The 54547-nt window shown below is 40.9% G+C and carries 47 protein-coding genes and 2 pseudogenes; 28 read left to right on the top strand and 21 right to left on the bottom strand.

Going from position 1 to position 54547, the window contains the following annotated elements; all coding sequences use genetic code 11:
- Nucleotides 1-10: 10 nt before the first annotated feature.
- Together F7734_RS31865 and lipB are read right to left on the bottom strand one after the other, a co-directional pair.
- The gene (locus F7734_RS31865; RefSeq protein ID WP_155748564.1) at nt 11-1405 is read right to left on the bottom strand and encodes an MATE family efflux transporter; all 1395 of its coding nucleotides are present in this window, start codon (nt 1403-1405) and stop codon (nt 11-13) included.
- A 108-nt stretch (nt 1406-1513) separates the two neighbouring features.
- Complete coding sequence (gene lipB / locus F7734_RS31870; protein ID WP_155748565.1) at nt 1514-2176, bottom strand: lipoyl(octanoyl) transferase LipB; 663 nt, start codon at nt 2174-2176, stop codon at nt 1514-1516.
- Nucleotides 2177-2720: 544 nt separating this feature from the next.
- On the opposite strand from lipB, the gene raiA reads away from it, so the two are divergent.
- A complete protein-coding gene (gene raiA, locus F7734_RS31875) occupies nt 2721-3371 on the top strand; it encodes a ribosome-associated translation inhibitor RaiA (protein WP_155748566.1) in 651 nt (216 codons plus the stop codon).
- Between the two features lie 185 nt (nt 3372-3556).
- Here the strand turns inward: raiA and F7734_RS31880 are convergent, their stop codons facing one another.
- Nucleotides 3557-4018: a peroxiredoxin gene (locus F7734_RS31880; RefSeq protein WP_155748567.1), complete on the bottom strand. Its 462-nt coding sequence runs from the start codon at nt 4016-4018 to the stop codon at nt 3557-3559.
- A gap of 201 nt (nt 4019-4219) precedes the next feature.
- Between F7734_RS31880 and F7734_RS31885 the strand changes: the two genes are divergently transcribed.
- On the top strand, nt 4220-5353 hold the full coding sequence (locus F7734_RS31885) for an acyltransferase family protein (RefSeq protein WP_155748568.1): 1134 nt from the start codon (nt 4220-4222) through the stop codon (nt 5351-5353).
- 122 nt (nt 5354-5475) lie between these two features.
- Complete coding sequence (locus F7734_RS31890) at nt 5476-6297, top strand: DUF1838 domain-containing protein (RefSeq protein ID WP_155748569.1); 822 nt, start codon at nt 5476-5478, stop codon at nt 6295-6297.
- Here F7734_RS31890 and F7734_RS31895 read toward each other — a convergent pair.
- A complete protein-coding gene (locus F7734_RS31895) occupies nt 6294-6899 on the bottom strand; it encodes a YdcF family protein (protein WP_155748570.1) in 606 nt (201 codons plus the stop codon). The two genes, F7734_RS31890 and F7734_RS31895, sit on opposite strands and share 4 nt — an antisense overlap.
- A 57-nt stretch (nt 6900-6956) precedes the next feature.
- Nucleotides 6957-7985, bottom strand: coding sequence for a VOC family protein (locus F7734_RS31900; protein ID WP_166482280.1), 1029 nt, complete (start codon nt 7983-7985; stop codon nt 6957-6959).
- A gap of 750 nt (nt 7986-8735) precedes the next feature.
- On the opposite strand from F7734_RS31900, the gene F7734_RS31905 reads away from it, so the two are divergent.
- From F7734_RS31905 to F7734_RS31925, 5 genes are all read left to right on the top strand, one after another.
- Nucleotides 8736-9857: a response regulator transcription factor gene (locus tag F7734_RS31905; protein WP_155748572.1), complete on the top strand. Its 1122-nt coding sequence runs from the start codon at nt 8736-8738 to the stop codon at nt 9855-9857.
- A complete protein-coding gene (locus F7734_RS31910) occupies nt 9858-11066 on the top strand; it encodes a response regulator (protein ID WP_155748573.1) in 1209 nt (402 codons plus the stop codon). It begins immediately after the preceding gene.
- Nucleotides 11067-11080: 14 nt separating this feature from the next.
- Nucleotides 11081-13063 (top strand): PAS domain-containing protein, encoded by a 1983-nt coding sequence (locus F7734_RS31915; RefSeq protein WP_155748574.1) that lies wholly within the window; start codon nt 11081-11083, stop codon nt 13061-13063.
- A gap of 10 nt (nt 13064-13073) precedes the next feature.
- A complete protein-coding gene (locus F7734_RS31920) occupies nt 13074-13451 on the top strand; it encodes a response regulator (protein WP_155748575.1) in 378 nt (125 codons plus the stop codon).
- Nucleotides 13452-14058: 607 nt separating this feature from the next.
- A complete protein-coding gene (locus F7734_RS31925) occupies nt 14059-17355 on the top strand; it encodes a GAF domain-containing protein (RefSeq protein ID WP_243147199.1) in 3297 nt (1098 codons plus the stop codon).
- A gap of 877 nt (nt 17356-18232) precedes the next feature.
- On the opposite strand, the gene F7734_RS31930 is transcribed toward F7734_RS31925, so the two are convergent.
- The 4 genes from F7734_RS31930 to F7734_RS62315 form a co-directional block, all read right to left on the bottom strand.
- A complete protein-coding gene (locus tag F7734_RS31930) occupies nt 18233-18568 on the bottom strand; it encodes a hypothetical protein (RefSeq protein ID WP_155748576.1) in 336 nt (111 codons plus the stop codon).
- Between the two features lie 261 nt (nt 18569-18829).
- Entirely contained in the window at nt 18830-19132 is a 303-nt protein-coding gene (locus tag F7734_RS31935; RefSeq protein ID WP_155748577.1) for an RNA-binding protein, read from the bottom strand.
- 752 nt (nt 19133-19884) lie between these two features.
- The gene (locus F7734_RS31940) at nt 19885-21279 is read right to left on the bottom strand and encodes a hypothetical protein (protein WP_155748578.1); all 1395 of its coding nucleotides are present in this window, start codon (nt 21277-21279) and stop codon (nt 19885-19887) included.
- Nucleotides 21280-21535: 256 nt separating this feature from the next.
- Nucleotides 21536-21934: a helix-turn-helix domain-containing protein gene (locus F7734_RS62315; RefSeq protein ID WP_207714267.1), complete on the bottom strand. Its 399-nt coding sequence runs from the start codon at nt 21932-21934 to the stop codon at nt 21536-21538.
- A gap of 372 nt (nt 21935-22306) precedes the next feature.
- On the opposite strand from F7734_RS62315, the gene F7734_RS31950 reads away from it, so the two are divergent.
- Together F7734_RS31950 and F7734_RS31960 are read left to right on the top strand one after the other, a co-directional pair.
- Entirely contained in the window at nt 22307-22906 is a 600-nt protein-coding gene (locus F7734_RS31950) for an acyl-CoA dehydrogenase family protein (RefSeq protein ID WP_155748579.1), read from the top strand.
- A gap of 593 nt (nt 22907-23499) precedes the next feature.
- The gene (locus F7734_RS31960) at nt 23500-24210 is read left to right on the top strand and encodes an acyl-CoA dehydrogenase (protein WP_243147200.1); all 711 of its coding nucleotides are present in this window, start codon (nt 23500-23502) and stop codon (nt 24208-24210) included.
- A 4-nt stretch (nt 24211-24214) separates the two neighbouring features.
- Here F7734_RS31960 and F7734_RS31965 read toward each other — a convergent pair whose 3' ends face one another.
- On the bottom strand, nt 24215-24418 hold the full coding sequence (locus F7734_RS31965; RefSeq protein ID WP_155748580.1) for a hypothetical protein: 204 nt from the start codon (nt 24416-24418) through the stop codon (nt 24215-24217).
- A gap of 182 nt (nt 24419-24600) precedes the next feature.
- On the opposite strand from F7734_RS31965, the gene F7734_RS31970 reads away from it, so the two are divergent.
- Nucleotides 24601-25485, top strand: a complete 885-nt coding sequence (locus tag F7734_RS31970; protein ID WP_155748581.1) for an alpha/beta hydrolase — start codon at nt 24601-24603, stop codon at nt 25483-25485.
- Nucleotides 25486-25535: 50 nt separating this feature from the next.
- On the opposite strand, the gene F7734_RS31975 is transcribed toward F7734_RS31970, so the two are convergent.
- Nucleotides 25536-25751, bottom strand: coding sequence for a hypothetical protein (locus tag F7734_RS31975; protein ID WP_155748582.1), 216 nt, complete (start codon nt 25749-25751; stop codon nt 25536-25538).
- A 339-nt stretch (nt 25752-26090) separates the two neighbouring features.
- On the opposite strand from F7734_RS31975, the gene F7734_RS31980 reads away from it, so the two are divergent.
- Nucleotides 26091-28604 (top strand): hypothetical protein, encoded by a 2514-nt coding sequence (locus F7734_RS31980; protein ID WP_155748583.1) that lies wholly within the window; start codon nt 26091-26093, stop codon nt 28602-28604.
- A gap of 326 nt (nt 28605-28930) precedes the next feature.
- Nucleotides 28931-29401 carry an ABC transporter substrate-binding protein gene (locus tag F7734_RS31985; protein WP_155748584.1) on the top strand — a complete coding sequence of 157 codons (471 nt, stop codon included), beginning with the start codon at nt 28931-28933 and terminating at the stop codon, nt 29399-29401.
- Between the two features lie 22 nt (nt 29402-29423).
- Here the strand turns inward: F7734_RS31985 and F7734_RS31990 are convergent, their stop codons facing one another.
- A complete protein-coding gene (locus F7734_RS31990) occupies nt 29424-30911 on the bottom strand; it encodes an amidohydrolase family protein (RefSeq protein ID WP_155748585.1) in 1488 nt (495 codons plus the stop codon).
- A 141-nt stretch (nt 30912-31052) separates the two neighbouring features.
- Entirely contained in the window at nt 31053-32537 is a 1485-nt protein-coding gene (locus F7734_RS31995) for an amidohydrolase family protein (RefSeq protein WP_155748586.1), read from the bottom strand.
- Between the two features lie 828 nt (nt 32538-33365).
- Here F7734_RS31995 and F7734_RS32000 point away from each other — a divergent pair.
- Nucleotides 33366-33635: a GlsB/YeaQ/YmgE family stress response membrane protein gene (locus tag F7734_RS32000; protein WP_155748587.1), complete on the top strand. Its 270-nt coding sequence runs from the start codon at nt 33366-33368 to the stop codon at nt 33633-33635.
- A gap of 129 nt (nt 33636-33764) precedes the next feature.
- Here F7734_RS32000 and F7734_RS32005 read toward each other — a convergent pair whose 3' ends face one another.
- Together F7734_RS32005 and F7734_RS32010 are read right to left on the bottom strand one after the other, a co-directional pair.
- The gene (locus F7734_RS32005; protein ID WP_155748588.1) at nt 33765-34823 is read right to left on the bottom strand and encodes a glycoside hydrolase family 43 protein; all 1059 of its coding nucleotides are present in this window, start codon (nt 34821-34823) and stop codon (nt 33765-33767) included.
- Nucleotides 34824-34989: 166 nt separating this feature from the next.
- Nucleotides 34990-35796, bottom strand: coding sequence for a phytanoyl-CoA dioxygenase family protein (locus tag F7734_RS32010; protein WP_155748589.1), 807 nt, complete (start codon nt 35794-35796; stop codon nt 34990-34992).
- A 328-nt stretch (nt 35797-36124) separates the two neighbouring features.
- Between F7734_RS32010 and F7734_RS32015 the strand changes: the two genes are divergently transcribed.
- Entirely contained in the window at nt 36125-37051 is a 927-nt protein-coding gene (locus F7734_RS32015) for a prephenate dehydratase domain-containing protein (RefSeq protein ID WP_155748590.1), read from the top strand.
- A 45-nt stretch (nt 37052-37096) separates the two neighbouring features.
- Here the strand turns inward: F7734_RS32015 and F7734_RS32020 are convergent, their stop codons facing one another.
- A complete protein-coding gene (locus F7734_RS32020) occupies nt 37097-37501 on the bottom strand; it encodes a VOC family protein (protein WP_155748591.1) in 405 nt (134 codons plus the stop codon).
- Nucleotides 37502-37818: 317 nt separating this feature from the next.
- On the opposite strand from F7734_RS32020, the pseudogene F7734_RS32025 reads away from it, so the two are divergent.
- The 10 genes and pseudogenes from F7734_RS32025 to F7734_RS32070 all read left to right on the top strand — a co-directional run.
- Nucleotides 37819-38259, top strand: a pseudogene (locus F7734_RS32025) (alcohol dehydrogenase); the annotation flags it as partial.
- A gap of 92 nt (nt 38260-38351) precedes the next feature.
- Entirely contained in the window at nt 38352-38993 is a 642-nt protein-coding gene (locus F7734_RS32030) for an IS607 family transposase (RefSeq protein WP_155748592.1), read from the top strand.
- Nucleotides 38993-40600: an IS200/IS605 family accessory protein TnpB-related protein gene (locus F7734_RS32035; RefSeq protein ID WP_155748593.1), complete on the top strand. Its 1608-nt coding sequence runs from the start codon at nt 38993-38995 to the stop codon at nt 40598-40600. The genes F7734_RS32030 and F7734_RS32035 overlap by 1 nt, the downstream gene beginning before the upstream one ends.
- A 91-nt stretch (nt 40601-40691) precedes the next feature.
- Nucleotides 40692-41198, top strand: a pseudogene (locus tag F7734_RS32040) (zinc-binding dehydrogenase); the annotation flags it as partial.
- A 128-nt stretch (nt 41199-41326) separates the two neighbouring features.
- Complete coding sequence (locus F7734_RS32045) at nt 41327-42148, top strand: methyltransferase domain-containing protein (protein ID WP_155748595.1); 822 nt, start codon at nt 41327-41329, stop codon at nt 42146-42148.
- 257 nt (nt 42149-42405) lie between these two features.
- Nucleotides 42406-43089, top strand: coding sequence for a glutathione S-transferase family protein (locus F7734_RS32050; RefSeq protein ID WP_155748596.1), 684 nt, complete (start codon nt 42406-42408; stop codon nt 43087-43089).
- 229 nt (nt 43090-43318) lie between these two features.
- Nucleotides 43319-43924: a helix-turn-helix domain-containing protein gene (locus F7734_RS32055; RefSeq protein ID WP_347566322.1), complete on the top strand. Its 606-nt coding sequence runs from the start codon at nt 43319-43321 to the stop codon at nt 43922-43924.
- A 124-nt stretch (nt 43925-44048) separates the two neighbouring features.
- Nucleotides 44049-44579, top strand: a complete 531-nt coding sequence (locus F7734_RS32060; RefSeq protein ID WP_155748597.1) for a DUF2141 domain-containing protein — start codon at nt 44049-44051, stop codon at nt 44577-44579.
- Between the two features lie 188 nt (nt 44580-44767).
- Nucleotides 44768-45811, top strand: coding sequence for a hypothetical protein (locus F7734_RS32065; RefSeq protein ID WP_243147201.1), 1044 nt, complete (start codon nt 44768-44770; stop codon nt 45809-45811).
- A gap of 384 nt (nt 45812-46195) precedes the next feature.
- Nucleotides 46196-46456 carry a hypothetical protein gene (locus F7734_RS32070; RefSeq protein WP_347566323.1) on the top strand — a complete coding sequence of 87 codons (261 nt, stop codon included), beginning with the start codon at nt 46196-46198 and terminating at the stop codon, nt 46454-46456.
- Here F7734_RS32070 and F7734_RS32075 read toward each other — a convergent pair.
- Nucleotides 46428-47489: an RRXRR domain-containing protein gene (locus F7734_RS32075; protein WP_166482278.1), complete on the bottom strand. Its 1062-nt coding sequence runs from the start codon at nt 47487-47489 to the stop codon at nt 46428-46430. The two genes, F7734_RS32070 and F7734_RS32075, sit on opposite strands and share 29 nt — an antisense overlap.
- Before the next feature lie 365 nt (nt 47490-47854).
- A complete protein-coding gene (locus F7734_RS32080) occupies nt 47855-48163 on the bottom strand; it encodes a TIGR03792 family protein (protein WP_166482279.1) in 309 nt (102 codons plus the stop codon).
- Between the two features lie 131 nt (nt 48164-48294).
- On the opposite strand from F7734_RS32080, the gene F7734_RS32085 reads away from it, so the two are divergent.
- Both F7734_RS32085 and F7734_RS32090 read left to right on the top strand, forming a co-directional pair.
- Nucleotides 48295-48618, top strand: coding sequence for a phasin family protein (locus F7734_RS32085; RefSeq protein ID WP_155748599.1), 324 nt, complete (start codon nt 48295-48297; stop codon nt 48616-48618).
- 78 nt (nt 48619-48696) lie between these two features.
- Nucleotides 48697-49248, top strand: a complete 552-nt coding sequence (locus F7734_RS32090; protein ID WP_155748600.1) for an FKBP-type peptidyl-prolyl cis-trans isomerase — start codon at nt 48697-48699, stop codon at nt 49246-49248.
- A gap of 67 nt (nt 49249-49315) precedes the next feature.
- Here the strand turns inward: F7734_RS32090 and dnaB are convergent, their stop codons facing one another.
- The 3 genes from dnaB to gloB form a co-directional block, all read right to left on the bottom strand.
- Nucleotides 49316-51820, bottom strand: a complete 2505-nt coding sequence (gene dnaB / locus F7734_RS32095) for a replicative DNA helicase (protein WP_155748601.1) — start codon at nt 51818-51820, stop codon at nt 49316-49318.
- A gap of 146 nt (nt 51821-51966) precedes the next feature.
- A complete protein-coding gene (rplI, locus tag F7734_RS32100) occupies nt 51967-52425 on the bottom strand; it encodes a 50S ribosomal protein L9 (RefSeq protein ID WP_155748602.1) in 459 nt (152 codons plus the stop codon).
- A 213-nt stretch (nt 52426-52638) separates the two neighbouring features.
- Nucleotides 52639-53412 (bottom strand): hydroxyacylglutathione hydrolase, encoded by a 774-nt coding sequence (gene gloB / locus F7734_RS32105; protein ID WP_155748603.1) that lies wholly within the window; start codon nt 53410-53412, stop codon nt 52639-52641.
- A 143-nt stretch (nt 53413-53555) separates the two neighbouring features.
- Here gloB and F7734_RS32110 point away from each other — a divergent pair.
- A partial coding sequence (locus F7734_RS32110; protein WP_155748604.1) for a glycosyltransferase family 2 protein occupies nt 53556-54547 on the top strand: 992 nt, incomplete at its 3' end.

The raw sequence follows: 54547 nt of genomic DNA on the forward strand, positions 1-54547 counted from the left end.
CCCCCACTCCCTACCCCCTACTCCCTGTTAACTGCCCGATTTTGATGCGCTGCGGTATCTCAATCGTGCTAAACCGCCAGGTTAAAACGGCGGCTGCTAAAGCAAGACCAATGACAAATCCCCACCATAAGCCAATGCCACCAAATCCCAATAACATACCAAGTGTGTAACCACAAGTTAAGCCAATACCCCAATATGCTAAAGCGCCTATGAGAAGGGGAATTCGGGTATCTTTTAGTCCTCGCAGCGCACCAGCCGCAGCCACTTGAATGCCATCTGCTATTTGGAACATTGCTGCTACTCCCAGAAGTTGCTTTGCCAAACCGACAACGGTTGCATTCTTAGGATCGGTAGTGTCAATATAAAGTGATACGATCCTTTCTGGAAATACCCAGAACAAGATGCCCATAACTGCCATGAATGCTGCACCCAACCCAATACCGACAAATCCTGCGAGCCTCGCTCCTGTAGGATTTTCTTGTCCCACGAGTTGCCCAACTCTCACAGTTGTTGCTATTGAAAGTCCAACTGGAATCATAAAAGTTAGAACTGCCGTCTGAAAAGCAATTTGATGGGCTGCTAATGTCACTGTTCCCAATTGTCCCATTAAGAAGGTGACGCAGGTGAAAAATCCGCCTTCTACTCCTGCTAATACGCCAATGGGTAAACCGACTCGCACCAATTCCCAAAAGACTTTGCTTTCAAATTGATAGATTTTAGAAAATGCACGGTAAATTCGCAGTTGAGAGTGGTTGAGGATGTAAATTGCTAAAGCAGCAAACATCGCCCAATAGGACAAAGCACTTGCATAACCAATTCCCGCTAAACCTAATGCAGGAAACCCATATTTACCAAACATTAAAATATAGTTACCTACAATGTTGAGCAATGTACCACCTATGACGATCGCAATCACGGGACGGGGTTTTGATAGCGCTGAGACAAAACTTCTCAGCACGGCAAAGCTCAGCCCAGGAAGATAACCCCATGCGATCGCTTTCAAATACTCTTGCGCTAATACAATAGTTTTAGGTTCTTGCCCGAACAACCGCAGTAGCGTTCCACCATTCCAGATCAGCAGTGTTATCGGAACTGCCAAGATGAGTGATAGCAACAAACCTTGTCTTACCACCCGGCTCACTAGTTCCACTCGTCCGGCTCCGTAGCCTTCCGCAGCAAGTGGGCTAACTGAGGAAACAATTCCAGAACCCATATACATTAGTATGTGAAATATAGATGCTCCCAATGCCCCGGCTGCAATGATTTGGCTTCCTAAACTACCCATCATCACTGTATCGACAAAGGTTGTCGCTCCTTGAGATAGCTGTGCTCCAGCTAAAGGAACTGCTAAAATCAGACATTCTTTAATTTCTGTGATGACCCTGGATTTTGATATAACGTTCATAATCATTATGATTTAGAAGCCTGGAGTTACATTGTAACTTAATACTACACACATAGCATTGGCTTTCCCGATCCAACAGTCACGGTGATATGTTGTATGCGATCGCGCTCACAGCGATTCCATATCTATCATCTCAACATTAAAGACATCAGCGAAATTCTTTGCCACTTGAGAGCGTACCTCAGAACAAGTTATATTGGGAAGCCATTGAGCTAAACTACCCACAGGTCGATCGGCAATACCACAGGGGACAATACGCTGAAATCCTGTTAAATCAGGACAAACATTTAATGAAAAACCGTGCATGGTAATCCAACGGCTGACTTTAATGCCAATTGCTGCTACTTTACGTCCTTCGAGCCACACTCCCGTAAATCCTGGATTGCGTTCCCCTGCTAACCCGTAGAATCTTAATGTGATTATTATCACTTCTTCTAGTTGCCGCAGGTACCAGTGGAGGTCTTTACGATAATAATGCAAGTTTAAAATTGGATACCCAACAAGTTGTCCGGGACAGTGATAGGTCACTTCACCACCTCTTTCAACTTGATGAATTTCATACTGGCTTTTGCTTGGGTCAAACTTGAGAAATTCTGGGTTTGCTCCTTGTCCCAAAGTATAGACGGGTGGGTGTTCTAGCAAGATTAGCACGTCATCTAGATGAGCGTTGTTAACTCGTTCCATTTGAAGTTGACGTTGCCATCTCAGTGCTTCCACGTAATAAATTACTGTTTGGTTATATAACAAACATCGGCGATAGCGGAAAAACATACTACGGATTACCTAAAAAATCAAGTAGTGGCAGAATAAAATGTATTTCATGTTACCAAGTTGGTAACAAAAATTGTCAAGCTATGCAAAGGATTTTAAAGGAAAATCACGGGAATTTGTTTTTAAGAATACAAGGTGCTAGCTTTGATATATTAACCTCAATGGTGTTGGGAGGAATTCTCTGCAGTAACCGTCACGCCAAAACATATAGTTAAGAATGAACACCGATGATGACGCCCAAGCGATCGACAGCATAAAATAGAAGAAAGCTGTAAAAACTCGTTTTTTCTTAAAAGGCAACAAGCCACTGAAGAAGCTCAATCTACGATGTCTGCACCAATTCCAATTGCCTTTCAATCAGTTGGAAATATGGGCAAATGTTGTAGGTAATTTTGAGCTACGAAATTTCTGAAACTTCGCATTCAGTGGGCATCGGGTAAGTGTCAAACCAGTACTATATGTTCTGGCGACAGTGTTAGACCTTACCGCAATTCCTTTTCATCCAAACCAATATTTACATACAGCATTGAGCGGGAGAGTTTACATGAAGCTTGTCATCCACGGCAAAAATATTGAAATTACCGAAGCGATTAGGGATTACGTGCATCAAAAGATTGAAAAGGCGGTAAATCATTTTCAAAACATCACAAACGAAGTGGATGTCCATTTAAGCGTGGCTCGCAACCCCAGAATTAGCACAAAGCAATCGGCTGAAGTCACCATTTACGCAAATGGCAATGTCATCCGTGCAGAGGAAAACAGCGAGAACTTGTACGCTAGCATAGATTTAGTAGCTGATAAAATATCTCGTCAACTCCGGAAATACAAAGAACGGCGTCACGAAAAGAAAACTCATGCTCAAACGACCATTGATGGAGTAGTTCAGGAAACTGTTGTAAAAGATTTAATAGGCGATCGCACTCCCGAATTACCAGAAGAAGTGGTGCGATGTAAATATTTTTCTATGCCACCCATGACTGTTGCAGAAGCTTTAGAACAACTGCAATTAGTGGGTCACGATTTTTATATGTTCCGTAATGCAGAAACTGGAGAAATCAACGTTGTTTACGAACGCAATCATGGTGGATTTGGTGTGATCCAACCGCGCAATAATAACGGTCACACACATAACGGTCACACAAACGGCAAGAACGGCAAAACAGCCCATGTGGCATTTTCTGAAAAAAGGGTATAGGGAGTAGGGAGTAGGGAGTAGGGAGTAGGGGGTAGGGACAACAGAGAATTACTAGTGGCCCCAATCTCGTTCCCAGGTTCTACCTGGGAATGCAGGTCGCGAGGCTCCGCCTCGCACTCCAGCTAGAGTACAGGAGGCTCCGCCTCCTGTAAGGCATTCCCAGCCGGAGCCTGGGAACGAGGTAATTACCCGATCCCCCTATTTTGCAGCGTTTTCAGTGCTTCTTCGACATGCCCTTTAAAATTAAACATGGAGTCGAAGACATACTGTACTACCCCTTCTTTGTCAATGACGTAAGTCACGCGTCCTGGAAATAAACCAAAAGCTGCGGTTGCACCGTAAGACTTGCGGGTTTGGTCACCTTTATCACTTAAGAGGGTAAAGGGTAGCTGATATTTTGTAGCAAATTTTTGATGGGATTCGGGGGAGTCACCGCTCACACCAATAACCTCTGCGCCAGCATTTTGAAAAACTTCATACTGGTCGCGAAAAGCACAGGATTCAGCCGTGCATCCTGGTGTGTCATCTTTGGGATAAAAATACAAGACGACAGCTTTTTTGGCACGAAAATCTTTAAGGCTGATGGGTGTACCGTTTTGAGAAGGTAACGTAAAGTCGGGGGCGGTGTCGCCTACTTTAATTGGCATAGGTAGTTTAGATTTAAAACTGTGGAATTAAGTAAGTTGGCGCAGATAATCTTAACTGGTTCGTAGTTGCGCTAAGCGCGCTAAAGCGCAACTACGAACTCAATACAGTAATTTTACACTTCGTTACATAGTTTTTTGAATTGCTCTTGATTAGCAGTAGGAGGCAGAGTACTTTAGAGTATCTTTTCCCATATTCTGTTTATGCGTCTGACTTCTCTCGATGTTTTTCGGGGCATCACTATTGCTGGCATGATTCTTGTTAACATGGCAAGTATTGCTGACCCCAATGTTTACGCACCGTTACTCCACGCACAGTGGCATGGTTGCACCCCAACAGATCTAGTCTTTCCTTTCTTTTTGTTTATTGTCGGTGTGGCAATGGCTTTCTCTTTGTCAAAGTATACTGAGAAAAATAAACCAGATGCATCTGTTTACTGGCGCATTCTACGTCGTGCTGCTATTTTATTTACTTTGGGGTTGCTACTGAACGGTTTTTGGAATCAAGGGATTTGGACATTTGATTTAAGTACTATCCGTATCATGGGAGTGCTGCAACGTATCAGTTTGTCGTACTTACTTGCCTCTCTTGCTGTCCTCAATTTACCTCGTAGGAAACAGTGGATACTAGCAGGAGTTTTACTCCTTGGCTACTGGTTGACAATGATGTACATACCTGTTCCCGGTTACGGTGCTGGAGTGCTAACACGGGAAGGTCATTTCGGCGCTTACATAGATCGTTTAATCATTCCCGCAACACATTTGTATAAAGGAGATGGTTTTAATAACTTAGGAGATCCGGAAGGACTTTTTAGCACAATACCTGCCGTTGTTAGTGTCCTTATCGGTTATTTTACCGGACAGTGGATACGAAATAAAAAAGACACTCATTCCGAAACCAGTATGGATTTAGTTCTGTTTGGACTGAGTTGCCTGGTTATAGGTGGAATTTGGGATTTAGCATTTCCTCTAAACAAAAAGCTATGGACTAGTTCTTACGTAATTTTTACAAGTGGTTGGGCATTATTATTACTTGCAGCTTGTTACGAATTGATTGAAGTAAGACGGATACGGCGTTGGAGCAAACCTTTTGAAGTGATGGGATTAAACGCTATTTCAATCTTTGTCGCTTCAATACTGTTAATTAAAATATTAGTAAGAACCAAAATTGGTGCTGGAGAGAAGGCGCTAAGTACTTACGAGTGGATTTATCAAAATCTTTTTGCCTCCTGGACGGGTACAGTCAATGGTTCTTTCTTGTTCGCCATCATGACTGTTCTATTATGGTTAGCAGTTGCTTACGCCATGTATCGACAACGCTGGTTTGTTAAAGTATAAAGCTAGCGACTCATCACCTCGTTCCCAGGCTCCGCCTGGGAATGCCTGACTAGAGGCTCCGCCTCCTTTACCAGTCAGACTTGCTCAGCAGAGCTAAATATCACAAAAATAACGGTTAATCAATGGTTGCTGAAATCAAAGAATTTGATGCCCAGCACTGGGTAAAAACTCGTTCGTCTCTAAATCCCAACGAATCTACCTTTCTTGCTTGGAAGGGAAACATTTACGCTTTTGTTCCAGGAGAGAAGAAAAAACTTTTATTTAAAATGGTGGGCATGAGTGTCAGCAGGTGCATACCCACAGAAGAAGGTTGTTGGGATTTTACCTCTCGCGAATTGACTTATTACCTTAACCCAGAAACTGGCGAAATTTTACACAAATGGGATAATCCTTGGACGGGGGAAACTGTTTCGGTAATGCACGTTGCCAATAATCCAGTGCAAGGTCATTTCAAAGGCAAGTTTCCCGCACCTGTTGAGGGAGACAGCACAACTTTTGTATTTGATATTTTTCCTGTCTACCCCAACCCATTGGGGGGAAATCCTAAATTTGCAGCCTATAGTCCTTTTACCACTTATCAAGCTGCAGAGTTGTTTAAATTAACAGTGCCAACTGTAGATTTATTAAACCCTGAAGTTGCATCTGTCACTGAACTAAAACTCAGTTGGGACAGGATTGGTCAGTGGCTTCCTTGGATGAAGATGGGTGCTAGCCCCGGTCATCTTATTTATAGTGCCTATGGCAGCAAAGTTGACGGCTTTAGAGGATTGCCACAATTACTTCAAAATGAGATTGAGGAACGCGTTCCTTTGTATAGGAATGCGCCCAAGGCTTTCATGGATGGGGAAGATATGACTTCTTGGCTTTACTTTCAAAAGCACTTTGATGCTTATTTGGCTGGAGAAAGGTTTCCATTACCAGTGACCAGTGACGTAGAGGGTTAAAACTTTAACACGAGGTAGACGAAATAAAAGTAAGTTTCTCTCATCAAAAACTCAAATTGACTTTTGAAACTGCGGTAGCGGGTGGTAGGTGTTGGGGATGGATATGCTTCCATTCCCATGTCTTGCGCCATTAATACCGCCCGTTTAAGATGCAAGGGGTCACTGACAATTAGAAATTTTCTCAATTTCTTCTTGGAAGCAACTTCTCGGGCATTTTTTAAGTTTTGATAAGTTGTGTAAGATTCTGTCTCAATCAGAATGTCCGCTTCTTTGACTCCCCTGTCCATAGCATAGCGTTTACCAACGATCGCTTCGGCGAGTGCTTTTTCCGCACCTACACCTCCAGTAAAGATGATGTTACGAACTGTTCCTCGTTTATAAAGATTGATGGCGTGATTAATTCTTTCGCGAAACACTGGGGATGGTTGTTCTCCCCAAACTGCTGCTCCCAGTACTATCGCTGCATCAGCCTTGACAATATTATTGAGATTGCCGTAAATGTAAATACTTAAGGCTGTTGTGGCAAACACAAGTAGTGTTGCAGAGGCAATGCCAAGCAACACCAAGGCTAACCAATACTTTCTAGTTTGATAACTGGGCATTGTCAGAATTCCCCGATTTCAAATTAATAAGCTTGTTTAACCTTTGTAACAATTCTTTTAGGGTTCTAACAACGTCCAAAAGTAACCATCTGGCGAAACGAAGGAAAAACTCATTTCCCCAAATTCATTGGCGACTAAAGTTGTATATTTTTGTACTGGGCTTGCTTTGATGCGATCGCAGTAGGCATTCAGCCCCGTGACTTGGTAAGTATACAAACACATTCCCAAACACCCCGGTTGTGCAAATTCAAAACGGGCATCTAATTTGACAGAATTGGGAAAGCGAATGATGTAAAGTCTACCAGAACGAGCCGCAGACAAATCTGTTTTTGAAGAACGGGGATCGTCAAAAGCTGTGACATAAAACTTCTCCTTTGGTTGGAGGTCAAAAATTTCTCGTCCTGCTAGGGAAGATTCATAACTAGTCTCCACATCATCACGTACTCGCAGCAGACCCAAAACCTCATCATAAAATTTTAAAGTTTCTTTAGAGTCATCTTGAATCACCATACCCATATGAGTAAACTGGCTGGTTTTTAAAGCAGAACTTTCGTTAATAACTCCATAATTCGGTACGGTGTAACCAAACCTCTCAAATAAAACTTGTCGTGTCAGAGGCTGTAACAGAAGCATTTCGCGTACACCGACGGCAGGTTCAATAAAAGGACGGCTTTTTCTCTCCTTATTGTAAATGATTTCCCAACGAGGGTAGGTATACCAGATAGCCCAGCCTGCTGCTTTTGCATCTTCTATATGATTTAAAATATTGAGTACATCGGCAGTTAGGGTAGTAGCCCAACGATTTCCCTTGACTTTCATAGACCCCATCTTTAATCCTTCCGAAGTGGGGTTTTGCCAAATCATTAAGCGGATCAACCCATGATCTGCATTTTGGTGGTAGAGACGAATTGAGTTTAAGGATGAATTGACGCCGTACAGTTGGTATGCTCTATCTGCGGATAGTTCCCCTTGCTGACCAATACGATAGCCGAATTGTTCCCAATACTGAATGGCAGAAATTGGTTCTTGAATGCCAATACAGACTTCGTAGATACCTTGAATAGCAGTTTGTCGCTCCTGAGCTATATTAGGGGAAAACATAAAATTTTGATATAGTTGACCAACGTTATTTTTAACCAGACCTTCGCACTCTGGCAAGATTTTTTCTATTGTATTATGACTACTTTGAAGAAAATTGAGAAAAATTCTGTAGAAATCCTCTGAAAATTCGTAGTATCCTAGACATAGTGTTGGATTATAATCTAAGATTCTAACTTGAACGACTTTGCCATCGTGACAAAAGTTTGCTATCTATAAATTATCCAGGGTGACAATACAAAAAAATACGATTAATTTAGTCAAAAACATGGATGAAGTGCCTTTTCCCAGACAGTTAACTCTGGATTTCAGTATACATATTCTTATAAAAAAAATTTTTCTCTTCCTGATTGCAATGGATGTTATGGCCTTTCTCAGTCTCATGAGGTACACCCCCCTTTCATGCTCCCTTGGTCAGGGGGGACAGAGGGGGGTAATTTTTGTACCTCATCAAGTTGAAATTTGCTGTACACCAATTTTTGATGAAGCTACACATACTTTTTACCCCTCCTAACCTCCCCTTAGTAAGGGGAGGTTAGGAGGCGGTGGGGTTGTTTCTATGCATCTTCATATGGAAATGGTATTAAGCTTCACAAACTTCAATTGGAAAAGAATTATTTTCATTTTTGCCACAAACATTGCTGCTTGTTGCTGAGATATCTTAACTGCGCCTGAGATCTCTCCCCAGAAATGTTTCCTTTTTTAGCTAAATAGTTTTTACACTTGCGTGAGGTACTCATGAAGATTCTTTTGGTAGAGGATAATGAGCACAGTGCTTCGTTCTTATCAAAAGCATTAGAAAGCTACAACTACCAAACCGAGACAGTCAAAGATGGTCAAACAGCGCTGGAGTTGGTGAGAGCGTTTAACTACGACCTCATTTTACTAGATGTGATGCTTCCTGGATTAGACGGAATTAGCGTTTGCACCCAACTTCGCCAAGAAGGCTTTCAACTGCCCATTATGATGATAACTGCCAAAGACAGCACGAGCGATCGCGTTAGGGGATTAGAAGCAGGAGCAGACGAGTATGTTGTCAAACCCTGCGAATTACCAGAATTAATTGCTCGAGTTCGAGCGTTACTGCGGCGGGGAAGAGACATTTTCCCAATGGTATTCGCTTGGGAACATTTACAGTTGGATATGAATACAAAAGAAGTGTCCTATAAGAAAAAGCGCTTGCACCTTACACCTAAAGAATATGGTTTATTAGAAATTTTTCTACGCAATCCAGATAAAATCTTCAGCCGTCATGAATTACTCAACAGTATTTGGCAATCCTCAGAATCTCCTGGAGAGGAGGCTGTCACAACCCAAATTAAAGGTTTGCGACAAAAACTAAAAGCAGCAGGAATGACCGCAGATTTGATTGAAACAGTTTACGGAGTAGGATATCGGTTAAGAAAAGAGAATGAGGAAGCCGGGGAGCAAATGAGTAGGGGAGAAACTTCTTCTGCGTTGTCGTCGGTATTTCCCTCATCTTCCTCTACTATTGAAGCAGAAGTCTTGACTATAATGACAAAGGCTTGGGAAGATTTTAGAGAGAATTTTCTCAAAGAACGATTTGATTTATTCGATTTAGCATTAAGCAATTTATCAACCGGAACTCCAGACATTCATTTACTGAGAAAAGCACAAGCAGAAGCTCATTGTTTGGCTGGCTCCTTAGGAAGTTATGGTTTGTCATTGGGTTCTAAAGTAGCTCGAGAAATCGAATTTCTATTGCAAATTTTAATAACTTGGAAGGAAAATGTAGCTTTACTATTAAATAGATTGAAAAAATTAACAACATCGTTGAAAAAAACATTAAAAGAGCAAATCTGTGATGAAGAAGGACAGGAGAACTCTCCAACAAAATAGTTGTTGCAAGTCATAAAAAATTTGCGGGCATCAAACCCCAATCCCTCAACGCTTTATTTATATCAAAATATTAAATTTAAAAAAAATCAAGAAGTGAAAATAGAAGAATTAAGTAGCTTATCGAACATACTAGAAGAGTTACCAGTTTCTTTAGAAGAAAGATTGGAATTATTTGAGAAAGTACTTACACATTTATCTATTGGAATACCAGACAGCCAATTACTTCAAGAGGCACAGATAGAAGCTCATCATCTAGCAAGCTCTTTTGAGAATTATGGTTTACCAATGGGTTCTAAAGTAGCTCGAGAAGCCGAATTTTTGTTACAAACTTTGGCAAACTGGAGACAACATACAGCTTTATTATTAAATAGATTGGAAAAATTAACAATATGCCTAAAAGAAACCTTACAGCAACCGAAATATCTACCTATAACGTCTGTTCTTCCTCAATTACCATCAACAAGATTACTCATTATTGATTGCGAAACCATCCTTACTGAACGTATTAAACAAGAAGCAGCTAACCATAGTTTGCAGGTAGATGTCGCTACAAATCTTACAGTGGCAAAAAGTATAATTGCTTCGCGCCCTCCCAATGTTGTTTTGCTGGATATTGCTATCGGTAAGAGTTATAATAATAGCTTAAAGTTTCTAGCTCAGCTTATAAAAGACAAACCCAAACTTCCCGTTATAATTTTTACTACATTAGATCAACTGTATTATCGTGTAGAAGTTGCGCGTCTCGGAGCATATACTTTTTTACATAAAAATACACCTGTCGATGAAGTGCTTTCCCAAATTACAAAAGTTGTTAATCAATCTCCTGATAGCAAAGCAAAAGTCATGGTTGTAGATGATGACCCCTTAATACTTTATCGTATCAAAACATTGCTATTGCCTTGGAAACTGCAAGTCACTACCCTACAATCTCCTGAAGAATTTTGGCAAATATTAGAAGCGATAAATCCAGACTTACTTATTTTAGATATAGAAATGCCAGGTTTTAACGGTATTGATCTATGTCAGGCGGTACGTAACGACAGCCGTTGGAGTTTGTTACCCATATTATTTCTTTCCGTACATTCAGAGGCAAAAGTAATGCATAAAGTTTATACAGTAGGTGCAGATGATTACGTACAGAAACCAATTATAGAACATGAATTCATTACTCGTATCTTTAATCGTTTGGAACGAAGAAATAACAAATAATAAATGACTAATTTATGTGCAAGTGTACGGAATTAGAGAAAATTAATCAACAACTTACTCTAGCTCTAGAATCAGCTAATATGGGCATTTGGGACTGGAATTTGCTGACTGACGGTGTTATTTGGTCAATCGGTCACGAACGACTGTTTGGGTTGTCACCTGGAACTTTTCTGGGAACTTACGATGCTGTTATGGATTGTATCCATCCGGACGACCGAGAAAAGGTAACTTTAGCTTCGTATCAAGCTTGTACTTTCGGGTATAATTTTCATCAAGAATTTCGTGTTATTTGGCCGGACGGTAGTATCCATTGGATGGAATCAAAGGGAAAATGTATCTATAACAATGAAGCACAAGCAGTGCGAATGCTGGGAACTGTTATGGAGATTACCGAGCGAAAGCAAGCAGAACTAGCACTGAAAGAAAGTGAGGAGAGGTTTCGACTGCTAGCGGAAACTATCCAAGATGTTTTTTGGATTGCAAATGCAACAAATTCCCAAGTCTTATATGTTAGTTCCGCATACGAAAAAATCTGGGGACGCCAGAGCGAAAGCTTATATGCCAATAGTCAAGAATGGATCGATAGCATTCATCCTGAAGAACGCGAGTCTGTGAAAGAGATGTTTTCTAACCAAATTCTTGAAGGAGATTTGGAGCGAGAGTATCGGATCGTCCTTCCTGATGGAACGGTACGGTGGATTCAAGACCGGGCGTATACAATTAAAGATGAGCTTGGAGAAGTTCAGTGTTTGGTGGGAATTGCACAGGATATTAGCGATCGCAAACAAGTAGAAGCCACCCTTCAGCAACTTAATGAAGAATTAGAAATGCGCGTTCAACAACGAACTTACGAACTTGAAACTTCTCAAGCAACTTTACAAAAACTTTATCAACAACTACAAGCAGAACTTTACGGACGTGAACGAGTAGAAATTGCCTTACGGCGTAGTGAAAACTTGTTTCGTTCTCTCTGCGAGTTTGCGCCTGTAGGTATTTTCAAAGCCGATCCCCAAGGAAAAAATATTTACTCCAACCCCTGCTGTCAGTCAATCGGTGGCTTCACATTAGAGGAAGCCTTGGGTGATGGCTGGATGCAGTTTATTCATCCTGAGGACTTAGATAATATCGTACCTCAGTGGAAAATTGCAATAGCACTACCTCAAAAATTTTCCTGTGAGTTTCGTGCTCTTCATGGAGATGGAACGATACGATTTTGCCAAATGAAGTCAGTCCCAATAATTGCCGAGTTAGGTGAACTTTTAGGTCATGTTGGCACAATAGAAGATATCACAGAATGTCGAGCAATTGAGAAAATGAAAAATGAGTTTATCTCAATTGTCAGCCACGAACTTCGCACGCCTCTTGCATCAATTCGCGGTTCTTTAGGGCTTCTTGCGGCTGGGGTTTTTAACGAGCAACCAGAAATTGCCCAACAAATGCTAGTTATTGCCACTAGCGATACAGAACGTTTAGTTAGGTTGGTTGATGACATTCTGGATTTAGAACGCCTGGAATCCAACACAGCCATTTTAGTCAAACAGCAGTGTGATGCTGGCGCACTCATGCAACAGTCCGTAAAAACTTTACAACCTCTAGCCATAGAAAGCCATATTACCGTCTCTATCTTGCCTGCTTCTATACAGATCTGGGCAGATCCAGACCAAATCCTTCAAACTCTGATCAATTTGGTTGCCAATGCGATTAAATTTTCCTTGCCAAACAGTCAAGTTATCCTAAGTGCTGAAGATTTACCAGACTGCGTTTTGTTTAAAGTTCAAGATTGGGGGCGGGGTATTCCTCAAGATAAGCTAGAGGTTATTTTTGAAAGGTTTCAACAGCTTGATGCTAGCGACTCCCGCCAAAAAGGAGGAACTGGTTTAGGGCTAGCTATCTGTCGCGGTATCGTACAGCAGCATGGTGGTAAAATTTGGGCAGAAAGTGTCTTAGGTAAAGGTAGCATTTTTTACTTTACCATTCCTAAACTATCCCAGAACTAAGTTTATCTTTATGACAACGAAGCGCATTTTGATTATTGATGACGAAAAAAACCTGTGTACTGTCATTGGGGCTAGCCTGGAAAAAATAGGACGTTGGCAAGTGCTGACAGCTTCATCTGGTATTGACGGATTGAAAAAAGCAGAAACCGAACAACCTGATGCTATCTTACTGGATGTAATGATGCCAGATATAGATGGTTTAGCACTCTTGGAAAAATTACAAAGTCATGTGGTAACCAAAAAAATACCTGTGATTTTACTGACTGCTAAAGTCCAGAAGGTTGATTTAGAGAGATTTACCAAGCTGGGGGTTGCGGGGGTGATTGCTAAACCATTTGACCCTTTAACGCTTTCATACCTAATCGCTAACATACTTAAGTGGAGTTAAACAGGGTGTTGCTAAAGTTTCAACCTCATAATTTCCTCACTTTCTTTTTATACAATTATCTATGTTCCGCATTTTGCCCTATCTCGAGTGAAGTTCTCCGTCTTAATTATGATAATTATTGTTATTAAGCAAGCCCAGCAAGAACGTGGCAGCTTTTTGAGTGAAATACGAACAATACATAGCACTTGCTTTCCATTTGAGAGATGTAGGGAAAGCTGATGTGTCAATGAACTTACGACTCATACTTAGATAGACTGAAGAACTGTCACCAAAGTATTTGATTACTATTCTATCTACAGAATCCCATATTCCAACTTTAAAAACATCCTCCGTATGACAGATAAGTTGGTCAGCCCGTGACTTCTCCTTTCTTTGCACTTGGGAATGCAGCGTGTAAGGCTATGTCTCGTGTAACTAGCTGAATATACGAGGGCAAACTAAGGAGTCAAGGCAAAGGCATTCTCAGCAAGCAAGTGGGAATGTGACCAACATCTGAAACCTGCAACCGATCGCTTTTATTGTCCATACAGTCATCAACAAATAGCATCTACTAGTCAAAACCCTCATATTTTCTCATTCAATTACATTATTCTCCAAGGATTGCTACATGCTTAAGATGATTGGTTCTCAGAAAAATATCACAGCTAAGAATCTTGAAGAGCAAAAGCCAAAATTGGTTGTATCGTTAGAGGACAACAATTCTGTGCAGACTAACAGGCGAGACATTCACACAAGTCGTTTTACTTCTTGGCTCCCGCGTACAAGTTTAAGAACAAAAGCCATGGCTTTTGCTTTTGCTATCGGTACTTTGCCAGTTTTCATCATTGGAATGTTGACTTACCAAATGGTTCATCAATCAACAACAAAAGAAGTATCTAATAACAAGCAAGATAAAGCTATATTGCTAGCAGATAGTGTCAACACATTTATGATAAGGCGTTATGAAGACCTTCTACTCATCTCTAAGCTAATACCTCTATCAAATAGTAAATTCAATAAAAGTATAAACCCCAAGGATGTAGAAACCAAACTGAATCACTATCTAGACGTTGAAAAAAGCTATGAAAGTATTGCCATACTAGATATCAATGGGAATGCGATCGCCACATCAAAAGGTCAGTTTGTTGCCAATCAAAAAAATGAGGAATATTTTCAAACAGTCCTCAAAACGCGATCGCCTCACATTAGCCTGCCTTCAGAAACACAAAATGCAGAATTGGGCAAAATCTATTTAGCATTGCCTCTCAAAAATAATAATACAGGAGAAATTATTCATGTTATTCGAGCAATTATACCTCTAAAAGCTTTAGAATCTGTTGTCTTTAAACCACAAAGCAGTCAGGATGATTATAATTTAATAGAGCCTTCTGGCAGAATTTTCTTATGTAGAGATGGAGAGCATATAGGGAAAAATGCAAAAGATAAAGTTCCTAATTGGAAACAATTTTCTTTGAACGAAAAAGTGACAACTTCAATTTTCTTTAATAAACAAGAGAATGTTGAGGATATCGTAACTTATATACCCAATCAAAAATTAGAGAATTTGCCAGATTTGAAATGGCAACTTGTTTTAATTACAGATACAGCAACAGCTTTATCCACACAAAGAAATTTACTGCTAGTCTTACAAATTGGAACATTAGTCACGGCATTAATTGTTGGTTTACTTGCAGCACTTTTTGCTAACCGTTTAGTATATCCAATTGTAACGACTACTACAGCTATTAAGAAATTAGGACAGGGAAAACTTGATACCCGAATTGCTGTTGAAGGTGAAGATGAATTTGCCATCTTAGGGTCTAACATTAATCAAATGGCAGACCAATTGCAACAGCTACTGCAAGAACAAACTCTGGAAGCCGAGCGCTTAAAGGTTTTTACAGATGTATTGCTTTCAATTCGTCAGTCATTAGACTCTGAAGAATTGTTCAACACAACAGTTAAAGAAGCAAGAATTGCTCTTAAAGCAGACCGAGTTACAATTTATCAATTTAATGCTGAAGGAAGCGGAAAAGTTATAGCTGAGTCAGTGGATTTAGGATTTCCGATTGCCTTACACGAGCTCGTTGAAGATGGTTGTATCGATCGAGAAATCATAGAAGCTTATAGTGCGGGTCGTGTATTAGCTACTAATAATGTTTTAGAAGCAGGGTTTTCACCCGAACACCTTAAGTTGTTACAACGATTGCAAGTAAAAGCAAATCTAGTCACACCAATTATCAAAGACGATCGCGTTTTTGGATTTTTAATTGCCCACCATTGTCAAAAATATCACTTATGGCAACCTTACGAAATTACTTTTTTAAAGCAGTTGGCAATTCAAGTCGGATTGACTTTAGAAAGAGTCAATTTGTTAGAAGTGACACAAACACTGAAAGACCTTGCTATTCACCTGTCTAAAACTCATAACTCACAAGAAATCTACACGTTTGCGGTTCAAAGTATCCGTAAAGCCTTAAAGGTAGATAGAACTCTTATTTATAAGATAGATGACAATTCTCAAGGAAGTATTATTGCAGAATCAGTTGGTGGTAGTTGGTCTTGCTCTCTGGGGACAGATATTCAAGACCCTTGTTTGAAAGAATATATCGAAAAGTACCGACAAGGGCGTGTTGTTGCGATCGGCAATATTTATCAAGCCAATTTATCGAAATGTTACATTCAGCAACTTGAAGCATTCGAGGTGAAAGCTAATTTAGTAGCCCCCATTCTATTGGGTGGAAAATTGCTTGGTTTGTTAATTGCCCATCAATGTTCCCGCTCTCGCTTGTGGCAGCAATGTGAAGTGGATTTGTTTGACCAATTTGCAAGAATTGTAGGTTTAGCGTTGGAGAGAACTCATCTTTTAGAGCAGGCAGAAAAAGGACGTTTGGCAGCAGAACAAGTTTCTATAGAACAACGCCAACAAAAAGAAAGGCTGCAACTACAATTGCTAAAACTTATAGACGATGTAGAATCTGCATCCAGAGGCGATCTGACTGTACGTGCTGACGTTACCTCTGGGGAAATTGGTACTGTCGCTGACTTTTTTAACTCTATACTGGAGAATTTGCGAGAAATTGTGATTCAAGTGAAAGTGGCTGCAAGTGAAGTTAATACTGCGATCGCAGAGAACTCCGGAGCCATGAATCAATTAGCAACGCAGTCGCTCACACAAACCCAAGGAATTAGCCGTACCCTAGACGCTATCGATCAAATGAAGCTTTCCATCACAACCGTATCAAAAAGCGCCAAACAAGCCGCAGAGGTTGCTCGGACTGCCTATCATGCTGCTGAAACTGGTGGTACAGCAATGGATTTGACAGTAGAAAATATTATGTCCTTGCGAGACACTGTCGGAGAAACTGCCACAAAAGTTAAAAGACTGGGTGAATCTTCACAACAAATCTCCCGTGTAGTGGGATTAATCAACCAAATAGCGATGCAAACTAACTTGCTAGCCATTAACACTGGTATTGAAGCGAACCGTGCCGGTGAAGATGCTCACGGTTTTGCCGTTATTGCGGAAGAAGTCGCCTTATTAGCAGCGCAATGTAGTGCTGCGACTTCCGAAATAGAACAAATTGTGACTAATATCCAGCGTGAAACCAATCAAGTTGTCAGAGCTATGGAGTTAGGGACAACACAAGTCATTGAAGGAACTCGTCTGGTTCAAAATACCAAACAGAGTTTGAACCATATTTTAGATGTCTGTCGCCAAATCGATCGATTGGTATCTTCCATTTCTACAGCGACAGTCTCTCAGGTACAAACTTCCAAAGAAGTCTCAAGTTTGATGCAAGAAATTGCCAAAGTATCACAAATGACGAGCAATTCTTCTCGTCAAGTTTCTTCATCTTTGCAAAAGACAGTAGAAATTTCCCAGCAATTACAAGCCAGCGTTCGTACATTTAAGGTGAGTTAGCCAAAGTAACGGATTCTTGAACAAGTCTCATAGCAAGGCGCAGTCGTCGCAAAGCTTTTCTTTCAGACTTTGCGCCAAGCTGCATATCTTATGTTTTTGTAAATAACAAGCGTAGTTCTACGCTTGTTTTATACTGGATATCAATTTTCTACCAGAGCCTCGATCGCCAGAATCAATATTCTTTGTAATTTCATGCCAAAAAGGCTTTCTTGCTTGCAGCATCCTCATTACCAACCTTTTTCTTTACAGTTGATAAGCAGTATAAATTGCAACAATTTTCCGCTCTAAGTTCAAACTTAGGAGATAATTGTGAGGAACTTGTGAGGAAATCATCATTTTTATAGTTATTGATTAAAAAATTAATATTCTTTAATAACCTTTAATTGGTTAACTGCCAGAATCCCCCTTTCATCCCCCCTTGGCAAGCTATGCATTGTCCGTATCTTTCTCAACATTTACGAGAGTAATCACTCACGTTTTTTCTAACCCTGATTCGTTCGTCTTTCATTCTCAATAAAAATGAATTTTTTGCGAGAATAACAAGTGTCATTTTGTCAAGTCCACTAACAATCTCAGCGTTTAGAATGGACTGTAGCCAAAGGTTTTAAGATTGTAAAGAAAGATGCGACTAATGCAAAGCTACTGTACGTTCGCTCCTGCTTAGCAGCAGAAGTCTTGAGTGTCACTTAAAGGAAAAGTTTGCCTGATATGACCAGACCCTGACAACTTTTGGGTCTGGTCATATCAGCACATGACCCATATCTGTAGTAGTCATGTAATACGCCGAAACCCGGTTTTCTGTTCCAAGAATGATACTTGTAGCCCAGATTAGTCGGCAGATTTGCCGCAGGGTTGGTTCGCCCAAGACATTCTATGGCTACCGCATGGCTTCTAGAAAGCGGTAGTCGTGCATCCAACCTTCCTTTTCGTAGTCGCTCAGGACAGCGATCCGACCCGTACTCAAAAACGCCAGCTTGAAAATTTCCCACTGCTCGTCGGTGATGTCACCCACCTGCGAGGTGACGCCTCCCTCCTCCCAGATAATCGACACTTCTCTGCCTCCGGCAATCTCGAAGTTCCCTAAGCGGGTAACCCGACCGAAATGCCACTCGAACTTAGCCCCGGCTTGTTTAGCCTGAGCCGCCTCGAGCCCCTCGGTGCTGGAGTGAAGAGTTTGGTCTCCCTCATTTGCTAATGATTTTTCCTGTGTCATGACTTAGCCTTGCTTTAGTTAATTCTGCCAAAGGGCAATTTTATCTGCGGTTCGAGTTCAACTATTTGATACCACCCACGGCTCATGTCGGGTCTTATTTTTGGTAACGGGGTGAAATGAGCAGTAGAGCAGAAAGTTACGTTAAAAACATGATGAACCAGTCTTATCTGCCTGCACATAACCCCTATATAGAAGTCAGGAGTCGATGTGCTCTTTAGAGAAGCCCTCATCCCTAAGACTCCGAGATTTTTGTTTCAAAGCTTAGTAGCGATTACGGGAGCCGCCGTATCCTCCCCGGTTACCACCAAACGAACCTCTATCTTCCTTAGGCTTTGCTTTACTGACTTTCAGGTCACGACCCATCCACTCAGCACCATCAAGACCATCAATGGCAGCAGCTTCTTCAGCATCTGTACCCATTTCCACAAAACCAAAGCCGCGTACACGACCTGTTTCACGGTCAGTAGGTAGCTGAATCCGCTTTACAGTACCATATTCTCTAAAAACAGTATTTATAGCATCTTCTGTAACTTCATAGGAGAGGTTACCTACATAAACTGACATAAATTGTCTCCAAAATCATAAGCTGTAGAGATTTAGATTTCGGAGAGAAGGTTGCAGATACCAAAAGGGAAAAACCTATCAATATAAGGAACAAACACAATCACCGAATTAATTCTCATCTTTAATGATGACATATCAGCCAATCATTAGAGGAAGAACTTGAAAACTGTCACAAAAAGTTAATGTGTCCTAGAAATCCTACTGATTTGGGGTTATTCGCTTCAAGCGTGTTATGAGGGGAAAGATAGACTGAAAGTATTGCTATATATACTTTTCAGATATTGTTTCCTATGAAATCATCTAGACCTAGCTTGCGCTCATCTGCCTAAAGTTATCACAAGGGTGGAACGAAAGAATAAAGATTTTAGCCATGTTCTGTTATACTACAAACTGAGATTTTGTACTACTTGCCCCTGGTAACACGCTTGCTAGAATAACCCCTAATCTAAAAATGTTTAAGTCCCCATAGGGGTATTAAAAAAATGACTTTTTTATATACAATTTTGACATCTTTTTTTCAAATTACTATTAGCTTTGTTATGTGTAGTAGAAAGTCGGGATTAATTGGACAACCCATATTTCTTTACATTTTTGCATCACCTCTATACAGGTAGCTAGAGCATTGTTTTACTAGAAAACCACTCGTCTATTAAAATTGGCATACCGCAATGGTAGCAGCTACTTAAAGGGTAGGTGATTGTCATCCCTCTACACATGGGACTGACGTAAAAGCGTATAGCTAGTACGCCAACTTAAACATGACTGCTTAAGCTTTTTGAAATAACAAACTTGGCGTCGGGTTTAGATCGCTGATAGAACCTCATTCCTATATTTCTAGCGGCGTTCAATCCCGAATGAATCCAGTATCCGTTCTGGGCAATAGCGTGCAATCCTGGGGTATACTTCTCGTTATTGTATCTTGATAGCCATATTCTCTCATTATTGGCTAGCAAGTCTGCTAATTGATGCTCTGATGTCCTAATTAATGCACTATTATCAACAGCAGAAAACTTTGAAGTATTTTTTGGTGAAACTTTGGAAGTTAAAATATTGAATTTTGTTCTAGCAATATGACTAGTATTATCAACTATTTTAGACTTCAACCAGTATGCACGTTTTTGGTTTGACCTAGCAGAATATTTACCTCTTTGAGGGCGTAGATTGCCTAAGTGTTCAAACACTATCACTCGGCAATGATGCTTGTTGGCAAACTCTGCAATCTGGGATGCAATCCTATAACCCTCACTTTTTTCTCGGTTAGTAATTTTTGACCAAATAGTACAACCAAACCCTTTCCCAACAATACCTGTTTGATTCATCTTTTTTGCAATCTTCCCTATCGCCCTCTTCCTACGTCTGACATGAGAAGCGTGTCCTTTTATGAAGTGTCTCGCTACCTCTTGTACTTCTGAGTTAACGTCGGGTTCTAAAATTGAAAGAATGCAAATTGTGTCGCCATCTAAATCAATATCAACCGAGCAGACTCGCTCGTTTTGTAATGCTTTTAATCCTCCAGTTGCGTCATGATATCTTTCTAAAGTCCAATTTATCCAACAAGAACCATCTTTTTTAACAATAATGGTTGGACAACCTTTTCCCCATGCAGCATCAAACAAATAAGCTGAATAATTAAATCTTACCCATGCCCAATTGTGATTCTTTCTAATTTTCAGAATGACAGAGTTGCCAGTGTCATCCTTAAACATACTGTATTTGTAATAGGTTGGACTATCAAACACTTCTGTGGGTAGTAGTGGTGGTTTGTGAGGACTGTGTTTCTTATTCTTTTTGAGAGAACGAGCTAACCGTTTCGCCTCACTTACCTCCCAGTTTTTGTAGTTAGAACGCCACGACTTATAATGACCGCAAGCCGTACTAATTACATCCCATCGCAAGTCTCGTGGCATATCCTGATACAGAAAGGGATATTTGGCATTTTCACCTAAAGTTAATTCTTCATAAGCCTGTCGCATCTGGGCTTGAGCAAGATCCACATATTCAGGATGTTGGTTAATCACTTGAATGTAAAAAGCCACACCATCTCTGTAAACTTGAACTGTTTCGTTTAAATCAATGCCATCCCGAATTAACTTAGCTCGTAGAGTTTTTGTCTCTATACGTTTCCCTTTCTGTTTTTTTAATGCCATAACTTTGCTCGACCTCCAAAGCTCGTCTGTCCAATATATTACTATTTGTCTAGTTTGGCAAGACTATTTTGATAATCCTGCTCTACTTTTTTTTCATAGCGCCGCAGAAAATATAATTGGCTGCTAAAACAATGCATTATGGACATGAAGTCTTGCATCAATTCATCATGAGGACTTAGTTTTACCTTGCTAAGTACTACAATTTCACAATCATGAAGATTGCACAGCCATTCAAAAAAATCAAAGCCAAATCTAACTAGTCTATGGTTGTTGCTACAACGATTAAGGAGACTTGCTTTAATAAAACTCGTTCTATTAAGCCTAAGAATTTTTTTCGCTGAAAATTTAATCCAGAGCCTATTTCACTGATACACTCATTGCCAGGGTATTTTTCTTGGAGATACAATAATTGTGCTTGTAAATCATCTTTTTGGCTTTGGGTAGAAACTCGTGCATACAATACGGTCTTTTTATTTCCCGGTAACTGAAGATGTTTTTCAATTGAATTCGCGTTATATCTTCGGTGATTGCTACCGGGCATTGTCATGCATTCTATTATCCCTTTGTCCGCCATACGACTCAGGGTTTTAGGATGGATATTATATCTTTCGCTTGCTTCTTTAGGTGATAGGTACATATTAGACTCATTTGTCACTTTTATCCAAAAATAGTCTAATATATCCCAAAAATCAATTATTAGGCATCATGTCTTTTTAAGCTGAAAGCCTTACCAAATCATATTTTTACTTCTTAAGCAAATCAAAAAATGTATTACGCTTAAAATACTAGTTAAATTTTATACTTATTGAACAATAACCAAACAGGCAACGAGATTGTATATTTTTCATTGAAGAAGAATAATTCGTCAGAATTCAGGAATCAGAATCATTTGGATCTTAGTCTTCCCCAACCAAATGTAGACACCGCAAGTGACGGTGGGGTTTTAAACCCCTTTATTCATCCGCCAGTCGTTTAACATAAAGCTGAATTCTGACGACTGACACCTTATATTCTTTGAGGATAAATCATGATTGACTTCACCCTGACACAAGAACAGCAGATCTTGCAGTCAACAGCACGCGACTTTGCTCAAACCGAGGTCAAACCTATTGTCCGGATAATCGACGAGTCTAGCGATCGCTCCATTGAACCTTGGGATTTGTGTAAACGAGTGTTCCAGAAGGGATTCGATCTAGGATTTACATCTTTACTCCTACCCCAAGAATACGGCGGTATGGGTAGAAAATGCGTAGACTTGGCATTAGTGTTAGAAGAAATAGGTGCTGAAGACGTTAGCATTGCCTCTAGCTACTTCAACCTCACTGCGGCTATGTCCCTCTTTGTCACAAGAGCTGCAACCAGCGAACAGCAAAAGCGAATACTATCTTTTGTACAATCTGGAGAACCTCATTTATTCAGCGCTGCAGAAAGTGAACCAAACGTAGCGACTTCAGATTTGTTTTGTCCCATACCAGATCCTTCAATTGGGATGAAAACCTTTGCTCAACGGGATGGTGATACATACATTCTCAATGGGAAGAAATCTTCATTAGTGTCCTCTTTCCATACCCCAGCATCAAAGCTAGGAGAGAAGTTGAAAGAACGAGGCTGTAGTGGCGGTCTATGATGTTTTTGCTGATTGGGACGATTCAACCACTTCTGGTAGTTGCTATTCCAGGACTGCCAAGCACCAATAGCTTTTCTGATAGCAGCACGACGAAATTGCACAGGAAATCCGTTAAAGGGGAATGGATATACAGTCTTCGACCCTATCGTTAACTTTTCATAATATCTCCATCCCCCATCTTCCGCAACAGGTATGTTGACACCTGACGGATGAGTGTTAACTAGTGCGAAGTAAAAATGTACAACCTCGTTAAAAGCTGCCTTGGTTTCATTTAAATCAAACCCATTCCGCTCAAGTTTACATTTAACGCTTTTAGTTGCAATCCTGAAACCTTTCTTTTTCTTCAGCATTAGTTATCACCTCCCTTCTTGCTGTCTGCTATCTTATTAGTATATCTGCACCTAATAAATCATGCAACCAAAAAAAGGAAAAAAGAGAATAAAAAACCAACCCGTTTTTTATGATGAAATGAAGGAGAGACATATGATAGTCGTTACTCCTACAGTATGGAAAAAGCTACAAGCTTTGGCAATTGACTCAGACCTTAGTGTTAGTGAGTGCTTGGAGCGTATTGTCAGAGATATAGACTCTGATTGACTCCATTTGACTCCACGATTCTCTTATCTAGTAGTACGACAAATGCTGGTATCGCTGATGCCTATTTCATTATCACTCGTACAGCTTTGGACAAACCACTACATGAAAGTTTGTCCATATTTTACATTCCTGCAGATACACCCGGTTTAAAATTTGGCACAAGAACGGAAATGATTGGTTGGAAGCCCTCCCATCATGCCGAAATTTTGTTAGATAACGTCCGAGTTCCAGTGGAAAATTTGATTGGCAATGAAGGAGAAGCAGCTAGACTGCTCATGTTACTTCCTGAAGTCGCTATCGGACTAGCGGCTTCCTATGTAGGTTTGGCTCGCGCTATCTACGAGTATGCTTTAGATTATGCCAAGCATCGTGTCAGTTGGGGACGTCCCATTATTCAGCATCAGGCAGTTGCGTTAAAACTTGCTGATATGATGGTGAATACCCAAGCGGCGCGATTGATGGTGTGGGATGCAGCCCATACAGCAGATACCAATCCTCAACTAGCAGCAACAATTAAGGCACCAGCCGCCAAAACCTTTGCCGTAGATGTAGCGATTAAAAATGCCCAAACAGCTATTGAGATTCTTGGGGGCTATGGAGTCACAAAAGATGCTCTCACAGGTAAATTTCTGGCTGACGCTACCATTGGATACTCATGTGACTTCACGCGAGAAGTACTGCGCCTCGGTATAGTGAATTTTTTGTAACCTTTTAAAGGCTGGAGTCTTCTTGAGGTTGTGCTGGTGCTGGTTTGACTGTAACTCGACCATTTTCCACAACAGTAACAGTGCAAGTTTTTGAGGTATATGTGCTGTTGTTGGGTAAAGCATCAGCGCATTGCTTGTGATGGTGAATATTTTGCTCCTGTTGTTGATTCAAGGTAACTGCACAACAGGCAGAGGTGGTTAAGGACATAATCGTTACTTTTAACTCTATCTATTAATTATTCCCTAATTAAGTTATACTAGGGTACGTTTTCCACTACAAGAAACTACCCTCTGAGTCTTTTCTATTCCGAAAACCGTGCTTAATATTTAGAAAGAATTTGTAATTACAAAATTACGAATTACAAATTACGAATTATGCGGTATTAATTTATGCTTCAATTTCAACCCCCTGGTTTTGGGCAAAAAGTCATCAATACATCCTTGGGGTTTATGGTTTACTACACCCAAACGGCTGTACCCTGGATAACGTCCGAGATAGAAGATTTACCAACCCTTGTCTTTCTGCATAATTTTGGTGGTGGAGCTTCTGCCTATGAATGGTCTAAAGTTTACCCGGCATTTGCAACTACACACCAAATACTCGCACCCGACTTAATTGGTTGGGGTGAATCTGCTCATCCCGTGCGGGATTATCAAGTTAAAGATTACCTGACAATTTTAGCTGAGTTTATCAGGCAAACTTGTTTCACACCCGTGACAGTGGTTGCATCTTCATTAACAGCCGCTTTAACGATACGTCTTGCCATTGCCCAACCTTTTTTATTCAAAGCACTGTATTTGGTATGTCCTTCAGGATTTGATGACTTTGGAGAAGGTGCGGGGCGCAGGCTTCCCCTGCAAATCATCAATACACCTCTATTAGATCATCTGATTTACATTTTGGGTGCGGAAAATGAGTTGGCTGTACGCAATTTTTTGCAAAGTTTTCTTTTTGCAAATCCACAACGTGTTTCTCAAGAGATGGTACAGGCTTACTTAGCTTCTGCACAACAGCCCAATGCTAAATTTGCCGCATTAGCATTTTTACGCGGGGATTTATACTTTGACTTAAGTTTGTATATTCAACAACTAACTGTTCCAACAGTTGTCTTCTGGGGAAAAGAAGCGCAATTTATAAGTATCAAGTTGGGAGAGCGTTTGGTTAAGTTAAATTCTACTGCGGTTCGGGGATTTCATGCGATCGCAGATGCAGGAGTCTTGCCCCATCTAGAAGTACCAGAGATAGCGATCGGTTTGCTACAGAAATACCTGTAGCTCATGTAACACGATTGCTGAGACCGGAGATTTAGGCAAAGACGAGCCTGCTATGCCATACGAGCTAAAGCAATGTCCCGAATTAAGGGAACTCTAGAACTTAAGTAAGCATTTATCGTGCTCAGTTCTTCTCCAGTCAAGAGTTTTTGATTTTGGAGTTGCTTAAGTAACTGCTGGATGAGTTCCGTATCGCTAAAGTTTAAAAGAATACTGGTTTGAGTTTCCTCAATCACAGACCATAGCTGACGTAGTGTAGAAGATTTCATAACGAACCCCATTGCAACTGAGTGTGTTTTAACCATCAGCATAATGGTGCTGTTGGATGCATAAGAATAATACTAACTTTGTTATTTTAAGAAAATCTTAAGATTCACAAAGGTTTATGGGTTGTTACTTATTCAATAGAAATCTTAATATATGTTCAAATTAGGGCTGGGGAACCAGTTCAAAGCCCAATGCCCAAAGCCCAAAGCCCAATGCCCAATGCCCATAAATTGGTACCTGTTATGCAACAACTAAAATCTAAAAACTTTTTTAAATCTATATTTCTTTTATAATTTAACTGCGAAAACTAAGATCTCCTCTCTCTTGATTGCAAAAGCTCCATGACATGGATACCTTTAAAGGAACGGATAAACAACCTACCCCTTGTTCTTGCTGGGCCAATCCTAAGAAGAACCGATACACATTCTGTAACTGTATGGGTAGCTTTGAAAGAGAGCCGCACTGTAACTTTAAAAATCTTTGATATTCGTTATCAATTATTATTGACAGGGAGCCGAAAAAGTATTCGTCTTGGGACGCACATACATATAGTTGCCGTTACTGCCAAAACTTCATCACCCAATTTACTTCATTATGGGGAAAATTATCTATATGATTTAGACTTTGGTAATGAAGAAACACTGAATCAACCAGGTGTATTCAGTTTGGATGGTTCTATCAAAGATATTGCCTATCCTCAATATGAATTGCCAAGTTTTGCACTTGTCCCAAAGGATCTAAACGATTTGCGAATTATTCACGGTTCGTGTCGCAAACCTCACGGAGAAAGCCTAGATGCACTGGCAGCTTTAGACAAAATCATTAGAGAGGCATTAGAAGAAAATCCTAAAAAACGACCTCATCAACTTTTCTTGACAGGGGATCAAATTTATGTAGATGATGTTGCAGATACTTTACTTTTCATGCTTTTGGACGCATCCCAAACTCTGTTGGGTTGGACAGAACCACTTCCCGATGTTAGTCATCTTGAAGAGTTAAATCCCGGTCAACGCAACGCTCTAGCAACCCATACGGCTGGGCTAACAGCTAGTCTCAGCAAAATGAATAGAATTTCTAACATTGCTAAAAGTCACTTATTTACATTAGGGGAATTTGTAGCAATGTATTTATTTGCCTGGAGTGATGTATTGTGGACAAGACAGGAAAATTTACCGGAATTGACAGATGTATACCCCAATATATCAAAAAGTGGTAAGAAAAAAACTATCTTTGAAGAAGAACTGCGCTACTTACAAGGATTTAATTCAACGCTAAAAGATATTAGACGTGGTTTGGCAAATGTGCCTACTTACATGATATTTGATGACCATGAAATGACCGATGACTGGTTTCTGAATATGGCGTGGTGCGATCGCGTTCTCAAACAGCCTTTAGGCAAACGCATTTTACAAAACGGATTGCTTGCGTATGCTTTATGTCAAGGGTGGGGAAATACACCAGACCAATTTGAAAGTAACAAACCGGGCGAAACATTACTGAAAGCAACTGAAGCGTGGTCAGATTCTTGTGGAACCGATTCATATTACGAACAGGAAATAGCACGGTGTATTGGTATTCCTACCCTTGCAGAAATTAGAGAAAGCCAACCCAGACAATTACCACATAAAGAAAATTCCCTCAAATGGCATTATACGGTCACTGGTCCGAATTTTGAAATTCTAGTCTTAGACACGCGTACATGGCGCGGATTTCCTGGTAACAAAGACTTTGATTTTCCGGCACTTTTAAGTGCAGAAGGTTGCGATGAACAAATATCAAAAATAGCTCGCCCAAAAGATACAAAAATAACAATAGTAGTATCCCCAAGCCCAGTCATTGGCTTACCTTTTTTAGAAACCGTACAAAAGATAGCCAAAAACATGGCAGAAAAATTAGGAACTTGTGCATGGGGTTTCGATCCAGAAGCCTGGGGATTAGAAGAAACAGCAGTTGAACGGCTACTAGCAAGACTTGCATTAAGAGCGGTACCAGAACAAAAAAACCGTGTCATTATTCTATCAGGTGACGTTCATTACAGTTTTGCTGCCCGATTGCAATATGCCGCAACCCATCCCTTCCAAAGCGCGTCTGCCGATGGCACTCCCCAAAACCCATCATTACAAACAGTCATTGCCCAATTTACCAGCAGTTCCTTAAAGAACGAAGCCCAAGGATTTGGCGGTAGTCATTCATTGCACACTCAAGGTTTTGTCCCTTTTGCCATAACAAACGATCTTCCCTCAGTAGAAGTTTTGGGATGGGAAAATCCAGAACAAAAGAGCCTGCAAGTTGGTAATGTCTATACTTTCATTGACCAAAGTGTGGAACAGACAGTTCAGTGTTTGCCCTTAATACTTCAAGGTAACCCTGCTAAATTAAATTTAGTAAACGAAAGGAGTTTCTTGCGATCGCTACAAATTAACAAACAACCCGAATGGTGGTACCGCATTGATTTTTTATCTGCCGATTTAGAAGGTATCAACGAACCACAAGACTCTCATTTTACCATACCCTATTCTGTCAAAGCTCCTCTGCCCGGTCAAAATCGCAAGCAACCTTTAGAGAAATACTTAGCAATGGCAAAAAATTACCGAGATTACACTTCTAATAAAACAATAGGCAAAGAAATTGTGGGCTTAAATAATATTGGTGAAATTACCTTTGAGTTTGTTGAGGGTAGAGAAATAGCAGTGCAAACTTTGTGGTGGCGATTGGAGAGTTGGGAAAAAGATAAATTGTTAGAACCTTTTCCATTAACTCGATGTGAAGTATCGCTCAATTTTGCCGATCCAGATTATCCGATGGATGAAGTGCTAAAGGAAGTAGAATTCTTCACCAGTACTCCACCACATTAATTTTGATGAGCAGTCGAAACTTCTTACCACCTCGTTCCCAGGCTCTGCCTGGGAATGCCTTACTAGAGGCTCCGCCTCCTGTATCGCGAAAGATCTGTATCCTCCTAGAAGTCAGGGATCTTGCAAAGCATCAAAGAAATTTTTTGCTACTGATGTCTCTCCAGCAAATCCTATCAGAATTAACATCGTGCCAATGAATTTGCGAGGATACATCTAATGACAAAAGAGGTGCTACAGCGCTCGTTATAATCCCCGATGGAGGAACGAGTCGTTACTCTTTCGCAAATGCTATTCGGTTAATCCAAGCCAACCAAAGTCGTTTTTGGATGGTGGGAGCCAATACTCTTGAGAGTCGGGATGTACTACTTTTAGGAAAAGACGCAGTAGAACGTTTAGTCATCACTATCCCATGGATAGCAATAAATAGTCCCAATCAAGAATTTTCCAAGGAAGCACAAAATTTATGGCAAGGCGGAGAAGTTTACTCGCGGGCTGCTTCAGCTTACGATGCTGCTCAGGCATTGATTGAAGCCTTGAGAAAAATCCCTAACCCTAATCGTGAAAACCTACAACAAACCTTATCTAAAGAAGATTTTAGAGCACAGGGAGCTACTGGGACAATAAGTTTTGTGCATGAAGGCGATTTACATGGCGATCGCAGAGAAGATTTAGTTCAATCAGCTAAAGTTGTGCGTTCTCCGTGCTCAAATCAAGGTAATATATTTGTTCCTATAGACTACGAAGAAACTGGAGTATTAGCAGGTCGTTGCCCTCTCAGTACAGGTCTTATACCTTGAGGGCAATGTCTGAAGTGATTAATTAACGACCAACACTATAGAGATATTCCTCTGCTTGTTTTTCGACAGCCGTACCTTTGAAAAAGTGACGATTCAGACTGGTATATAACTCCAATGGGTGAATCGACAAGAAGTAGCGCAAATCTTCTTCGGTAATGATTTCCCGTTCTGCTAAAGAGTAAGCATTAGCAGCCACACTGGTAATATCAGGTACATCCCAGTGACCAGCATCAGAACCTAAGAAAGCTTTTACGCGATCGCCAAAAGGAAGGGCTTTGCGGTTAAAGGCTTGAGCTACACGGGTATCATCTGACTCCGTACCGAAGTAGAAGTGATTCAAAAAGCGATCGCGTACATCTTCCGGCTTCTCAATACCAGCGAGAGCAAATTCATCTAGCTCACCTGGATCTTGGGGTGCAAAATGTTTGCTGTGAAATCCCAGACCATCACCCAATCCATCTAAGCGTCCATGCACCAGTTCTCCACCATAATGAATGTAGAGTTCTTTAAGTGCTTCTTTATCTACAAGAGCAGGGTTATTCTTGGTCAACAAATGTTCTTTGTTGCGAGTTTCCCAATGCCAAATAATATCAGCATACAAACTTGCGCCCCAAGCGGAACCACCTTCCATGAAAGCAAATTTTAAAGTGGGAAAGCGACGGGTAACGCCACCAAAGAATAAAGATTTGCACAGTGCTTCCGCAGCGAAGGCAAAGTGGTTAATGTGGTTGTACTGAGCGTTGGTAACGGAACGTTGAGTTGTCCAACCTTGACTGGAAGCGTGAGTAGTCGGTACAACCTTAAGTTCCACACATTTCTCCCAGAAAGGGTCGTAATCATATTCGCTATCCAAACCAAAGTTATCAATCCAAACCACCTCATTTGCAACTTCCTTGCCATACTTCTCAAAGGCAGGAATCGGACGGCGAACGTAACCGGGGATTTGAATGGCTTTCAGACCAAGCACTTTTACTGCATATTCCAACTCTTCTATTGCCTCTTGGGGAGTGTGCATGGGAATTGCAGCAATTGGTGTGAGACGGTCAGAGTATGGGCGGAAAATATCAGCATGATAGTTATTAATTGCTCGACACACGGCCCTCCGCATTTCTTCATTACCGATATTTGGTGCCATTGTAGCTAAGTTAGGATACACCACAGCAAAATCTGTACCTGCTTCTTGCAAGCGTTCGTGTAGTAACTTCGGCAAGCTGATAGTAGCCAAATTTAGTGTGTTTTTCGTCGGGCGTCCCCACCAGTTAGGACGGTTAGTGCGATAAGCGAAACGTTCTTCCCAAGTTTGCTTGTACCATTTAAAGCGAGAAGCTCCTGGTAAATGTTCTTTAAAGCGTTCAACAATTGCACTTCCAGCAACTTCTTCTAAATAATCCAAGACTGCTGGTTCAAATTCTTGGGTATGAACATCAGTATCAATAATCGGATAACCCAATTTTTCACGAATTTGAGCAGATTTGGTTTTTTGGGTTGGACGGTCTAAAGCAATTGTCATGATGCCTTCTCCTGATTTTACAAAATGTTGATACTGGGCAAAAGGACATTGGGCAAAAGGGCATTGGGCATTGGGTATTAGAAATGCGTCCTTCTCCCCTTGTCCCCCTTGTCCCCCTTGTCCTCCTTGTCCCCCTACTCCCTACTCCCTACTCCCTAAATACTCATCTGCTGCTTGTTCGACAGCTGTACCTTTGAAAAAGTCACGGTTGAGACTGGTGTATAACTCTAATGGATGTATGGATAAGAAATAGCGCAAATCTTCTTCTGTGATAATGCCACGTTCAACAAAGGAGTAAGAGTTGGCAGTTACAGCTGTAATGTCAGGTACGTCCCAATGTCCGGAATCAGAACCCAAAAAGGCTTTGACGCGATCGCCATAGGGATTGGCTTTGCGGTTAAAGGCATGGGCTACACGGGTATCATCTGACTCTGTACCAAAGTAAAAGTGATTTAAGAAGCGTGTACGCACATCTTCTGGAGTTTTAACTCCTGCTAAGGCAAATTCATCTTGTTCGCCTGGATCTGTGGGAGATATCAAGTCAGCGTGGAAGCCCAAACCGCTTCCTAGTTGCTCTAAGCGACCATGTACTAGTTCGCCACCGTACCGAACGTAATACTCTAACAGTTCTTCACGATTAATATTGGCAGGATCGTTATTCTCCAACAAGTGGTCTTTGTTGCGAGTTTCCCAGTGCCAAATTAAATCGGCGTAAAGACTCGCACCCCAAGCTGAACCACCTTCTAAAAAAGCAAATTTTAAGGTAGGGAAGCGGTAGGTCACACCACCAAAAAACAGGGATTTGCATAGAGCTTCACCAGCAGAAGCAAAGTGACCAATATGGTTGTACTGATAGTTAGAAATGGAGCGACGATTTATCCAACCCATACCGCTAGAGTGCGTAGTGGGTACAACTTTGAGTTCTACGCACTTCTCCCAGAAGGGGTCATAGTCGTACTTGCTATCTAAGCCAAAGGTATCAATCCAGATGGCTTCATTTGCGACTTCCTCACCATACTTCTCAAAAGCAGGAATTGGACGGCGAATATGACCGGGAATTTGTATGGCTTTTAATCCCAAAACTTTCACTGCGTATTCTAACTCTTCAATCGCCTCTTGGGGTGTGTGCATGGGAATGGTGGCGATTGGTGTTAGGCGATCGCTATAAGGACGGAAAATATCAGCATGATAGGTGTTAGCCGCACGACATACTGCTCGTCGCATATCCTCATTGCCAATATGGGGAGCCAGAGTTGCTAAGTTGGGATACACAACAGCAAAGTCTGTACCTGCTTCTTGCAAGCGCTCGTGTAGCAGTTTGGGTAAGCTAATGGTAGCTAAATTTAAGGCATCATCGGTGGGACGAGTCCAGAAGGGAGGACGTGTAGTGCGGTATGCGCGACGCTCTTCCCAAGTTTGCTTGAACCATTTAGAGCGGGATGAACCAGGTAAGTGGTCTTGGAAGTGTTCTACAATTGCAGTACCAGCGACTTGCTCTAAATAATCCAGGAAAGCTGGAGGGAATTCTTGGGTGTGTAAGTCAGTATCAATGATGGGATACCCCAGTCGTTCGCGAATTTCTGCCGAGCGCGTTTTCATTTTGGGGCGTTCCAGAGCTACAGTCATAATAATTGCTCCCTTGTGTATGTAATTTTTGATGTGTTAATTCCGTAGAATCTCAGGCAATTCAAGTTTCACGGCACCATTTCCCGTTTAGTCCAACAGGGGCTTGCGGATGTCAGTTATACACGATTATGCTGTCTATTACAGAAGTTTTAACTACTGTTACTTGATTGATTTACTGGAGATTTATCCAGCAGTATTGCACAGGGTACAGCAAAAATACAACCCCTTTGTAACCAAAATATACGTTAATCAAATTTTATTTTTGGCTAATTGTTAGATAAACTAAATATTATGGTTTCCCTTCCCTGTCGTTCACCCTCCTCTCGGATGCTGTAGGCGAATGATAGGTCTGACCCCCCACCTCGTTCCTGGGCTGCAGCCTGGGAACGAGGTGGTACAAAGTCTCGCTCACCCATCAAAATTAATGTGGTGGACCACTAGGCTTTATGCAAGAAGATTAAAGCAGCTAATTTCCGTCACTTACCATTTTTAACAGTAAAAATAAAACTTGTGTTTCCCAAATAAGCCCAAATAAGCTTGCTACGTAGGACGAATCTTCATGCTGGAGTTTTATTCCTTTGGTAGAACAGATTAGTTCTTAAAAATTCCTATACTGCAATTACCAAGCAATGAATTTCTTCCCTCCTAGTTTGAGACCTAACTAGGAGTTTTTTAATCTTTCTCAATAGCAATGTATGTCTTAAGAAATAACCCAAGTAACCTCATCCGTAAGGCTCGTGAATAATTAATTCTGATGACAGATTGGACATTCATATTCGAGTTGTTATTGTGTAATTGTCAAAAGAAAAGTTTACCCCATTTAAAACAATGAACATTATTGCTTGGATTGTATTAGGTCTCATTGCTGGAGCTATAGCTAAAGCTATCTACCCCGGTCACCAAGGTGGTGGAATCTTGGGAACAATCTTGTTAGGAATTATCGGTGCTTTTGTAGGTGGTAGCTTAGGAGTATTCTTTAGCACGGGACAATTTTCACTGGCTGCTACTAGTCTTAGTATCCCCGGTATCGCGTTAGCAGTCGTTGGTGCGCTTGTCGCTATTTTCATATGGAATTTACTCACCCGTCGTGCAGTTTAATAAATTAAAGCACGCTCAATTTATAGTAAACCTCAGGGAGTAAATTTCTATATATTATCCCTGAATTTAATAAGAAAAAAAGCGCTATCCTAGGATTAGGATAGCGCTACTATAATTAGCTTCGCTCTTTCATACTTTTTCAGTGATGGTTTGCGGTGTCCAAGTAGGACCGTTGCAACGCGGTCCATCAAGCGTCCAGATGAGCTTGTCCATACACATCTGCCGCGCCGCCATATTTATTCCCCAAGCATGGTAAATGATGTACTCAGTCTTGTGGTCGGGAGCTAGAACAATCGAGTTGTGTCCGGGTCCGAGAACATGACCGGGAAGCGATCGCAGCACGCGTGGTCCTGTTTCGTTACCTGCATCTGAGTAAGGTCCCATAACATTGTCAGCCACTCCATAATCCACACCATAGTTCTCCGTTTCCCAACGTCCACCGCTATAAAAACAGTAGTATCGACCTTCATGTTTCCTAACACAAGGACCTTCCAAAGTATGCCAATCAAAAATTTCACCGTACATTAAACGATTAGCTAGAAACCTCTGCCAATCCGAACGCGCCCGTAAAACAGTTTTCCCAAAGCCGGATAGCTTTGTCATGCTTTCGAGGCGATCTACATAGAGAGCAGTCCCAGCACGCATACCGCCTTCAGTATCCAGAAAATCGCGAGCGTAAAAGAGATACCATTGTCCATCATTATCACGGAATGGATGCGGATCGATCGCAAAGGGACAAGAATTAGGATCTACTAACGGTTCTCCAACATCCTCATAAGGACCTAAGGGAGTATCGCTAGTAGCAACGCGCAACTGATGATTTTTGTCCTCGTGTCCCACAGAGTAGTAGAGGTAGAACTTGCCCTCACTGTATGCAACTTCGGGTGCCCAAAAGCGATCGCCAAGCGCGGGGTCTGGACGCTTCAGGGCATTACCAACAAAATGCCAGTTGAGGAAATCAAAAGAGCGTAACAGAGGAAAGACGCGCAAGTTGTTGGCGGAGTCAGTACTTGTCGCATCTGCGATTTCATCTATCTGTCCTTGTGCTTCTGCTGCACCAGTTCCGATCGCATAGTATATGTCCTGGTGCTTCCAGACAAAAGGATCGGCGAAATAGCCTTTGTAGACTGGATTGGTGTAAGTACGTGTTTGAGTGAGAGTTTCTGGTATTGGCTCCATATGAGACATTGTGTCTGTAGTAAGTGCAACAGGAAGATAACAAATCTTCCTCCGTTTCCCTTGCTTAAACCTCTATCTATGTGTCAGTGTTCTGCTTTGAGCAACATCATTTGTTATTAATCATTTCTTTTTATAAAGAAGAAATGATGATTTATTGTACGTAAACGCTCTCTTTTTAATACTTGAAATTGATATAAGTTTCTACTTTTTCCTTTGGCAATTGCTCTACCACTTGACATCGCAACAACTGCCTGAGTTTCTCAGGGAGGCTCTCATAGTAGTCTCGCGGGACAGTCAAATCCACTTTTGCTGTATGCAACCAATGCATGACATAGCCCATAACTACCATTGGTCTCGGCTGATAAGTTCTGTTTGGTGAACCTCGATGCAGTGCGAGAGGTGAGCGGATAATTGCGTCACCTGATTGCATATAAAAAGATTCCATCGGGATTTCTCCACTCGCAATCTTTGCCAGTCCCTCGTCACGCGATAGAAAATGCGTCCCACGTGCCATCTGGAATGGTCCATTCTCTTCCGTGACTTCAACTAAAGGAAAGTTAACAGCCAGGGCATAAAGTGGTGTTACTATCTGGTCTGAGAACAGGGGGCGAAAATCTCGGTGAATTTCTTGATAATCTGAGCCTTGCACCGGGATATCGGCTCCTAACTGAACCATCACGTATTCTTGAAAAAATACGCGATCGAGGATGCCCAAAATCGTTGGATTGGCAAAAACCAACTCATTAGCAAATGGAAGAACCCAAGGAAATGTTAGATAGTAACGAGCAACTTCACGAGGAGCTAGCCCACCTAGTTGATTTTGACGCTCTCGAAATAACTTTTCAAAAGCTTGTGCCCACTCTTCAATCAGTTTTTTATCAAAAAGACCGCGAATCACACAGATTCCATCCCTATTTAAATCTTGTGCGAGTCTATCTAGCTCGGTAGTTGTATAGTGAGCTTTATCTATACTTTGAACCATTTTTCTATCCTTTTCAATTTAGAATATGAGAGCCTAACTTGAATTAGACTCTCAGAAGTAGACATTCAACATAATCCGCAAGGAGTCCCACACTCGCCCGGAGGAGGTGTAGGTAGTTGACTATTCGCGGTAGATTTGCTTCACAGCTTTTCACGCTTCTGATAGCTGTGACTAAAAGAGATTTTTTACTATTTGAGCAAAAAGTTACTTGCTATACAAAAATTGTAACTATTCCTTACAGTAGATATTTTTCTAACTCCTAAAAGATGAGCTATCTACTGTAAAATAATTTGTAAATTAATCATTCTTTCTTCAAAAAAGCTTTATTATGCGTTTGCTCCTGAGTCTTGCTGGTGTCACCGCCGTTGTGCTCGGGTTGTCTACAGTCACACAACTCAAATTGGCAGTGGCTGAAAAATTCGGCTACCTCGGACCGAAAGGCACTTACTCAGAGCAAGCAACTAAAGTTTATCAGTCTACAATGCCGGGATTCGAGCAAGCAGTTCCCTACAGTACGATTGCAGCAATCACAACTGCTATTAAGAGCGGTGAAGTGCCTCGCGGACTTATACCAGTAGAAAATTCAGATAGTGGCTTTGTTGCTGAAACTTATCGCCTCATATTTCAGGAATTAGATCCGGGTTGGCGAGTTATTGATGAAGTGACAATCCCAATTACCTCCAGTCTTCTTGTTAAGCCCGGTACGCAAGCAGGTGATATCAAAAAAATTATTTCACACCCTAATGCTTTGCGGGGGGTAGCAACATATTTGCAGCAACATTTTCCAAACATCCCATTAGTGGAAGCAAATTCCACTGCTGCTGCTGCTAAAGAAGTCTCTAACGGAGATGGCACAGCCGCCGCCGTCGCTGCACCCGGTGCTGCTAAAGTTTACGGGCTGGAGACACTTGCGAATAACATCCAAGATAACGACTACAAAACAAATTTCTGGATAATTGTAAAGACAACTCAAGCTACCTTCACGACTAATCCGAACCATTTGATTATTGCGCTTCTTGCACCTTCTGGCTCCCGAATATTTTCCCGCATCGTGGCAGAACTGCGAGACACAGGCTTTCATGTTGTAAACGTAAACTCAACACCACTTGATGGGAACATCCACAGCTATTGTTACCTGATTAGGGTTAAGTCGGACTCTAACATCCCAAATGCTCTCAAACAAGTGAATGCAGTGCTTAAAGCAGCCCAGCGAGAGGGAGGACAGGCACTTCTTATAGGTGCCTATCGGCGCTAACACTTTAGCGTTAGTGCTGCATCTCTGACTATTGGGCTGATTTGCTTAAACAATCCTGCCACCAGTATGTGAGGAAGTTATTGTAATTAAGTAGCCATCCGGTCCAGTGAGAACAAAGGATTCGTGAACTCTACCGATTGTAATTTCAGAAGCCGTCAGTCCCCAGTCTGTGAAGGTTTGCCTTGCAGCTAAAATATCGTCCACCATCAGATCAAAGGGAGCATTTGTTCCCGATGAAATAGATTCTGATGTTTTTCTTATTACTAAGTGTGTTCCTCCCCTTAACTCTAAAACCGCAAATTCATCTGATTGAGTGATGTGTCGTAGCCCAAGCTTCAAGAAAAATTCAGTAGCTTTTGGGACATCAGTCACAACCAATCTTACATGACCTATTGCTACAGGTGGACGGTTATCCTGTTGATGTTTTGCAATTGTATCTTGTACTTGCATAAGAATTATTTAGTAGTAGATCATTAATCAAACTCTTTATTCAAATTTTCGTACCTTAAGTACAGCACTTAACAGCAAATTACATATGACAAATTATTAATTATTAATAAAGTGCTTGCTTACTGCAATTATCTGTGATACCTTACTTTTCTAAGTTTTCTAATTATGTAAAACTTATCGACTTACCGTAGATTATCAGATATTACTAAGATAGTCAAAGAAGTTTAGATTCAGAAAAGATTGGAAGCCTAAGTAAAAACAATCAAAAATTGAGTATAAAAAGTTAATTTTATTTACTTAACGTAAGGATGTTTTCTATGGGTAAAATACGTGCTGTGATTGTCGATCCAAACGTGCAAGGACGTTTGGCGCTCCATGAGGTAGATGCACCAACACCTGCTCCCAATCAAGCCATAGTCAGAGTCGCAGCAATTTCCTTAAATCGAGGAGAAGTCAGGCGATCGACTACTGCAGATGCGGGTTGGCAGCCCGGTTGGGACTTAGCAGGTACAATAGAAACTCCTGCGGGTGATGGATCTGGTCTCCCTCAAGGAGCACGTGTAGTAGGCTTGGTACGTTCCGGTGCTTGGGGGGAACTTGTACCTGTTTCTACAGATGCTCTCGCCGAACTCCCTGCCAACGTATCCTTTGCTCAAGCTGCAACACTACCTGTAGCCGGTTTAACCGCATACCACGCGTTGCTTAAGGGCGGTTCTCTTCTAAGTCGTCCAGTTTTAATTACAGGTGCATCAGGAGGGGCTAGGAACTGTAAGTTAATTGTTAGACAAATATTGACATTCTTTCCAGAATGAGCAAGTATAGTGAGGTAGTCTATATCAGTTGAGTTGATATGGAAAGTACATCAGAAGTGACGATTAGTATTGGAGATGCAGCAAAAGAATTAGGCGTCTCCACGAAAACTTTAAGACGTTGGGCAGATTCAGGAAAGATTAAATCAGAACGTTCACCCACAGGTCAAAGAAGATTTTTTCTGGCTGATATTAAACGTATTACACCACGAGACCTCAAGCAATTAGATGAACGCATAACCATTAACTATGCTCGTGTTTCAAGCCACGACCAAAAAGCAGATTTAGTTCGTCAAGCTCAAGTTTTAGAAGCTTTTAGCAGTGCTAATGGATGGCAGTTTGAAACCATTCAAGACTTAGGATCGGGTCTGAACTACCAGAAAAAAGGTCTTCAAAGACTGCTCAAACGCATAATGCAAGGAGATGTCAGCCGTCTTGTACTGACGCACAAAGATAGGTTATTAAGATTTGGTGCGGAGTTGGTTTTTGCAATCTGTGAGGAATTTGAAACTGAAGTGGTCATTATTAATAAGACCAACGAAGAAATTACCTTTGAGCAAGAGTTAGTACAAGACATGATTGAATTGATTACAGTATTTTCAGCGCGGATGTATGGCGCTAGAAGTAAGAAGAATAAAAAATTAATCGAGGGAATATCTAATGTAATTGAGGGGAACAGGTAATGCCGCAAGTTTACCAAACATATGTGACTCAGATTGATAATAATTTAACGGGTGAAATACAGACTCTTGAGATGTTAGAAAAGTTTTCACCTGTAGCAGCCGAAATGTCTCTTGTGGCATTAGACGGCTTGCAAAGTGACATAAAAAAAGAGAAGTTAAACTCTTTAATTCAAAACTCTTTTAAAGTAAATAAGCGCCATGCCAACAGTGTCATTAATTTTGTTTCAGGTGAGTTAGAATCGGCTTCATTGTGCCAGAAAAGACATCTAGATACGCTAGACGCTAAACTAAAATCAGTTAAGGCAGAAATTGAACGGTTGACCAAACGACTGAAGAATCACCGGGAATATGTCCGTGCCGTAGAGATATATAATAAAGCCATCAAATATCCCCAAAAAACTAAAGCAGGAAAGCTGAAAAAGGTATCTGTACTTAAGAAAACACCTGAGTTTGATGACGCCTGTCCCATTAATGGTCAACCACATGGTAAAACTTACTTACAATTAGCTAAACAGCAATTACATCAGAAAAAGCGCTCCTTTAGGATGTATTTAGACCGGAGGGCTGCATTTGTTCAACGCGGCGTCAAGGTTAATCTGGGTAACCTAGGGAAAGTAACATTTGTTGGTAGTACCAACGAAACTAACAGTAATCAAATATGTCAGCTAATTCCAGATGTTATTCCACTGCTTAAAATTCGTGTTCCTTATTTTCTAGAAGAAACGTTTGGCGAACAAGTACAGTTACCACTCTACAAAATTAATAATCATGGTTATGACAAGATAGTTACCGCTTGGGCATTAAACAACGCGCTCACCTATGTATTTAGCAAAAATAACAAAGGGAAGTGGGTAGTCGCTATTACTTGTTTAGTTAACTTTTCTATCACTAGTGATGATAAATATGCAGGGTGCATAGGTTTAGATATTAATCCCGGATCTATTGGTTGGTGTGCTACAAATCGGCACGGAAATCCTGTAGCATGGGGAAAAGTCAATTTAGATCTGCATTCATGCTCAACTGACCAAACAGAAGCAAGATTGGCTGATGCTATTACAGAACTGACCAACAGAGCGCTAGCTACATTGAAACCAATTGTTATTGAGAAGTTAGACTTTTCGGAAAAGAAGAAACAGTATAAACGCGGTCGGAAATACAATCGAATGTTATCCGGTTTTGCATATGCCAAGTTCAAAGAATTGTTAAAAGCTAGATGCTTAAAACTAGGCATCAAGATTATTGAGGTAAGTCCCAAATATTCTAGCCAGATCGGCGTTGTCAAATATATGAGACGCTATGGTATGGGAAGCGACAGTGCGGCGGGTCTAGTTTTAGCGCGTCGTGGGATGAACATTTACTATGAGAGAATGCCAGCGAGATACGCCTTTCAGACTTCGATTCAACCCGAAGCTCGTCAGCACGTCTTTGCACATTGGCAGAGATTCAATAAGCATTACTTGAAGCCCGGTTCTCGTAATGCTTGGTTCGGTACACCTACTCTAACAGGGTCTGCGGGTGACGGCTTGGCGAACACCGGAAATCTTGGGTTTCTAAAGCTTCGGCACAAGCATGGGAGTCCTAATCCCCATCCGTCTGTGAAGGCGTGAATCCTTCAAGGGAGGAAAGATTGACCGCTATCTTTCCGGTTTTTCCAACATTATCCACTTGTGGGTAACTTTGGGTAAACTTTATCGAGCGGTAGGACATTTTGCGATTCAACTAGCACAGTTATCAGGAGCGCATATAGTTGCACACATTCGTCACCCAGATTACGAAGCTTTGGTGAAAGCGGCAGGAGCACAGTCGGTTGTCATTGGCGAAGATCTCTCACCTGCCAGTGAATTTGGTCCTTATCATTTGATTTTAGACTCTGTAGGCGGCGCAGTACTTGGTACAGGCCTTGGCTTATTAGCACAAGATGGTGTGTTAGTACTGTTTGGTACATCAGCAGGGTCTGAAGTAACATTTAATGCTTCACGCTTTTATGGAACTGGCGGTGCAAGTTTATATGGTCTGATTCTGTTCCATGAATTAAAACGCGAATCCGCAGCAGTAGGTCTGAAACGGCTTGCGAATTTAGTAGCTACAGGTCAATTGCGTCCTCATATTGAAGTGGAAGCGCCTTGGACACAAGTCGCTGAGGTAGCACAGCAATTACTCAATAGGCGCTATGTTGGTAAAGCTGTATTGCATATCGATCGGTGACCAGTGACAAATGAGTAGGGGCGCAACGCGTTGCGCCCTTACAGTGGTGAGTAGTTAGTAGTTAAAATTGACTAACAACCAAATAAAAATTCCTCATTATGCGTCATAGAATAGAGGCCGTAAAAAATATGGTAATTAGCGACACATGGAATCCCACCCAATATGAAAAATTTCAAGCAGAAAGAAGCCGCCCATTCTATGACTTAGTAAATATGGTACGCAGCCAAGAGGGTATGCGAGTTCTAGATCTTGGTTGTGGAACGGGAAAGTTGACAAAATACTTGCACGAAACAACAGCAGCACGAGAGACAATTGGGTTGGATGCTTCAGAGAAGATGTTGCAGGCAGCACGTGAGTTTGAAGGGCACGGGTTGCGGTTTGAGCAAGGACGTATTGAAGAAAACTCCGTACAGGGCAAATTTGATTTAGTGTTTTCTAATGCTGCTTTGCAGTGGGTCACAGGACACGAGGTATTATTTGAAAAGTTACGTGCAAAACTGCAATTAGGCGGACAACTTGCTGTACAAGTTCCTGCAATGGATTCAGAACCAGTACATACTGTAGCCGCAGAGGTAGCACAGGAATTCAGTCAAGAATTAGGGGGATATGTACGGCGCTTAGAGGTGTTATCACCGGAAAAGTATGCGCGGCTACTTTATAAATTGGGGTTTGTAGAACAAGAAGTGAGGTTGCAAATATACGGACACGTATTGCCATCACGAGAAGCAGTTATAGAGTGGTATCGGGGAACATTACTGACTGCCTATGAGCAACAACTAGATACAGAAACATACGAGCGATTTATACAACGGTATCGCGAGAAGTTGATGGAGTATTTAGAAGATGAAAGCCCGTTCTTTTTTCCGTACAAACGCATACTCATATGGGGTCGTCTATCTGTATGCTGTGGGTTTGACGCAAACAGTTTACCTTTGTCCCCTGACGTATGAATACTGTAACTGATGTAAAAAGACTTGTGTTTTTGCAAAGACTGTGAAATACTTCTATCTAAATATACGGTAATTTGGGCGATAAATAGTACTATTTATTTGGCTAGTACAAATACTTGCTAGCTAAATTTATAGTTCATCAAAGGAGCAGGGGGTATAGTACAAGTCTCTCCCCTTGTAACCTCCATTCCGTGGCTCCCGCTCTCTGCTCCCTAACGCCTTTCATTTTTTACAGCACTAAATAAGGAAATAGTCAAATGAGCACCATCCAGCTTTACTTTGCCAAAGGCTCTACTTTTTCTCAAAGAACTCGTGTTGTTGTGCTAGAAAAAGGAATTGACTTTACCCCTATTGAAATTGACTTACAAAACAAACCAGAAGCATTTACTCAAGTTTCTCGCTATGGCAAAGTCCCAGCCATCAAACATAATGATGTCGCGATTTATGAGTCTGCCATCATCAACGAGTATCTTGATGAAGTCTTTCCAGAACCACCTTTATTGCCGAGCCATCCAGCATCTCGTGCGATCGCCCGCATCTGGATCGACTACGCCAACACTCGCCTTGTACCTGCGTTTAACAAATTCTTACGTGGAAAAGATACGCAAGAACGAGAACAGGGACAAAGAGAATTCTTGGAATCTCTGTTGTACATTGAGCAAGAAGGCTTAAGCAAGCTATCTGGTAATGGTCCGTACTGGTTGGGCGAAACGTTCTCCTTAGTTGATATCAGCTTCTATCCTTGGTTTGAACGCTTACCTCTGTTAGAACATTTCCGCAACTTTACTTTACCTACAGAGACACCCCGCTTGCAGAAATGGTGGAGTGTAGTGCGCGATCGCGAATCAATACGGGCAGTTGAAAATCCTGTCAGCTATTACATAGAACGATTCACCAAGATACTTGGTGAACCAGCTGCTGTCGGTGCGTCTCAAAAGTAAAGTAACTATGGGCTCACGAGCAATGGACTGTTGTTGATCGATACTTCACCGATTTGCTTGTGCCGTCCGATCCCGCACTAGCTGCGACGCTTCAAGCTAGCGCCGCAGCTAGTTTGCCGATCGCACTCGTAAATTAACTTAATTTTTTAATTCTAACTCTTGACACATTACCTAAATTTTTGTTAAATTTCTTATCAATTAAGCCTACCGAACGTTCACTAATATAGTAGTGATTCCTGATTCTCAAGACCCAATCTCAGATAAACAAGCAGATGGGCGAAATCGCATTCTTGATGTGGCTGAATCGCTGTTCCAAGCGAGAGGTTACACTGCGGTAACGATGCGTGACATCGCTAAAGCGGTAGGGATGCGTCAAGCATCGCTTTATTATCATTTTTCCAGTAAAGAGGAACTATTCGTTTCTGTCAGGGAGCGTTTGTTTGAACGTCATCGAGTTGGATTACAGAACGTGCTAAACCGAGCAGAGGGAGAGTTGCGATCGCAACTTGAGGGAGTTGCCGATTGGTTTCTTTCTCAACAGCCCATCAACTTTCACAGCATGATGCAGGCAGATATGCCTTCTCTCAGTCAGGAAGCTAGGGTACGTCTTTCAAATGCAATTAACCAAGCCATCTTTGAACCTGTTGGACAAGTCTTTACAACTGCTCAAGCAAATCATCGAATTAGTGCTGTTCGACCGAAATTGCTTGTCGGCTTTCTGCTGTCTTTATTAGAAAGTGTCTCTGTTGTTTATTCTTCAGAACCTGTGTCCCATAAGAGGGAGATAGTTAATGAGATGATCTTGATTTTGCTAGAAGGAATTCAAAGGCGTTAATTTTTTTGGTTGTTGCCTACCGAGCGTTAGGTAAATCTTTTCGCATTCTTGTTTTGACGAGTCATGCTTTGAAGCTACTGAGCGTTCAATAGAAATCTATAAAACCCTATAAAGGAGATGCAAAATGCACAGATATAGTAAATTGTTAACTACCCTGAATGCAAAAGAAATTAAAGTAAGACAACCGATAGGCTTGCTGAAACTTTTAGCTGTTACCTTGGTTCTTCCAATAGTTGGAGGAATAGCGAGTCCATCCTCTGCGGGACTCAAACAAAAGAGTCAGTTAACCGTTGAGATTAAGGGGCTGAAAAATCAACAAGGGCAAGTTTGTTTAAGTTTATTTGCAAGTAGTAGAGGCTTTCCTAGCAACAGTTCTAGCGCCATACAAAGTCAATGCGTAGCAAGCGCAACAATGCCATTATCAATTACCTTTAAGAATTTACAACCAGGAAGTTATGCTGTTGCGGTTCTTCATGATACCAATAGCGACAAAAAAGCGAATCGCAATGGTTTAGGAATTCCACTGGAAGGATTTGGATTTTCAGAAAATCCAGTTATCCTGACTGGTCCACCCAAATTTAATGATGCTGCTGTTCTAGTGGCGGGTTCAACTACAAATATTCAAATTCAGTTGAATTATCTTTTAGGCGGCTAGCTTTGTTATTTTAAGGCAAAGAGTTTTGTACATTGAAAATGCTTATGCTGTGATGCTCATAGGAATGTCTATTGCAGTCAATTCTTCAAATGTTTGTGGCTGCATAAATTCTACATATTGACTTACAAGTGTAGGAGGGAGCAATTCCAGCATACGTTTATTTTCTACCCAAAGTTCTATAACCTTAAATGGATCGCGATCGCATAATCATACTTGAAAGTAAATGTATTTTGCTATCAGCTACTCCCTATAACAAAACCTATCTTGATCTATCAGCACAATTAGGGTTATTTGTTCCGGAAGATGAAGATTTGGGATTCCGACCTGAAGCTTTAATCAATGAGTTAGGAGGTGGTTCAGTAGGAGAATTAGAATTTATCAGAAAGCACCAATGTTCTGTGCGTTCGTTAGCTGCTTTTGAAAAAAGCGAACATCCCGATGACTGGCGAGAATTGATGAAACGTTATATGGTGCGGCGAACTCGTTCATTTATTAAAGAGAATTATGCCTACACCGATCGAATAGGTCGGAAGTATTTAGAATTTTCTGATGGCAGACATTCGTATTTTCCAGATCGTATACCTCGAACTGTAAAATTTTTGCTTGAAGGTTCTGATACTGACTTGTATTCTCGCCTTTACTCTGAGTCAATCATAGAGGTCATTAATCAACTAAATCTTCCTCGGTATGGGCTGGGAAATTATGTTGTTAATAAACACAAACAACCAGTAACAGAAACAGAACAAAATCAACTCAATGCATTATTTCGTGGTGGAAGAAGGTTAATGGGATTTTCCCGTACCAATTTATTTAAACGTTTAGAAAGTAGTGATATTGCCTTTCTTCAATCAATTGAACGTCATATTTTAAGAAATTTCATTTATTTATATGCAATTGAACAAGGACATGATATTCCAATTGGGACTCAAGAAGCTGATTTATTAGACACTCGCAATAATGATGAAGATACTGATTCTGTGGCAACTACTTTGTTTGACGAGGAAACAGAAGATGAAGATATTACCCTTATTTATTCTCCTGTAGAAAAAGAAGAAATTTTGCCTTCCGTAACAGCAATGAGAGCTACAGAAAAGAGATTTCGTCAAAAAGCAGAGTCAATTTACAAAGAATATGCTACTCGGTATAAACGTCGGTTTAAATGGCTGCGTGCTACTCTTTTTGACGTTAAAAAACTAAAACGGGATTTATTACTGTACGTTCGCTTATTTTGAGATCCAAAGGGGAATTAAAGCCTTAATGTAAAAGGAAAAAGAGGATTTTTACGTGAACCATTATTTTTGTGTAAAATTTGTGACCATTCAAAAAGGCTAAGAGAGGCGGTTATTTAAGCCGTAGGCATAGGATAAATCATAAAATGACCAAAAGCTCCTATGGGACTAAAAATGCCTGAATCCATTTCACAGCCTGAATTACAACCCCTGTAAAGCTTAATTAAATCTTGCGGTTAAAAATGAGCGAACGTACAGTTATTAGCAGATGCCAAAGCGCTTATCAACGTCTTACAATATTGTGGCAAGTGGAAGCCCGAAGAAGATGAAAAACTGGCCGCGTTAGTCAAACTGCTAACGCAAACTCACTCTAAAGATAAAGTACTAATTTTTACTCAATTTGCCGATACAGTACGATATCTGACTGACAATTTGCAGGCAAGAAATGTTACTCATGTTGCAGGAGTTACAGGTCAATCTAAAGATCCAACTGAATTGGTAGGAAGATTTAGCCCTGCAAGTCATGGAAAACGCGATCGCATTTCACAAGCAAACGAATTGCGTGTTCTAATTGCTACTGACGTCCTAAGTGAAGGTCATAATCTGCAAGACTGTGCAATTATGGCTCTTCAGTACTTGTTATGCTAAAATAACAAGTACTGAAGAGCCTAATGTTTTTTCCTTTTTGAGTTGTACGGACATAATCGCCAGAACGAAAACCGAAGGGCGTAATTGTTCCTCCAAGTCGCTTGAGTATTCCTCCTTTTTGATACTCTTCTTGGTGCAATTTTCTGCGAAATAACTTTGGACGAGTCATGACAATGAATGGTGTAGGTGTTACTTTGCACATTCCTACCCAGTGATATCCGTGAGTGTTAGCGGTTTGGAACGGAACATATTGAATAAAGTGATTGGCAGCGAGAGCGATTGCGTCATTGCCATGTGTTTCAATAGTCTGTTTTGACTTATCGGACTTATCTTTAATTAAACCGAGTTGATTTCTTAATCCTTCTGTATTACGACTATCTACGAGAACAACTAGGACAATTTTAGAAATTTCTTTTCTAAACCACTCTTGACCCACAGTTAAAGGCGAAATACCACAACCATTTTTCTGTGTGTCGCCACCGCAATCTTCGTCTCTTAAAGTGCAGTAAGGAATAATTTTGATAGCTTCTTGTAAAATTCTTAACTCCATCAACCGATTAGCCCTAACTGACGGAGGCAGCTTAGAACCACGTCGGTTATTAAATTTTTTCTGTCTGTGATTGCGAATCTTAAATGGTTTGGTTCGATCTATTCTTCTTCCCCTCCGACTTCGACGCAACTCTTTTCTTTTCGCCATCTTACCAGTGATTGATTGACGGTCTTTTTTCTTTTTCTTCGATTTGTAAAATCCTGGCAATACAGCATGAATAACTGCTATTGTGGCTAGCTTAGATTGAAAAGCGATTCCCGTAAAACACTTCCCTCTATCCGTTGAAGCTGCAATGTCTTGCAGTTCATGTCCTGATGGCTCGCTATTTAATTGAACATAAAAAATCCCGATAACCGAACGCTTGGGAATTGCTTTTCCTGACTCTATCCACTTCCTTGCTCTCGCGCCAGTTGTGGGCATCAGGGGTTTGTTATCTGGCGAGACAACTGGTACTCTTGTAACTTGTCGATTTTGATTTTTCATTCCTTTATTAGGGATATTAGGGATAACCCAATAAACTGTGTTTGTTATTTTTGGTAACGTCCCTCCGGTCATTTTAGTAGCCGCATCTCTTCTTCTCACAGAAGCCAATTAGTTTGTCCGAACTAGGGAAATATTCGGAAGTAATTTACTACTAAAACTTAGAACTGGGTGCTGGCTTTCTTAACAACGTATAATGCCCTTTGTAACGAGCTTTTGACTCTCCCCAGTGACCTAACCAACTCTTGCGGTGCCTATTGAGAGCTAAAGACTGGCTTTAGTTTTTGGCAAGCCTACACCTACCCGAAGGGAGGTGTAGGTAGTTGACGGCAGGTTTTTAACCCATGTTATTCATTTGGGAACGTAACTCACTTTTGGGGGAACTTCCTCACTTGATACTCTTCTGACTCTACGATGTTTTGTGGAAATCCCAGTGCTTGAGTAAACTTTTGTTCAATTGCCTCTAAATCAGCTTGGGGTACTGCTTTCCACTGTTCTCGTGTAGCCCAACGGACGATCAAGACAACTTCTGTAGCATTATTTGGGTCGATCCACACTTCTTTTTCCAAGAACCCTGGATACTTGGCAAGCGCTGCCGTCCAAATTTCTGCATCCTTCAGGATAAATTTTTCCCGTTGTGCGGGCGGAACTTTCACCTTAAGTAGCTCGATAACCACACTATTGATTCCCCGTATTTGTTTGTCAGAATAGATATGTACTCTATATTAATTAACCTTAGTGGCATAGGTCTATAGCGTAGATTTATGAAAAAGGGTTTTTTGCTTTGAAACAATCAATTATTGGGATTATGGACAACAACAACTGGATGCAGCAGTTATTAATGTTGGGTATTGGCACAACATCGCTAGTGGCTGATAAAGTGAGGGAAGCAAGCGATCGCCTTGTTAAAGATGGCAAGCTCGATCCCGAACAGGCGAAAGCGGTTATGGATGATATGGTACAGCAATTAAAGTCGGAGCAGGGAACTTGGGATGCCCAAATGCAACGGCAACTACGGAATATGTTGCAGGATTTGGGGGTTGCTCGTCAGTCAGAAGTAGATGAATTGCGCGGTAGGATAGATCGCTTGGAGCGTCAAGTCCGCGATTTAGAAAATAAGCTTTGGCGTTAGCGATCGCTTTGTGTTTTAAACTAAATTTTGTTGTGCTGGTCATCTTATTACCAGACTTCCTTAGTAGGGAGGACTATTTTGAAAGGAATTTTACTCAGTGTGGGGTTCATGCTGGTTTGTGTTGTCGTCTTGGTTGTGGCACAAGTAGGTAGTAACAACCAGAACACGGCGACTGCGGCACAGATGACCGATACAACTCCAGCACCCACTCAAGCAACTGAAAACAATACCTTAATTGCAAGCAAAGCTATGTCTGAAGCTAATGCCTCTAATGCACCCTCTGGAGCTAATGCAGTTACTACACCCTCTGGATTAAAGTATGTTGAACTTAAGGAGGGAACTGGAGCAACTCCTAAAACCGGACAGACGGTTGTAGTTCACTACACCGGTACCTTGGAAAATGGGAAGAAGTTCGATAGTTCACGCGATCGCAACCAACCATTTTCATTTAAACTTGGTGTCGGACAAGTCATTAAAGGTTGGGATGAAGGACTCAGCACTATGAAAGTCGGAGGTCGTCGTCAGTTGATTATACCTTCCGAGCTAGGTTACGGTGCTCGCGGTGCAGGTGGCGTTATTCCACCTAATGCTACCCTCATTTTTGATGTGGAATTGTTGGATGTTAAGTAATAGTTAGTGGTTAGTGGTTAGTGGTTAGTAGCTTTCTTCCAACTAACAACTAACCACTTACTAATTGTTAATATCCACCCGGTCTAGCTAAATTTTTAAACTTGGTAAATTGTGGGTCGAATAAGAGTTTGACAGTACCTGTTGGACCGTTACGGTGTTTGGCTATGATGACTTCGGCAATTCCGCGATCGGGAGTATCACTGTTATAGTATTCATCCCTGTACAGCATTATGACTAAATCCGCGTCCTGTTCGATCGAACCCGATTCTCTTAGATCGGATAACATTGGTCGCTTGTTGGTGCGAGATTCTACCCCTCTACTTAACTGAGATAAAGCAATGATGGGAACAGATAATTCACGGGCTAAACCTTTGATGCTGCGGGTAATTCTCGATAATTCTTGTACGCGATTATCTCCTGCTCCTTCCATCAGTTGCAAGTAATCTAGAATAATCAAACCGAGTTCGGAACCAATTTCTGCTTGCAAGCGCCGTGCCTGACTCCGCATTTCTGTAACTGTAATATTGGGAGTATCGTCAATATAAATTGGCATCTCCGTCAGCGTACTAATAGCACGGCTTAAAGGTTCCCATTGTGTCTGGCTAATTCTTCCACTTCGCAAGTAACCACTTTCAATTCCTGCTTCGCTGGCTAGTAACCTTTGTACGAGTTGCTCTTTCGACATTTCTAAACTAAATACAGCAACTGGTAATTTATAAGAAGCTGCAACATTGTGAGCAAGGTTTAAACAGAACGCAGTGTTGTGAACACAAATATCATTGGCTACAAAATTGTGGCTGACGGGAATTGTCAAATCGTACACTTGTTTATAGCCTAGTGGCTCAATAGAAATGATTTGATCCCAATAAATATCTCCTGTTACTAAATTTTGTAATGGCATCTCTTCTAATGCAGTTGCTTTAGCTGCTGCTATTTGCTTCCCTATTTCGACTGGAACAAGATGTCTATTGGTTTTATATCTCTTTGTAATTAAAGCCGCTTCTACTTGTAATAAAGCTGTTTCCTTCCCAAAAATCCCAATCTCTGAAATAAAAGTTTTGATCGAATTAGCATCAGTAATATCTAATTGCCAAGCTAATCGGTTACTATCTTCAGATTCGATAAATCGCTGCTTTAAAGTTGCAATTACGCCAAATCTTAGTAGTAAGTGTTGTATTTGTCTTGCTAGTTTTTCGCTAACAGTGCTATATCCTAATTGTAACTGACTGCTTTCCTGAACAGTTGCACATCCATCTGTTGCAAAGAGACGGTTGAGGAATAAAGCAACTTGCGATCGCTCTAATTGAAAAACAAAAGCGGGAATTGTTTGTGTGTTAGCTTTCTTTCCCCAGAATCCTAAGTCTTCCAACCATTGAATGAGAGGATTTTTTTGTTCTTGGCTTCTTGTCGTATCCAGTGTTAAAGCCGGGTTGAAACAGTTTTCTCTGGCAACTTTTAATTGAGAACCAAAACACTTAGCAGCATGGATAAAGTCTTGTTGAATTATAGAATTTGTATGAGTAAATTCCGGTGTCGTGTCTGTTAAGGAAGCATCTCCTATAAAGTAAGCTAACAATTTAACTTCACACTCACGGACTTTCTTTGTACCAAATATATTTATTTGGCGAGGGACAGCAATTCTAGTTCCTACAGTCAGTTCTGAAAGGGGATGCCATCCATCAATGGTTAAATAGGGATGAGTAATAGTCGTCTCAACAGACCTTCCCAATTGAGTTGTAACACGAAAAATAGGTTTAATGCCGTCATCAATAAATGCCGAAGGTTGAGTTATCTGGAGTTTCCAATCATCTGTTAGGGTCAACAATTCTGCTTGATGTTGCTGATAAATTTCTTCGATAGTAGAAATTGAGCCATCTGCTAATACGATTTCTGTATCATGGACGATACATTTCCCCATTGACGGACGTCCTGCAACAATAATCAGATCGGAACGCTGAAAACCACTCGTTAATGCGTCCAAGTCATAAAAACCACAGGGAATTCCTGGTAAAGCAATACCTTGATTGCGAGTTTCTATATCTTGGAAGGCATTAATTAACGTGTTCTCAATATGAACTAAACCAACTTGAGGGCGATCCTGAGTAACGTTAAAAACTTTTTGTTCTGCTTGGTCGAGAACAATAGGAAGTTCGGTTTCTGTCTGATAACCCAGTTGTACAATGTCATTACCTGCTTTTATGAGCTGACGTCGCAGGAATTTGTCCACCACCAACTCTGCTAAAGCATCAATGTTAACGGCTGACACCGTGCGGTCTACCAGTGTAGCGAGTTTATTTCTTCCACCAACACGGGTTAACAGATCGCGATCATTGAGCCAGTTGATAACTGCCAGTAAGTCTGTGGGTTTCCCTTGATTGTGCAGGGACAACGTGGCTTGATAAATATCTTTATGAGCACTGATATAAAAGGCTTCTGGGACTAGGCGATCGCGCACCCTGTTAATTGCTTCTGGGTCTAGCAGTATACCTCCGAGTATAGCTTCTTCTGCCTCTATATTTTGGGGAGGGAGACGATCTATGGAATTGCCTTGAAAGTTGAGTTCTTCAGACATAAAAGAATTTCTTTAGAGTTTTTCAATACAAATGAACTATTACTCTTATAAACCAAAATTTGTTCATCTAATAAAAAGACGCTGCAATGCAACGTCTCTTTACAATACGTATAGATTTTTACAAGAAATTTATTTTGTGAATCAGCTTAGCTAGCGACCACTTCGATTTTGACTTTCGCTGTTACGTCTGTAAACAGCTTAACATCGGCTTCGTAAGTTCCTAATTTGCTAATGTCTGGTATGGTAATACCACGGCGATCCACTTCTAGCCCTGTAATTTGTTGAATAACGTCTGCCACTTCTTGGGTGGTCACAGTACCGAAAATAGCATCCCCTTCACCAACTTGTTTGGCGATGTTGTAACTACTTACCTTTTCTATGGTTGCTTTTTGTTCTTGAGCTTGTTGCTTCAGTTCTAGTTGTCTTTGACGTTCTAGTTCGCGCCGACGCTCAACTTGCTTCAAAATTCCAGGAGTTGCTTTAGTTGCTAATTTTTTAGGAACTAGATAGTTCCTAGCATAGCCAGGAGCGACTTCTACTAGGTCGCCGGATTTTCCCAGCTTGCTTACGTCTTGAGTTAGTACTAATTGTACGCGTTTCGCCATCTTTGTTCTTGTTTCTCTACTGTCGTTAAAATATTAATCGCTTGAGCTTCGTACTGCCATCGCTTACATCGTAGCTTTATCCTGAGAAGCAAGAGCGTTTATCATCAAACCTAAAGATTATAGCGAAAAATTTGTGCGATCGCAACTATTTTTTAGCTAATGGCTAATGGTTAATGGCTAATTGCTCCAAAACCATTAGCTATTAGCCATCAGCTAGAATTGGTCTTTCATTCCCCGTAATCGTGCAAAGGTTTGTACGGCATCGCGACTGTTGACGGCTGATTGTAACGTTGGCTGTTCCCACCGTAAAAAGGGGTTTGTACGCTTTTCGACTCCTAGTAACGAGGGAACGGTAGCTTCTCCTTGATTGCGTTCGACTTTGACTTGTTCAAAGCGGTTTTGTAAGTCTGTGTTACTCGCATCTACAGTCAGGGCAAATTGCAAATTTTTCAAAGTATACTCATGAGCGCACCAGACACGAGTATTATCTGGTAAAGAGCGAAGTTTGCTCAGGGAATCTACCATTTGTGTTGGTGTTCCTTCAAACAAACGACCGCAACCTCCTGCAAATAAAGTGTCGCCACAGAATAATTCACCTGTTTCACCCGGATTTGTCGGGGGAAAGTAGTAAGCAATATGAGCGCGGGTGTGTCCGGGAACGAAGATAATTTCAGCTTCTCGATCTGCAAATGAAATGCGATCGCCCTCCTCTAAAAACACCTTTTGTCCTGGTATTCTGCCCTTATCTTCAGCACCTCCATAAACAGTTAAGTGTGGAAATTGCTGAATAAGTTTATCATTGCCGCCAACATGGTCATGATGGTGGTGGGTGTTCAAAATTGCTACTAATTCAGCTTGTAGCTCTTGTAGTTTACGTAATACAGAAGTAGCTTCTGCTGGATCGACAACAGCCGCAATATTTCGCTTTGGATCGTGTAGCACAAAGATGTAATTGTCTGAGAGTGCTGCTAAACGGATGACTTGCATTTTTTGTAACTCCTGACGAATTAATCTATTACACTTATGATAGTTATTAGCAGTAATTTCACTGATTTTATACTAATTTTAACTACCATTGTCATTAAACAATAAGACGAACAAGAGACAAAACACACAAGGATAATTGACAGATGGCACCATTAGTATCGATTATTATTAATTGTTTTAACCAAGGTCACTACCTTGAGCGTTCAGTTAAAAGTGTATTATCACAAACTTTTACCGATCTTGAATGCTTGGTTATAGATGATGGTTCTACCGATCGTACTTGTCAAGTAGTTGAGCAATTAATGCAAACAGACACGCGAGTTAAATACTATTCAAAAGAAAATAGCGGCCTTCCTTCATCTCGCAATTTTGGATTTCAAAAAGCTAAGGGTGAATGGATTAAGTTTTTAGATGCAGATGATTGGATTCATGAAGATAAAATTAGATTTCAATTGAGCTATTTAGAACAAGTTAATCCTAAGGAAGATATAGTTTTTTATTCTGATTATCAACGAGTCTTTATAGATACCAATGAAAAGATTATTAGTACTCAAGACAATATCATTAGTTCATTAACGAGAGAAGAATTTATTCAACGTTTACTCATTCCAGACTTTCTAGTAAGTTCACCTCATCCTGCTCTTCAACAAGCTATGCTAATGAAGAAAAGCGTATTGATTAAGACAAAGTTTCCAGAACACTTAAAAGCATTGGGAGATAGATATTTTGCTATAGCTATTTTAAAAGCAGGTGCAAATTTCGTATATACTCCGATGATTGGCGCTTACTACACCAAGCATCAATCAAATCGAACTAACAATTGGAATTACATGAAAAATTATTACCTTTTATTTTATGAATCTATTACTCAACATTACCCCGAACTCAATCAAAATTGTTCGGTAGGATTGGAATATTTATTGGAAGAAGCAATTAGAGAAAAAGAAAAAGAAAATTTTGAAAGATTGCTTAAAATCGTACCAATGCCAGTTCACCTACTTCACAAAAAAATTACGATTGATAACAAATTTTTTCTGAAACTGCTTAGAAACTTTAGAAATATAACTCCTGGTTTTTTATTATACGAGAAATATCGCGGTCCTCGCTCAAAAAAAATAATATCTTTTGTTAGAAC

The organism is Scytonema sp. UIC 10036 (genome assembly GCF_009725235.1).

Coding starts and splice junctions, on each gene's coding strand:
- rplI (WP_155748602.1), bottom strand. CDS start 52,425: ATGGCGAAACGCGTACAATTAGTACTAACTCAAGACGTAAGCAAGCTG.
- F7734_RS32000 (WP_155748587.1), top strand. CDS start 33,366: ATGAACATTATTGCTTGGATTGTATTAGGTCTCATTGCTGGAGCTATA.
- F7734_RS31880 (WP_155748567.1), bottom strand. CDS start 4,018: ATGCCAATTAAAGTAGGCGACACCGCCCCCGACTTTACGTTACCTTCT.
- F7734_RS31925 (WP_243147199.1), top strand. CDS start 14,059: ATGCTTAAGATGATTGGTTCTCAGAAAAATATCACAGCTAAGAATCTT.
- F7734_RS32045 (WP_155748595.1), top strand. CDS start 41,327: ATGGTAATTAGCGACACATGGAATCCCACCCAATATGAAAAATTTCAA.
- F7734_RS31970 (WP_155748581.1), top strand. CDS start 24,601: ATGCTTCAATTTCAACCCCCTGGTTTTGGGCAAAAAGTCATCAATACA.
- F7734_RS31940 (WP_155748578.1), bottom strand. CDS start 21,279: ATGGCATTAAAAAAACAGAAAGGGAAACGTATAGAGACAAAAACTCTA.
- F7734_RS31930 (WP_155748576.1), bottom strand. CDS start 18,568: ATGACACAGGAAAAATCATTAGCAAATGAGGGAGACCAAACTCTTCAC.
- F7734_RS32020 (WP_155748591.1), bottom strand. CDS start 37,501: ATGCAAGTACAAGATACAATTGCAAAACATCAACAGGATAACCGTCCA.
- F7734_RS31890 (WP_155748569.1), top strand. CDS start 5,476: ATGGTTGCTGAAATCAAAGAATTTGATGCCCAGCACTGGGTAAAAACT.
- F7734_RS32015 (WP_155748590.1), top strand. CDS start 36,125: ATGCGTTTGCTCCTGAGTCTTGCTGGTGTCACCGCCGTTGTGCTCGGG.
- F7734_RS31895 (WP_155748570.1), bottom strand. CDS start 6,899: ATGCCCAGTTATCAAACTAGAAAGTATTGGTTAGCCTTGGTGTTGCTT.
- F7734_RS32005 (WP_155748588.1), bottom strand. CDS start 34,823: ATGTCTCATATGGAGCCAATACCAGAAACTCTCACTCAAACACGTACT.
- F7734_RS31965 (WP_155748580.1), bottom strand. CDS start 24,418: ATGTCCTTAACCACCTCTGCCTGTTGTGCAGTTACCTTGAATCAACAA.
- gloB (WP_155748603.1), bottom strand. CDS start 53,412: ATGCAAGTCATCCGTTTAGCAGCACTCTCAGACAATTACATCTTTGTG.
- F7734_RS31905 (WP_155748572.1), top strand. CDS start 8,736: ATGAAGATTCTTTTGGTAGAGGATAATGAGCACAGTGCTTCGTTCTTA.
- F7734_RS31980 (WP_155748583.1), top strand. CDS start 26,091: ATGACATGGATACCTTTAAAGGAACGGATAAACAACCTACCCCTTGTT.
- F7734_RS31865 (WP_155748564.1), bottom strand. CDS start 1,405: ATGAACGTTATATCAAAATCCAGGGTCATCACAGAAATTAAAGAATGT.
- F7734_RS31975 (WP_155748582.1), bottom strand. CDS start 25,751: ATGAAATCTTCTACACTACGTCAGCTATGGTCTGTGATTGAGGAAACT.
- F7734_RS31985 (WP_155748584.1), top strand. CDS start 28,931: ATGGTGGGAGCCAATACTCTTGAGAGTCGGGATGTACTACTTTTAGGA.
- F7734_RS32010 (WP_155748589.1), bottom strand. CDS start 35,796: ATGGTTCAAAGTATAGATAAAGCTCACTATACAACTACCGAGCTAGAT.
- F7734_RS31935 (WP_155748577.1), bottom strand. CDS start 19,132: ATGTCAGTTTATGTAGGTAACCTCTCCTATGAAGTTACAGAAGATGCT.
- F7734_RS32060 (WP_155748597.1), top strand. CDS start 44,049: ATGCACAGATATAGTAAATTGTTAACTACCCTGAATGCAAAAGAAATT.
- F7734_RS32030 (WP_155748592.1), top strand. CDS start 38,352: ATGGAAAGTACATCAGAAGTGACGATTAGTATTGGAGATGCAGCAAAA.
- F7734_RS32075 (WP_166482278.1), bottom strand. CDS start 47,489: ATGAAAAATCAAAATCGACAAGTTACAAGAGTACCAGTTGTCTCGCCA.
- F7734_RS31885 (WP_155748568.1), top strand. CDS start 4,220: ATGCGTCTGACTTCTCTCGATGTTTTTCGGGGCATCACTATTGCTGGC.
- F7734_RS31950 (WP_155748579.1), top strand. CDS start 22,307: ATGATTGACTTCACCCTGACACAAGAACAGCAGATCTTGCAGTCAACA.
- F7734_RS31995 (WP_155748586.1), bottom strand. CDS start 32,537: ATGACTGTAGCTCTGGAACGCCCCAAAATGAAAACGCGCTCGGCAGAA.
- F7734_RS32085 (WP_155748599.1), top strand. CDS start 48,295: ATGGACAACAACAACTGGATGCAGCAGTTATTAATGTTGGGTATTGGC.
- F7734_RS31915 (WP_155748574.1), top strand. CDS start 11,081: ATGTGCAAGTGTACGGAATTAGAGAAAATTAATCAACAACTTACTCTA.
- F7734_RS32050 (WP_155748596.1), top strand. CDS start 42,406: ATGAGCACCATCCAGCTTTACTTTGCCAAAGGCTCTACTTTTTCTCAA.
- F7734_RS31990 (WP_155748585.1), bottom strand. CDS start 30,911: ATGACAATTGCTTTAGACCGTCCAACCCAAAAAACCAAATCTGCTCAA.
- F7734_RS31920 (WP_155748575.1), top strand. CDS start 13,074: ATGACAACGAAGCGCATTTTGATTATTGATGACGAAAAAAACCTGTGT.
- dnaB (WP_155748601.1), bottom strand. CDS start 51,820: ATGTCTGAAGAACTCAACTTTCAAGGCAATTCCATAGATCGTCTCCCT.
- lipB (WP_155748565.1), bottom strand. CDS start 2,176: ATGTTTTTCCGCTATCGCCGATGTTTGTTATATAACCAAACAGTAATT.
- F7734_RS32065 (WP_243147201.1), top strand. CDS start 44,768: ATGGATCGCGATCGCATAATCATACTTGAAAGTAAATGTATTTTGCTA.
- raiA (WP_155748566.1), top strand. CDS start 2,721: ATGAAGCTTGTCATCCACGGCAAAAATATTGAAATTACCGAAGCGATT.
- F7734_RS32035 (WP_155748593.1), top strand. CDS start 38,993: ATGCCGCAAGTTTACCAAACATATGTGACTCAGATTGATAATAATTTA.